Source organism: Niallia sp. FSL R7-0271 (assembly GCF_038005785.1).
Lineage (GTDB): Bacteria > Bacillota > Bacilli > Bacillales > Cytobacillaceae > Niallia.
Map to the genome: position 1 here is coordinate 3,413,421 of NZ_JBBOTZ010000001.1, position 57,671 is coordinate 3,471,091.

Genomic DNA, 57,671 nt, shown 5'->3' on the forward strand with positions numbered 1-57,671 from the left:
TTTCTCATGTAAATCAAGATACTTTTCGCTTTCCTTAGTAGCCCAGTTAGCAATATGTGGACGATTCCTCAATAGCATTTCTCCAGCGAATTGTAGTAGCATTTTCGCTTTTTGAAAGTTGGTCATTTAACTCACCTCCTTATCTATTAAACTGCTGACCTAACAGATTGCTTAACCTCAACTTTCTTAATGAGTTTTGTTACAAAGTGGCCGTTTTTATATTCGACCACCCTATCGTATTCCTCATTTACAACTGAATTTCGCTTCCCCTTTACTACCCAAGAATCATTTAGTAATTCGGATAAGCCTTCAGGTACTGAAACTTTATGATTGCCAACTTTCATTTCTGTAACAACAATCATTAAACAACCTCCTATCTTTTCCATCTTCCTTATGCAGTTTTGGATTTCCGAAAAAATTCGGATTGTTGTCCAAAAAAAATATGGTCTAATGGAATTTGATACACATCTTCAATGCTTATAAGAAATTTTCGGGGTACATTTGTAGAATCTTTCTCATATTTAGATAGCGTATCTTTATTGATACCAAAGAGATCAGCTGCTTCTGTTAGTTTTAAACCTGCGTTTACTCTAGCTGCCTTTAAAGTGATCTTTAACATCTTGTCACCTCCTTGTTCCCCTCGGCTTGCTTATACTATATCCGAGTATTTTCGGAATGTCAACCGAAAAAAATCGGATTTTCTATAAACATTCTAATCTATTAGGAATAAAATATGCTATTTTTTACGATTTTTTTCGGAATCATTATTTACTTTCCATATTTTTTTCGGATATAATAATAATAAATACGAGGAGGCGGACATGTTGTTAGATAGAGATTTACCTTTAAAAAAAGAAATATCTGAAAACATAAAGAGATTAATGAAAACAAAAGGTTGGACTCAATTGAGGACTAGTGAAAAGTCAGGTATTTCAAAAAGTACACTTTCTGACTACATAAATTGCAAAACACTTATTAATCCAGGAAACGTAGAAAAACTTTCTGATGCATTTGGAGTTCATAAATCTGAAATAGACCCTAGTTTTAAGACTAGCGGAACTGAAAATGAAGGACAAGTTGACTACGATTCTATAGTGAAACTCCCTGTAGTGGGTAAAATTTCATGTGGTTATGGTACTTTAGTTTATGAAGAAATTGAATCTTACGAAGCTACACCAGAAGAATGGCTAAATGGTGGTGAATATTTTTATCTAAGAGCTAAAGGTGACAGTATGATCAACGCGCGAATTCTTGATAATGATTTATTACTAATAAGAAGACAGAATGATGTTGAAAATGGAGAAATTGCAGCCGTTGCTATAGATGATGAAGCTGTTTTAAAAAGAGTTTACAAAACAGGTGAAAGTATAATCCTTCAAAGTGAAAATCCAAAATATGCACCAATTGTATTAGATGAAAAGAAGAACATTCGCATTATCGGAAAACTAAAAAAAGTTGTATTAAACTTTTAATTTTAGGTGAGTTGATACTTACCTTTTTTTATTAGAAAGGAGTTTTTGAAATGAAAGCAGCTATATACATTCGTGTAAGTACTCAAGAACAAGTAGAAAATTATAGTATTGAATCTCAGTTGGAGAGAATCCAAGCATATTGTAAAGCTAAAGGTTGGGATATTTATGACACATTTATAGATCCAGGATTTAGTGGTTCAAATATTGAACGACCAGCATTGAAAAGAATGATAACTGAATTGAAGAATATTGATGTTGTAGTGGTGTATAAATTAGACCGCTTATCACGATCTCAAAGAGACACGTTAGAATTAATTGAGGAGCACTTCTTGAAAAACAATGTTGATTTTGTATCAATTACTGAAACGCTTGATACTTCCACACCATTCGGTAAAGCCATGATTGGAATATTATCTGTGTTTGCTCAACTAGAAAGAGAAACTATTGCAGAACGAATGAGAATGGGACATATTAAACGAGCTGAAGAAGGTCTTAGAGGTATGGGTGGTGATTACGATCCTGCTGGATACTTAAGAGAAAATGGTCAGTTAGTTATCAAAGATGATGAAGCTAAACACATTCAACAAGCCTTTAATCTATATGAAAGATATCATTCAATAACTAAGGTCCAAAAAGATTTAAAAGAGCAAGGGTACCCTGTCTGGCGCTTTAGAAGGTATAACGACATTTTACGGAACAAGCTTTACTGTGGATATGTTAGTTTTGCAGGACAGCATTATAAAGGTAAACACCAACCAATAATATCAGAAGAACAATATGACAGGGTGCAATTACTTCTTAGCAGACATAGAGGAAAAAATGCTAACAAAGCTAAAGCCAGTTTATTATCAGGACTAATAACTTGTGGTAAATGTGGTGAATCTTATTTAACTTATCAATCTAAAGGTAGGTATGAAAATAGAGTTTATCGTTATTATATATGCCGTGCTAAAAGGTTTCCATCAGAGTATGATGAAAAATGCATTAATAAAACATGGAATTACTCAAAGTTGGAATCCTTAATTATAAGGGAAATTGAAAATTTAATTGAAAACAAAAGTATTGTTCAAGCAAAAGCAGAATTAATTGATTATGATAAGGCATTGAGAAACATTGACGAAAGAGAAAATCGAATCCTTGATTTATATGAAATAGGACGGTTAAATAAAGGAAAACTTGATGAACGTATCCAAGGCCTTGAAAAAGAGAAACATGAGATTCTCGAAAAGAAAGCCAGACAAGAATTACAATTGCAAAATGTACTAACGAAAGAAGATCTAGATGGTTATATCTTAGATTTATATACGTCTGATTTTTCCACAAGACAAGCAGTTATTCAAAAGTTAATTAATCAAATATATATTCATGGTGATAACATAGAAATTGCTTGGAATTTTTAATATATAAATTTATGTTTTCGTTATTGGCTATTCAAACTGCCCACACAAGAATTTCACTGTTTCGTTCGACAGCTTCCACTATTTTGCTGGAGGCATGCTGCTGTCCTGGAGAAAGGCTACCCTGCCATTCTAATGTGCAAGGAGTTATAACGGTTGCTGGACCTGTCCAGCTAATCAGCGGGCTACATTCAGATATTCTGCCCATCATCACACAATTGCGGCAATAAGCACAGGCCCTCTTGCACCGGGCACATTGGTAGGAAGCAAAAAGCTCTTGGCGCTTATTTCCGCATCGTGCGCAAATGAGCTTATTGCTATTTCTTCTAATGCCAGGATGATAGGCACAATAGCCTTTCAGGTAGTGTTCTTGGATTTCTTCTAATGAAATGGAAATTTCCTCAAAAAGCAGTTTTTTACCTTCTAAGGTTGCTTGGAGATTTTTACTGTAGCAGAAATTAGTGTCTAGTGGATGAGGAGTTTGGAGAGGAAGGTCTGTAATACGCATTAAATCAGGCCGAGGAGCGAGGACAGGAATGAGCTCGTTCTGTGGGGAAATGCTAAAAAGCATTATGTGCGCCTCCTTATTCATTTTATTTTACTTATTCATTATTCTTTATGCATGCTTTAATTCCTCCTAACAAAATAAAAATCCTGTCTCTATTAATAGACAGGATCTTGAACGTTTTATAGTTTTTTCATCCAGCCAAGGCCCATGGACCCTTCGCCAAGATGAGTGCCGATAACTGCACCGAAGTAGCTGATGGAAAACTCAATATTAGGGTATGTTTCTGAAAGCTCCCTTTTCCATTCAATCGCTTCCTCTTCTCGGTTTGCATGGATGATGACTGCCTGGTACTCTTCGCCATTAGTTGCTTCTGCAAGAAGATCGACAATGCGCTTCATCGCTTTTTTTCTTGTACGAATCTTTTCGAAAGGAACAATGACCTTGTCTTCGAAATGCAATAGCGGTTTTACTTGAAGTAGGCTGCCAATCAATGCTTGTGCACTGGACAAGCGTCCGCCGCGCTGCAAATGAGCTAAATCATCCACCATGAAATAAGCATGGCTTGTCTTTTTAAGCTCTTCAAGTATAGGAATAATTTCTGCAGCAGTTTTGCCAGCCTTGGAAAGCTTGGCAGCTTCTATTGCATAGAAACCTTGAACCATGCAGCTGATTTCTGTATCAAATGCAAAAACATTGATGTTATCAACCATAGTGCCAGCAGTTATTGCACCTTGGTAAGTCCCGCTGATGCCGCTTGATAGATGGATGCTGATTACTTCATCGTAATCATGTGAAAGGCGCTCAAATAGTTCAGCAAACTTCCCAATCGACGGCTGAGAGGTAGTCGGAAGCGGTTTTGTTTTTACTTCTTCGTAAAATTGACCAGCCTCCAAATCTACCTCTTCTTCGTAAATTTCATTTCCGAACACAACCGTTAACGGAATCATATGTATATCATATTTGTCTTTTACTTCTTTTGTTATATAAGCAGTACTATCTGTTACAATAGCTGTTTTCATTTTTGTGTAATACCTTCCTTATCTATACAATTGTATGATGTATATTTTAACTAAAAAATAAAATATTTGCATCAAATATAGGCTAATTTTATTATTGTAGACAAAAAAGGTAGTTTATAGCAGACGTTTATCATATATAGAAAGACATAATGTCAGTATTTCAATTCTCTGCGATTCAATTCTTCAAAAAGTATGGCGATAAATTCGACTTCCAAATCAAGTGAGATTGCCAGGCGATATGCTTTTACCAGCTCGGCATTTGAAAGAATATTTACTCCGCTCATCTCAAGCACTCCTATCCCTTTATTTATGAATATTCTGCACTATCTAACCGCTGTTGCACATAGGTATTTTATCCTAATTCCGTCGACTTTTTTACAAAAATATGAATTTTTCTACTTCTTTGGACAAAAATCGACATTTTTGCAAAAAAAAAAAAGCTTCCCAATAGAGGGAAACTCTTTTAGCGCACTTCTACCCAGCCGTTTTTGATCGCTACGACAACTGCTTGTGTCCGGTCGTTTACGTTCATTTTTTGCAGGATATTGCTGACATGGTTTTTTACCGTTTTTTCACTGATAAATAATGCTTCACCTATACCTCTGTTGCTCTTACCGTCTGCAAGAAGCTGCAATACTTCACACTCACGGCGTGTTAACAGATGTAGCGGTCTTCTTATTTCAACTGTTTGTACATAATGCTCTCCGCCGCCTGACTCTTCCATTGCCAATCTGCGGTATTCATTTACAAGGTTATGCGTAACTTTCGGATGCAAGTATGACCCGCCGTCCGCCACTACTTTAACTGCTTCTACAAGTGCATCTGCATCCATCTCTTTTAATAGATAGCCGCTTGCTCCTGTTTTTAGTGCATGTGTTACATAGTTTTCATCATCATGAATGGAAAGGATAATGACTTTTGTTTCTGGAAACTTCTCCAAAAGCTGTCTTGTCGCTTCCACACCATTTGTTGTCGGCATGTTAATATCCATGATTGTTACATCAGGCTGATATTCTTCTACAAGCTGGATCGCTTGTGAACCGTCATCGCCTTCTGCGACAACTTCAAAGCTTGATTCGAAATCCAAGATACGTTTAACACCTTCCCTGAACAATTGATGATCATCTATAATAACTATTTTCGTTGTAGCCAATTGCTTCGCCTCCCCTATTCTCACACTATCAATTTAAGTAGTTTTTATTGGAACATTAATCATAACAAGTGTTCCTGATCCAATTTTAGAGTCAATTGATAATTCCCCTTCAAGCAGCTCTACTCTCTCTCTCATCCCAATTAACCCAAAGGATTCTTGCTTTTTAACCGTCTTATCAAACCCTTTGCCGTCATCCTTGATGACTACGATTACTTGATCGCGTCTCATCTCTATTTTTACAAGGATTGTCTTTGCTTCTGCATGCTTCAACGCATTCTGAACGGATTCTTGAATAAGCCGGAATAATGCTACTTCATATTTGCCTGGCAGCCTTATTTCCTTGCCTATTGTTGAAAAGCTGATACTAGCTGTTTGATAATACTCTTCTGTTGTCTTTAAATATTTTTTTAATGTAGGAACAAGACCTAAATCATCCAAAGCCATCGGGCGAAGGTCATAGATGATTCGTCTCACTTCATACAGAGCACTGCGGACCATCAGCTTAAGATTTTTAATCTCTTCAAATGCTTCTTGTGCACCATGTTCCTTATATATTCTTTCAATTAGATCAGAGCGCATCATAACGTTTGCCATCATTTGAGCGGGACCGTCATGAATTTCCCTTGAAAGCCGCTTTCGCTCCTCTTCCTGGGCTCCGATTATTTTTAGGCCAAAGTCCTGCTTTTGTTTTGCATCCTCAAGGACTTCCCCTACCTGCTTCAAATCACTGATTAAGTATTTCATTACAACGGTAATTTGGGTGACAAGATGATCGGCCCTTTCAATTGTCTCGTCAAGCCCAATGAGCCTTCTCTCAATATCGTCGCGCCTTTCACGATATTGTTTTTCCAGATGTCTGTTCATGCTGAGGTCCATTTGCAGGCTGTGCGCCTTTTCATACGCCTCACGCACTTCAAGCTCGGAGTACTCATTGAAATGCTTGCTTACTTCTGACAAGCGTTTCCTTGCAAAGCGGGATTGCGCCTCGAGCTTATCTCCTTCTTCAATTGTTTGCAGGACTAGATTTCTTATTTCTTTTAGCTCTTCTGTCAGCTTCTCATAATCCTTTCGACACTGTTCTCCAATGCGAAATATTTCATCCTTGCTGGAGCTGACAGTCTCAACCATTTTTTCTAATATGAAATCTAGTGTTTTCGTATCAAATTTCCTTATTATCATATTATATAATTCCTCCAAAAAGGCTGAAAACCCTTCCTGTATCAAATCTTATTTTAGCGTGAAAGTAGAAAATATGTATAATTTCATGGTTAAATATTATAAAATCGTTATTTCGACATATATATTACCCGATAAGAGTGAAACTAATTACCTATTTAAGAAAATTTTAAGGATTTTATTTTATCATATACAAATGTCCTTTGCCCTATTCTGCCATCTTACGTCAATACAGCCAATCCGTGGCAGTTCTGTATTTACGTTTAAATCACGTTAAATCCGCTTTTTTTGCAAGGGACTTTTTGGGCATGGAGTTTTACTTATTATAACATGGAGATATCGGACTAATATTAAAATTCTGTTACAAACACATCAACAATTGAAGAATGAAGAATGTCGAATTATAATGAAATAAGGCTATAAAATATTATATTCTTATTCGTTCGTTATAACAAACATTTTATGAGTTTTTTATTAGAAAGGAGCGATTTGAATGCTTCCTTGCTACCATACTGTAAAAGGCTATGGAGAACATGAGATCATCATACAGAAATCGCGCTTCATCGCACATGTCTGCAGAGCTACTAGTGAAGAAGAAGCACAAGCGTTTATTATAGATATTAAAAAAAAGCATAAAGATGCAACCCATAACTGTTCAGCTTATTTAATCGGTGAAAATGACCAAATTCAAAAGGCAAATGACGATGGAGAGCCAAGCGGTACAGCCGGAGTCCCGATTTTAGAAGTGCTGAAAAAAAGGAAGCTGAAAGATACAGCAGTTGTCGTAACACGCTACTTTGGGGGAATTAAGCTTGGTGCCGGCGGTCTTATCCGTGCATACGGAAAATCAGCCTCTGAAGGCATCACAGCAACTGGTGTTGTAGAGAGAAAATTAATGACAGTAATAGGTGTTACTATCGACTATACTTTCCTCGGAAAAATAGAAAATGAATTAAGATCCTCCCCTTATCAATTGAAGGAAATCCACTATTTAGAGGCAGTAGAGATTGATGTGTATGTTGAAACAGAAAATATTGAATCATACAAGGATTGGATGACAGAATTAACGAATGGCCAGGGCATACTAACAGAAAAAGAAGCTGTCTATCTCGAATCCCTCATATGAATATTTTCCCTTTTCTTATTAAATTATTCCTTAATAAGAAATAAAACACTAGTTATTAATATGAGATGAGATAGTAAGATAAGAATAATGGCTATAAATAGTTTCTAAAATCAACACTTTAAAGGAGAAACCAATGGCATCAAATAGAGAATCTTATGTAAACCATAATAAAAAGAAGCGAAAGAGAAAGAAAATCCTAACCTTCATTCTAGTACCATTACTGGTGATTGCCGCAAGTGGCATTGGCTATGGCGCATTCCTCTATACAAAGGCAAAATCAGTGGTAGAAGACTCCTACCAGCCGATTGACAGAGAATCTTCTCTCCGTGATGCGGCAGTAGACCCTGATATAGATGATATATCGATTCTGTTTATCGGTGTCGATGACAGTGAAAAACGTTCGTCATCATCTGGAACGACGAGATCCCGTTCAGATGCATTAATGCTTGCAACATTGAATGAAAAAGAAAAATCAGTCAAGCTATTGAGCATTCCCCGTGATTCCTATGTTTATATCCCTGAAAGAGGCTATAACGACAAAATCACACATGCCCATTACTTTGGCGGTGTAACATCGACCATTGAAACAGTAGAGAACTTATTGGATGTACCTGTAGATTATTACGCAAAAATGAACTTTGATGCTTTCATGGATGTTGTTGAAGCACTTGGCGGCATTGAAGTTGACGTTCCTGTAACATTTACAGAGCAAAACTCGAAAGACCAAAAAGGTGAAAATGCTATTCATTTAGAAAAAGGCTTACAGACTCTTAATGGTGAAGAAGCGTTAGCACTAGCTAGAACACGAAAAATCGACAATGACATTGAACGCGGGAAACGCCAGCAATTGATTATGAAGGCAATTATGGATAAAGCTGTTTCCGCTCAAGCTATCACAAAGTATTCCAAGCTAATGGAGGCTGTCGGCGATAACATGACAACAGACCTTTCATTCAGCAATATTCAGTCCCTTCTGGCATATGCGACAGCTGAAAACGGCCTGCAGGTGGAAAGCTTGACTTTAACTGGCTCTGACGGCAACGTAGATGGTGCTTATGTGTACCAGTTAGACCCAACAGCATTGGAAGAAACGAAAGCAATCCTGCAGGAGCATCTAGGAATTAAAGATGACATAAACAGCAGTGATGACACAACAACGGATACTACTGGTTCTTCTGATACTTCTACAGACAGCACTACTGGAACGACGGACAGCACTGGCACATCAACGACGGATTCGACATATAATGAATCCACAACAGATACAACGACAACTAATTAAATGTCATAAAAAGGACGATGGGACAAGCCTCCCATCGTCTTTTTTATTGTTTCCCCTATAAAATGGCTAGTTTTTGTAAATACTATTGATGCCATAAAAACTATCACGAACGAGGGAAACATCGATGATTAAATCAGTTTGGTCATTAATTAATTATGCGCTCGAAAGGCCGCTGTGGTCGGAACATGATTCATTGCTAATGGATGATGAAGAAGATTATATGCTGGTCCTTGAGACCGTTACAGATGATGATCTGTAAAAGGTAAATACAACAAAAGTTTACCTTATGAACTGCATTTCCAATTGTTAGACACTGTCTAACAATTGGAGGTGTGGTTTTTTTATGTCTAAATATACAAGTGATATAAAATTAAATATTATCCACGGCTATAACCCGAAAGTAATCTCTCAAAATGAATATACAAAACAAATTGGTATTGCCAGAGCACGGTTCCAATAGTGGTTAAAATTATATGAATTACATGGAGAAGAAGGTCCATAAACACCTGTACAAACTGTTCTGTCAGTTTTTAAACTAGAAGTACTAAACTATATGGTTCGTTCTGGTGCGTCACTAATGGATACTGCAGCTCTCTTTAAAATCTCTAGTTATACAATGGTATATAATTGGCAGAGAAAAATGTAGGTTGACGGTATAGAAGCCCTTAAACTGAAAGAAAAGGGGGGTCCATCCGTGAAAAAGAAATCATTAAATAAACCAAAACAAACACCAGCTAAAGGATCAGTAGAGGCACCTGAGGCATGTATTACAACTAGTAATGGAAAATGAGTATTTAAATAAGTTGAATGCCTTATTACAAAACAAGAAAAAATCACCAAAAAAAGACAAAGCACTAGTAATCTACAATTTAGGTATATAAACTCGGTGAAGGAACTCGTAAAGCTCGCTAATATTCCACGTAGCACATATTATGATTTAGTAAAAAATCAATCGACCAAATCCAGATAGTGACTTGAAAGCGGAGGTAAAGACCATCTATGAGGAACATGAAGGTCTTTACGGTTATCGTCGTATACGTGATGGGCTAACGAATCGTTGGCAAAAAGTGAATCATTAAAAGGTTCAACGTATCATGAAAGAACTTGGTTTAGAATGTTTAGTACAGATAAAAATATATAAATCTTATAAAGGTATTGTAGGGAAAATTGCAGCGAACCATTTATATCGTCAATTAACAGCCGATGCACCGAATCAGGAGTGGGTACGGATATTACGAAGTTTAAATTATATGGCGAGAAGCTCTATTTATCACCTGTACTAGATTTATTTAAGGGAGAAGTATTACTTATACAATCGGCTTTAGACCAACCTATTCACTTGTTTCGGAGATGTTAGAGAAAGCACTTGAACGTTTACCAGAAGAGCATATACTATTGATGCATTCAGATAAAGACTGGCATTATCAGATGAAACAATATAGTCACACCCTTCAAAAAAAAAAGAATTAAACAAAACAAATTATATCTCGTAAAGGAAACTGTTACAATAATTCAGTGATTAAGAATTTCTTCGGAATTATGAAACAAGAAATTCCTTAACTATAAGGAATTTGAAAATGTAGAATAGCTTAAACCAGAACTTGAAAAATATATGGAATATTATATTACCAGATGGATGAAGGCAAAAAGAAAATGAGTACGGTACAATACCGAACTCATTTTTGAAAAAGCTGCCTGATGAAATAACCTTGTATAACTTTTAGGAATCTATTCTAACGATCTTTATCAGCTGCATATCGTATATCATTAATGAATTTAAGGATAGGTTTATAATTCTTTCCGACAAGACCTATCTTTTCGACAAATAACTCTATAATCAGCAGAACTGTCGCAATAAGGAGAATAGCTCCCCATACCTTCGCCTGTGAGAAGATGACGGCAACCAATCCGAAGAATGTTGCCATTGCATAGATAACGATAACCGTTTGTCTATGTGTAAAACCGATATTAAGCAGACAATGATGCAGGTGGGATTTATCAGGTGCGGATAAAGGCTGCTTGTTAATAAGCCTGCGAATGATGGCAAAAAATGTATCTGAAATCGGCACACCTAAGATAATCACTGGAATGACGAAAGAAATCAATGTAACGTTCTTAAAGCCAAGTAAGGACATAACAGCGATAATATAGCCGAGGAATAATGCACCTGTATCACCCATAAAGATTTTTGCCGGATAAAAATTAAAGAACAAAAAACCTAATGTACTTGCAAGCACAATCGACGAAATTGCAATAACATAGCCGTTGCCCATAATCATCGCCATCCCTGTGATAGTGAACAAGGCGATGGAGGAAACACCTGCAGCTAGTCCATCCAAACCATCAATTAAATTAATCGCATTCGTAATTCCAACAATCCAAAGGATAGTAATTGGTATATCGAGCAAACCAAACTCAATTTGGCCTCCGAACGGCAGGTTGATAAATTCAACCTGCACACCGCCCCACACAACAACAACTACCGCTGCCAATGTTTGTGTTAGAAATTTAATCTTGGCAGACAGATTATAAATATCATCTAATATTCCTGTGATGATAATGATAGTGCTCCCGATTAAAACTGGAAAATGATAGTCCTTATTCGGATTAATGATTAAAGCTCCGATAATAAAGCTGATATATATGGCTAAACCGCCCATTCGGGGCATAATTTTTTGATGAACTTTACGTTGTTCTGGTTTATCAACTGCTCCTAATTTAAATGCCAGCTTTTTCACTAAAGGAGTAAGTATGATGGATCCAAAAAAACATGTGACAAGCATTATATAAATCATAAGATCCTCCCCGATGCCCAGATAAGAATCTTTTATGGCATCCGTCTTTTCCCTGTATATAACACAACAATCATTATAGCATATTCTCTTTTAACTTAAACTTAAATTTTTCGTCCATTTTACAATAATAATACAATATTTAAATATTTTTTGGTACTTTAATTTACTTATCTATAGTATAGACGAACTTTCCAAAAAAAAGTTTCAAACAATATTTTTTAAATTACTTTTTTCTTATGATTGTCCTTTTTGAAGTATATATGTAAATTATCGTAAATAGTTACATTTGGATGCTGGGAAATTTTCATATATCGTTTTACTACAACTACTAAAAAAGACATAAATTATAAACTTAGAATTACCGCCTTCTTAACATATACAAACAAACATGAGTTATTTAAGTTACAAAACTGATTAAAAAAGAAGGCTATGTTAATGGTTAGGGTTGACTTTTCGTGAGGTGTTTTTTGTTTGTGAAATGTTACAAGTAAACTAATGTGGCAGGTTTTTCGAATAATAAAATACAAAATTATACATATTTAGAATCTTTTTTAGCAATTAAACGTATAAAATAAAAACACTGAATATGGGGTGATGGAATGATGAAATTGATGTTTATGCATGCAACAATAAGCATTCCTATTTGTTTATATTTTGAAAAGGGAGCTACAGGTATTTTACTTTCGTTATTCTTTATCCTTCTTGCAGCATTTTTTAGCAAACCAAGATTTAATAAAAAGGGGCATTGAACAATGACTGATTTTGAGTATGTTATAATGTAATTAAAAGGAAATAAAGGTGGTTATATTTATGTTAACAGCAATAGTAGTAACTGTTTCAATTTTATCTTTAGCTTGGATTGTCGGCAAGAATCAAAAATTAAATAAAAATTGAGTGTTTAATAAGCCACATAGTATTGGCAACAATATCTAGGAAGAGTTTATCCAAGTAGGATTAACTCTTTTTTGTTTAAGTTGCTTATAGAGGCAGAAATAGCTGACCTATAAATACTAATAGGGGTATAAATCTAAGGAGGATTAATACGTTTTTGTTTTTGCTTCAGCACTAACGTGGTAGCATTCCTGTAATAAATGAACTGATTGTAAACTAATGTACTTAAACAATAGGGGCCATTTGTATTTTAAATCAACCTTTACCTTTATCATAGCCAAAAAGAAAAAGGGGGGATTAGTCTGTATGATACAGACTAATCCCCCCTTAAATAGTTATAAAAAACATTAAAGATAACACTTATTCCTTAATGATATCAATCCATTGTTTTTCAAAGTTTTTATAACTGAAACGTTCTTTCACTTCCAATGATTTTCCTGCAAGAATGTTCCGATGTTCCTGGTCTTTAAAGATCTTAATAATCCTTTGTGCAAGCTTACGCTGTTTGCCTCGAGGTACTACATACCCATCGATTCCATCCCGGATAATGTCTTTTGGTCCATACTTACAATCGTATGAGACAACAGGTGTTCCAGCGGCCATACTTTCTGTAATAATCATCCCAAAACCTTCATAATCTGAAGTAAGAATAGAGCATGCTGCCTTCTTATATGTAAGGGTTGGATTAGAAGTAAATGCCTTCAATTTAACATTTTCCTTCAGACCAAGTGATTCAATTAAGCCTTCTAATTTAGTTTTTTGTGGTCCGAAACCATATATATGCAATTTTGCATCTGGAATTTTTCTGACAACATACTTGAATGATTTAATTGCTTCATCCAATCTTTTTTGTGTTTCAAATCTTGCTAAACAAACCGCCAAATGGGGGTCGTATGTAACCTGGCTTTCTTCCTCTTTTGCTTCAGGTACAGCATGAGGAATTACACGATAAGACGGCAAATCACCGTATGCAGCACTAACATCACTTTTTTGATCATGAGTAAGGAATACTACACGATCAAATTTTGCTATGCCTTTAAAGAAAGTAGCCCATGTTTTTTTAATTTCTGCTTTATTGTTATAAGGCATTGCAAAGTGATTATTATGAAGAACAGCGACCTTTTTTATGCCTTTTGTCTTCAAATCTAATACTAATCCATCTGAGAACCGTGAATCAGAAAACACTACAGGGTTAGTTATTGTTAAAAGCTTATCATCCACCCACTTAGTGTACAATTTATACAGACTGCTGTATTCTTTATATTGTTCTCCGTAAAGAAGGGTTCTGCCTTCTTTTTTAGTTTTCTCATCCATCCACACGGATACATAAGATTCTCCATTTCTTGCAAAATAACTTTTAAGTCTCGGAATGTTTGAATTTAAATCCATAAACTGGGAACAAACTAAAAAACCTTCTTTGTCATACTCATCTCTTTGTGTCCTGTTTCGAGCTTCATTCATATAATCAACAAAAAGCAGCTTGCCGTCACTATCAAACCTCTTATACTTTACGTATTTGCCATTTTTATAATAGCGATATGACGGTAGTTCTTGATCCTTATCAATAAACTCATAAAATCCTTCTTCTTTTACTTCACTGGATTCAGGACCAACCTTTAATTCTCCTTCTACATTAGAAGTAGCATCATCAAAAAAGTTTAGAACCTTTACACGTTGGTCCAGCTTACCAGAATTATATAATTCCTCGATAATTTCTTTATAATCAGCCTGAAATGCCAAGGTTAAGAAAATAACTTCTTCAAAATGCTTAATGAGTGTATTTGCTCTTGTCAATACTGCCTTAGTTAGTCCCCCTCTAACTACGTTCAACGATTTAAATACGAATACAGGTGTTTGTTTATTCATAATAACCTTCTCCAATTCACAAATATTTTATCTTTTAGAATGTAAAAGAATAAGTTAATTGTGGTTCTAATATTTTGTCTAAAAAACAAATCTACTTAAGCATATTCCAGATTGCCCTGGTCTTTAAAGCCCTGTTCCCGAAATGCCTTTTTTTGTTCTGGAGTCATTTTTTTATATTCGGCTAAGAATTCCTCATAAGCAGGAATTACTTCCTTAATATCACCCATCATTCTAAGCTGCCCATTTTCAAGCCATACACCTTTCTGGCAAAACTGTTTCATTTGACCAATTGAGTGGCTGACAAAAAACATCGTTTTTCCTCGTTGTTTAAATTCATCCATTTTAGCCAGACATTTTTCGGCGAATGCTTTATCTCCAACTGATAAAGCTTCATCTATAATTAAAACATCTGGGTTCGTATTTACTGAGATTCCAAATCCTAATCTCGATTTCATCCCACTAGAATATGATTTTACAGGTTGATCGATAAACTTTCCAAGTTCAGCAAACTCGATAATTTCAGGTTCTAATTCCTTAATTTCTTGCTTAGTAAAGCCCAACATTAAGCACTTTAATTCAATGTTTTCCCTGCCAGTCAGCTGATTGTTTAAACCTGCTGCTACCGCTATTAATGAGGCTTGGCCATCTATGATTACTTCTCCAGATGTTTCAGGAACAATACCTGCTATTATATTTGATAAAGTGGATTTGCCAGAGCCATTAACCCCAACAAATCCGATGACATCCCCATGGTCAGCCTCAAAACTAACATTTCTTAGTGCATAAAAAGGCTCACCGTAATTTTTGGGAAGGAACATATCCATCAGTTTTTCTTTATTGCTGCTGTATAGTTTATATCTTTTGCTTAAGTTTTTTACTACAACAGATTTATTCATGTAATCACACCCATTATAAGAAATCTATAAAATGCTTGCGGAACCTTACATGCAAATAGGACCCAAGTAACAGCAGGATTATTAAAACTACCCAAAAATAAAATGTTAGCCCAGCATGTTCGACAAGGAACCACCCTTCACCTAAAAGGGAATAACGGAATCCTTCTATTAGATAATAAAAAGGATTAAGCTTCATGATAAAATTAAAAGTCTCTCCAAAGTTCCTTAACGGCCATAAAATTGGTGTAATGAAAAGCAGCACTCTCATCAATGATTGAATCAACATTTGAAAATCTCTTACAATAGTTGATATTGTAGATGTAACTAATGATAACGCAAATAAAAATAGAATTGTTGCCACCAAAAAGTAAGGAATTTGAAGATAGTAGATACTAATTGGTATCCCCATAAATTGAAATAATATGATTGTTACAAGCATAAGCATTAACTGCGGTAAAAGCTTGGATAATATGACGTATGATGGAATCACACTTAACGGAAAATTCATCCGGGATACCATCCTCAATCTAGAATATATTGATTTGGAACCATGCGTAATTGACGGATATATGAAAAACCATATTGTTATTCCGGCAAGCATCCATGGAAAGAAATCATATTTTCCCCCTCCCGGAATCTGTACTTGGTCCCTTTCCTGAACAAAACCGAAAAGGAACCAATAAATAGAAATTTGGATTGCAGGGTTTAACAGCTCCCACAGGCTTCCTAAGTAGTTATTATAGTTAGCGCTTTTCAGTTCATATGCAGCCAACCTAGTAATTAGATGGAAATTATCATATTGCTCTTTTAACACTTTAAACATCGAAACCATATTACCTAACCCTTCTCTCATACGCCGTAAATTGGAACTGACTGGGCTTATCTAGTGCCACTAGCAGTACAAACTACTTGAGGAACACTTCTTCAACCACTCTCTTAGAAGCATCGCCATCCTCCAAATAACAAAACGTGTTGTAAAACTCTTCAAATTTTTCGTTAAGAGGTTCTTTTTCCGCTAATTTAATATAGTGAATCACTTCATCGGTAGTTTTAGCCAGCGGACCAGGCGCTTTTTTCTCAAAGTCAAAATAAAATCCTCTCAGCTTGTCCCGATATGTTTCAATATCGTATACGTAAAAAATCATCGGTCTTTTTAAGTTTCCGTAATCAAAGAAAACGGAAGAATAATCAGTTATCAATAAATCAGAAATAAGGTACAATTCCCTAATATCCTCATAGTTTGAGAAATCATATGCAAAACCTACATATGGCGTAAGGTCGAAATTCTCTGCCACTAAATAGTGCATCCTTAACACGACAATATAATCATCCCCAAGTTCTTCTCTTAATTGGTCTAGATCCAGTTCTAAGTCGAATTTATATTTTCCTTTTCCATAGAACTGATCATCTCTCCATGTCGGTGCATACAGGACGATTTTTTTATCAAGCGGTAAAGCGAATCTCTCTTTTAAAGCAAGTATATTTTCTTCTCTGTTATCATTAATTAAAGCATCATTACGAGGATATCCTGATTCAATCATCTTGCGGTCAAATTCAAATGCTCTGGCGAAAATTTCACTGGAATAAGCATTTGGTGAAACAAGATAATCCCAGTTGCTAGATTCCTTAAGAAAGTTTCTTTTATACTTTTCTTTATTAGTGCCAGGCATATGAACTTCTTCCATATCTGCAGCAAGTCGTTTAAGTGGTGTGCCGTGCCATGTTTGCAAGTAGGTTGTATTTTTAGGCTTTGGAATCCAGAGCGGCAAACGGCTGTTACTTACCCAATATTGAGATCGAGACATTCGAAACAGCCATTTAACAGAGAATCTTGGCACTATATTCAATCCACGATCTTCAAAGTTCTGTATAAATCTTTTATCAACACTCCAGTACAGCTTGAATTCTGGATGATTTTGTTTTAAGTATTCGTATATAGCCCTTGGACTGTCACTATACTGCTTACCTAAGAAGCTTTCAAAAATAACAGTTTTTTTCTGAGCCGGCAGCATGCCTAGTAAAGCAAATGCTAATTTAAAGAGTTTCTTTGCTTTGCTGCTTCTTTTTATGCGCACCAGGTTTCCCTTTACTTTTGCTTTAAACTCTTGTTTAGCATTATAGTCAGCTACTTTTACAGACAGAAAATTCTTTTTTGCAGTAGATTTCAACAATACCCGTTTCTTTCCATATATTGACGCAAGTTTGGTTCTCTGTCTTTTATATTTAGGATTAAAGGTCACAAACTTGAGTCGAGGACTTAAGACCTTAACCTTTTCCCCATTTTCCTCAAAAGTAAGCTCTAAGTAAAATCGGTAATAAATAGCTTCCACATTAGTTAAATACTGGTTTAAATCTATTTCCCCTTCGAAACCTATTGTTTCGTAATTATGTGTGCTTCCACCATACATTTCTTGCAAATCATTTCTATGTTTATTTGCAAGCGGAACGGTGTACAACTCATCATTGACATTATTTGTGATAATCAACCTTTTTTCGATAGGCTCAGTCCGAATATTTTGCGCAGGCATAAACCCATAACCGCTAATATGTACAAGACTGCCACTTGTCAAATGTGCTTCTTCTATATTGGCAATTATCCGTTTTACAACTGTTTTAAAAGAAACATTTCCCTTATTAGTTGTATAGGCATAAAACATTGTCCCAATATCATCATATAAAAAGTAGTTAAGCTCTAAGGCTGCTTTATTGCTTTTTATTCGATATTTTTTTTCAGATAGGGTCTCTTCATCCTCTACTAGCAAATACAGGTCCCATGTTCCTTCTTCACTTATTACCTGCTTGTTCTCTGTTAAGCTAATAGTCGACTCATAAATTCCAGTTTCTTCATTTATCTCAACAGTATGTACAGCACTTGCTGTCAGAACTTCTGAGCCTCTTTTTATAAGACCCAGCCTAAACTGTTTTTCCTCTAACAATTCATGATTAAAACAAAACTTTATATATAGTTTATCGTTATCAATAACAACCTTGTTTGCCTGCTTATGGACAAATCCCGATTCACTCATTCAATGATACTCCTCTCAAACATTCAGTACATAATAACGGTACTTTACAATCTATCAAACATTATATAGGTTACGTGTTTGGATTTCAAACTTAATTAAAATACTAGAGGTAATTCGTATTTAGAACTCGTCCTTTACAACAAGGTTAGAGTTTTAGCATATTTACAAACTTCCTTATGATTAAAAAGTGAAAATCCAGCACAATAAACTTTGAGCTGGATTTTACTAAGTTTTTTATTTGTATCTTGGTATTTCAAGGTACATGCGATAAGAATCAAGCATGTCATATAGGGATTTCATCCTGCTGACCTGTTTGCTTGCCCAACCGATATCTGTAGCGTATTGATGGGTACCAGGTTTGCTAGTGTTCCATCTCATTTTATAAAGAGTATCCTGTTTGTATGTTGAGTTGTTGATATAGTTTTTGCCTATGAACTCTGCTCCTCCGATAATTGCTTTTTCTGGGGTGGTCCAACCTTTCTTATACGCATGTTCAGATCCACTCTTAAGCGCAGATGAGTCATATGCTCCAATTCCATACATATTGTAAACTGTTTTTGGTGTCACTGCTTTTCCGTCAACATTAGATACCTTTACTCCTGTCGCTAGTTTTGATGTACCATTTCCAGTTTCTAATAATGCATGGGATATTAAGTATATCTCATTGACACCATATTTCTTGCCTGCTTCAACAAAGGATTCAGCTTTTCCAGTCAATATTCCTTTACCCTTCAGAATTTTATCATTCACTTCTTTTTCACTTATGCTTGCACTCGTTGACAACAGCAAGAATTGCAGTTTTTGCTTGTCATCTTTTATAAAATTATTTGGATCTAAATAATATTTGACATCTGATGGACCAGCGTTTACCCATGTGTGGTAGGCCAACTTGTACCTTGCTGGCATCTCAGATGTTGCCGCAGCTATCTCGTCATAATATTTATAGAAATCTACCTCATACCAATACTTGCCACTGCTGTCTTTTGCTTTTTTTGAAAGTATAGTGACCTTGTCACCTTTGGAGAATGTCCCAATCACCCAGTCATTGACACTAGTTCCTCCTCGTACATTCGTTTTATTATTAGCAATCAGCCCGTAATTACTATAACTGCTTATATAAGAAAAGTAATCTTCCCTTATGTACGCCTTATATTTTTTGTCTGTTTGTGCCTTTAAACTTACTTGCTTGTTTACTGTATCATTTAAAGAGTAAGGCAAATAATTATACGTCGTGAAGACCGCCTTTGATTTTTTCATCTCGAATTTAATGGAAGCATTTCCTGTATTTTCATAATACTTTAAGACAAAAGTATGATTTCCTTTAGGCAGATAATGGCCTATAACTTCTCTTTTGCCTCCTGAACTGCTTTTCCATGAATCTATCACTTTTTCACCATCAATCTCTAACACAACACCATCATCTGCAGTTACAGTGAAATTATAGTTGGTGTTTTCAGAGATATTAATAGTCTTTTTATAAATGGCTGAGAATTTATCCGTTCCTAATGCTTGATCAGGTGTGCCCTTTTTCCAGTTAAAGTTAATATCTGTAATTTTATTAAGTGAATTTTCCCCGCCGATTATAACTGGTTTTTCCTTGTCGGTAAGGGCAGCAGTAGGATTTTCATTTGCACCAATAATTCTTGGATAATATTCAGCATACCAACCTGAACTATCCACTAAACTCCCATCTTTATATGGAACAAGTGAAAATTGGAACTTAGCCGTGCTTTTGTTATCATAATACCTCACTTCAATCCAATGGATATTTCCGTTTTTAGTATTAGGAATTGAAACCTTAGTTGCCTTTTCTCTATAACTTCCATTTTGCCATTGGTCAATCACTAATTGCCCATCTATATAGACCCTGACACCATCATCTGATAGTCCGCGAATCACATACTCTCCTGCATCCAATCTTTTAGCAGTGATATACCTTGCTGAGAATCCATCTTTATTAACACCTGAGGCGGGAGCATTCTTCCCGAAATCCTGAGTTAATGTCATGCTGTTTGAATTATTAACAGCTTTAGCTGTAACAGGGACACCTGAAAGATTTTTATTATTATAATAGTAGGCAATCCAATTTCCTAATGGCTGTACATCTGCAAATACATAAGCATTGCTGCTGTTATCATAGTAATCTGCCTGAATAATGTGCTGGTTTGCATTTAAGTTTGTGATTAATCCTTTATCATAAGAGCCGCTGGAATTCTTCCAACGATTTATAATTGTATTTCCATCAACCTTTACACGAATACCGTCATCTGCGTATGTTGAAACAAAATAATCCTTATTGCCCGCAATTTTCTTCAAGAAAGAAGCGGAGAATCCGTTTGCCGGAATCCCTGCCATTGGGGCATTTTTCTTCCAAACATTTTGAACGGTACTTGTTGTTCCTTTAACTTTTCCACTGCCAGATACGTTCTTATTTGGATAGAAGATATTCAGCCAGCTGTTTGTCGTTAATGATTGGCTTAATGATTTTATATCAAAGTTCAGTTTTGATTTGCCGCCTTTCTCCAAATACTGAACCTTAATCCAATGTACATCCTTTTCAGATGCATCAGAGACATTATTAAGATCACTAATATTGAATTTAACTGTATCCTTTGAAGAATTGCCGCTTCCCCATCTATCCAATACTAACTTATCATCAATATAAACCCTTATTCCATCATCTGCAATGGAATTAATCATATATTCCCCTGCAGTCAATTTCATTGCAGTGATAAATTGAGCAGAATAATTATTCTTTGGAACACCTGAAATTGGGGCATTATATCCTACATCAAAACTAAATGCACCATTTTGGTTACCTTTAATTATCTGCTTGTTTACCGGATATCCCTTTAAATTATTATTAGCATAATAGTAGCCAATCCACTGGCCGAAAGGCAGCGCATCAGCACTTACAAATGCCTTGCCTGATTTTTCAAGGTAATTAACTTGCAATATATTTTCTGCAGACTGCAGACCAGTAACCACCGCTTTACTTTCCTTCCCTGACGAAGAGGACCAGCGGTTAAACAAGGACTGTCCATTCACTGATGCACTAATGCCATCATCCGCAATTGTGTGTACAAAGTAATTCCCTTTTTCTAAAAGCTTATAGTAGGAAGCTGAGAAGTTATTGCTGTTCGTCTTAGCATTTGGTGCTGCAGTTCCCCAATTATAGAAGATATTGTTTATTTTTGTTGAGCTGCTGTTTCCACCAAATATATTCCCAGTTCCAGTTAAATTAGTACTGTTATAATAAGCACTCAACCAGTTACCTGTTGAAAGCTCTCCCTTAAATGGTTTAATAGAAAAGTCTAAGTAGCTCTTTCCCGTTTTTTCAACATATTCAATTCGGAAACTGTGAACACGTCCTTGAGCACCGTCTGAGATATTGACAAGAATTTTATCTTCTCCTATTTTTGTCTTATTCAAGACTTTCTTGTCATCTATGTAAAGTTCAGCACCATCATCTGAACCCATACTAATAATGTATTGTCCAGCTGGAAGGTCTTTATAGGTAAATAGCTTTATAGAGAAGTTATCTTTCCCAATATTTTTTGCATTAGGCTTGTTAGTGCCATAATTAAAGGACAGGTCTTTACCTCCCGTTGGAGAAAAAATGAATGCATCCTCCGGGCTACCTTTCCGTTCTTTATTATTATAAAAATAGCCAATCCAGGTATTAAAAGGTATCGCATCGGCAAAAAGAACAGCGTTGCCTCCACCTTCATAATACTCTGTTCTAGCAAGATGTGTTCCACTTTGCAAGTTTGTTATTACTTTTGATAGATATTGTCCTGATGATTGATTCCAGTTGTCAATATACAGATTATTATCAAGATACATCCTGATTCCATCATCTGCATAAGCGTGGAGAAAGTAATTTCGATTGTTATTTGATACTGTTATATTTTTTTCAAACTTCGCAGAAAAATCGTTAACCCCTATTCCATTCACTGGGCTGGTCTTTTTCCAATTGAAACGCAGGTTAGCAGTATTGGAAACAATCGGATTACCAGCCATTGTCTTATTATTATAAAAATTTCCCGACCAATCGGTTCCCTCTGCCTCCTTCTGCTCAGGATTTATTAATAATAATCCTAAGACCAAAAACAAAAATAAAGGAAGAAACTTTTTTCTAAAAAATACACTTTCTATCGTCATACACCTCTTTTTATTAGTTTCATATAATTACATTATCTATGATAATTCGACATTTGTTAAGACCTTTAGAGGCGAAACAATAGGTATAATTTCTTATTTTCATAGAATAAATACACTTTTGGTAATTTTTACACTATATAGTTAAAACTTTTTATGGATACCATTAAGCAAAATCAGTTAATAGTTTAAGCCTATAAACAATGAGTGTTACCAGCAAAATTTACAATCTCATATATTTAAAAGGAACCAGCACTGTTATTATAGTGCTGGCATCTTTATCATTTATAGATCGGAACTTCAAAATACATCTCGTAGGAATCAAGCAAATCATATAATGATTTCATTCTGTTTACTTGTTTGCTTGCCCAGCCTACATCTGTAGCATATTGGTGAACTCCTGGATTGTCGGAATTCCATCTCATCTTATAGAGCGTGTCTTGTTTGTATGTGGCATTATTTATATAATTTTTGCCGATAAACTCTGCTCCGCCGACGATTGCTTTTTCCGGCGTTGTCCAGCCTTGTTTGTAAGCATATTCTGATCCGCTCTTAGTCGGTGAATCATCGTATGCTGCGATTCCATACATATTATAAACAGTTTTTGGTGTTACTGCTTTGCCGTCCACGCTCGAAACGGTTACGCCTGTAGCAAGCTCAGAGGTTCCGTTTCCTGTTTCAAGCATAGCATGAGAAATCAAATATATTTCATTGATTCCATACTGCTTGCCAGCATCTATGAAGGAACTCGCCTTTCCGACGAAAATTCCTTTGCCATTCAGAATTTTTTCGTTTACTTCGGTCTCATTTAAGTTCGCACTTTCAGACAGCTTCAGGAATTGAAGCTTTTGCTTTTCATCATTCATAAAGTTCTCTGGATTTAAATAGTATTTAATGTCCACAGGACCTGCGTTGACCCATGTGTGATAGGACAGCCTATATTGTGCAGGCACATCAGATGTGGCTGCAGCAGTTTCATCATAATATTTATAGAAATCTACTTCATACCAGTCCATCCCGGAATCGTCCGCTACCTTTGACAAAATAGTCACTTTATCACCAGTTGTAAATTTGCCGATTACCCAATCAGTCAGGCTTGGACCTCCTCGGACATTCCAGCTGCCGCTTGTAATAAGTCCGTAATTACTATAGCTGCTAATATAGGAGAACGCATCTTCTCTCATATATGCTTTATACTTTTTATCTGTTTGAGCATATTTGCTCGCCTGAATTGTAACCGCATCATCTAATGAATAAGATAAATAGTCATATGCTGTAAATACAGCTTTTGCTTTCTTCATTTCAAACTTCACTGAGGCATTTCCAGTGTTCTCGTAATATTTAAGAACAAATTTATGCTCACCCTTTGCAAGGCTGTAGCCCGAAACTTCCCGCTTGCCAGCACTGCTTTGCCATGAATCTATTACTTTTTCACCATCTATCTCTAAGATGACACCATCATCAGCAAGGATTGTGAAATTATATAAACCGTCTTCTGCAATATAAACATTTTTCCGGTAAACAGCCGAAAACTTATCTGCACTCAAGCCGGATGGTGATCCTGAACCCCAGTCAAAGTAAACATCTGTTACCTTTGCAATTGAATCCTTGCCCCCGACAATGACTGGTTTTACACTGTCTGTCAATGTATAGACAGGAATCTCATCCTCACCGATAATCTTCGGATAATACTCTGCATACCAGCCAGAATCATGAACTAAATTATCTTCTGAGTACGGCACAAAGGATAGCTGGAATTTCGCAGCACTCTTATTGTCGTAATACCGCACTTCAATCCAGTGGATATTGCCGTCCTTCGTATCGGCAATCTTAACTTTTGTAGCCTTCTCACGGTAAGATCCGTTACTCCACTGATCAATGACTAATTGACCATCAACAAAAATCTGAACCCCATCATCAGACAGCCCGCGGATGATATATTCTCCTGCTTCGATTCGTTTTGCTGTCACATACTTTGCTGAGAAGCCATCTGCTTTCACTGTTGATGCAGGTGCATTTGTTCCAAAATCTTGGGTAAGTGCTAAACTGTTGCTGTTATTTACAACCTTTGAATTCACTGGAGCTCCTGCCAATGTCATATTATTATAATAGTACGCAATCCAGTTGCCTAATGGCTGTACATCTGCAAAAGCATAGGCACTGCTGCCATTATCATAGTAATCTGTCTGGATTAGATGATCGCCAGAGCTTAAACCTGTGATCAATCCGTTATTATACACGCCGCCTGAATTTTTCCAGCGGTCGATAATAGCTTGATTGTCTACTTTGACACGAATGCCGTCATCTGCAAACGTTGAAACAAAATAATCCTGATTTCCTGTGATCTTTTTCAGGAAGGATGCAGAAAAACCATCTGCGGGAATTCCAGCAAGTGGCGCACTCTTATTCCATTTATATTGAATAAGCTTGACCGTTTGCTTTGCATTCTTTCCGCCGACAACTATACCATTTCCAGATAGACTCTTTGTTGGATAAAATATATTCAGCCAATCACTTGAAGTAACAGTTTGCTCCAATGGTTTGATATCAAAGCTTAGCTTTGACTTCCCGCTTTTCTCCAAGTATTGAACTTTAATCCAATGAACATCCCTTTTAGCGGCATCTGATGCTTCCAGATCACTAATGCTGATTTTCATTGCATTTTCTGCTGAGCTGCTGCCCCACTTGTCTAACACCAGCTTATCATCTACATAAACACGGATTCCGTCATCTGCCATTGCACGAATAACATAATCTCCTGCTGACAGCTTCATCGCAGTAATGAACTGTGCTGTATAATTGTCAGCTGGAACGCCGGATGCAGGACTTCCAGTGCCAACATCAAAGCTGAAAGCACCATTTCCGTCTCCCTTTATACTTTTCTTGTTCGCAGGCACTCCTTTTAATCCAGTGTTTGCATAATAATAACCAAGCCACTGTCCAAACGGAAGGGCATCTGCACTCACAAAAGCATTGCTTATTTTTTCCAAATAATTAATTTGCAAAACATTATTAGATGATTGCAGATTTGTTATTGCTGCTTTATTCTCTTTACCTGAAGATGAAGTCCAGCGATTGAATAAAGACTGTCCATTGACTGCTGCACTAATGCCATCGTCTGCAATTGTATGAACAAAGTAATTACCTGCATTCAGCAGCATATAATAAGAAGCAGAAAAATTATCTTTACTAGTTTTCGAGTTTGGAGCATTAGTTTTCCAGTTGAAAAACACATTGCTGATTCCTCCATACACATTTCCTGTTCCAGCTGCAGTTGTTCCGTTAAAATAGGCACCTAACCACGAGTTGGCAGTCAACTCTTCCTTAACAGGTTTAATGGAGAAATCTAAATAGCTTTTGCCCGTTTTTTCCACATATTCAATTCTGATTGCATGCGCGCTTCCTTGGGCAGAATCAGCCACATTAATTAGGATTTTTTCTTCTCCCGGACTTTTCTTTTCAAGGATTTTTTTATTATCTATAAAAACTTGGATTTCATCATCAGATTTTGTGCTGATCACATACTGCCCTGCGGCAAGGTTTTTATAGGTGTACAGCTTCATCGAAAAATTATTTGCACCAATATTTTTTGCACCTGGTGCATTATAGCCATAATTAAATGCGAGGTCTGACTCTGAAGATGTGAAATGAAAGGCATCTTCAGGTGCACCTTTTTTAGTTGTATTATTGTAGAAATAGCCGACCCAACTGTCAAAAGGCAGCACATCAGCAAACAGGATAGACTTTCCTCCTGCCTCCACATACTCTGCAGTTACATTATGGGCTCCTGCTGTCATATTTTTCATAGGTGTAGAAAAGGTTTGGCCAGAGGTGCTCCAACCATCTATATATAATTTATTATCCAGATACATCCTGACACCATCATCAGCAAATGCTTGCAGAAAATAATCCTTCTGACTATCTTGGACATTAATGGTCTGTGTAAATGATGCGGAAAAATTATTCGTCCCAACACCAGTCATCGGCTTATCATAGCCCCAGTTCAGATGAAGATTTTGAAACTGTGCAGCTATGCCTTCTCCTGACAGGCTGGAATTATTATAGAAATTCCCTGACCAGGCTGCTTCTGCTGCCTTTTTTTGTTCAGGGCAAATAAACCAAAGACCAACAATAGAAAAAAACAACAAAACATAAGTCTTCTTGCCTAGTAACTTTTCTATAATCATACACCTCATCATTTTAGTAGTTTTATATACTTATATTATCTATGAAAAGAGGGTGTATGTTAATAGTATCTAGTATGAATATCACAGGTAAATCATCCTAATACTGGCAATAAAAAAAAGAGGGTTTTCACCCTCTTTTATAAAGCTTATTATTTATTGTTTACAGGCTCATCCTGCAATTTTTCAACTAAGTCTTTTAAGTACACTTCCAACTTGTCTTTAATATCATCACGTTTTAAAGCAAGCTCGATTGTTGTCTGAATGAAACCTAACTGCTCACCGACATCATAACGATTTCCTTCAAATTCGTAAGCGAACACTCGTTGGATTTGGTTAAGCTTTTCGATCGCATCTGTCAGCTGGATTTCTCCGCCTGCACCTACTTCTTGCTCTTCAAGGAATCGGAAAATTTCCGGAGTGAAAATATAGCGGCCAATAATCGCTAAATTAGATGGAGCAGTACCTTGCTTTGGCTTCTCTACGAACTTTTTCACTTGGTGTCTTCTTCCAGAGTCGTCAATCGGATCAACAATACCATATCGGTGTGTCTCTGAATCAGGAACAACTTGAACACCGATTACGGATGATAATGTTTGGTCATATTGGGACATAAGCTGACCTAAACATGGATCTTCACTATCGACAATATCATCGCCTAACAAGACTGCAAATGGTTCATCACCGATAAAGTTTCTCGCACACCATACAGCATGACCTAAACCTTTCGGCTCTTTTTGACGAATATAGTGAATATCAACATTAGATGATTCTTTCACTTTTTTAAGAAGGTCGAACTTCTCTTTCGCAACTAGGTTTTCTTCTAATTCCCAAGCGTTATCAAAATGGTCCTCAATCGCTCTTTTCCCTTTTCCAGTAACAATGATGATGTCTTCAATTCCAGAAGCAATTGCTTCTTCAACAATATATTGGATAGTCGGTTTGTCTACGATTGGTAGCATTTCCTTTGGCATCGCTTTTGTAGCTGGTAAAAATCTAGTTCCAAGACCTGCAGCTGGTATTATCGCTTTTCTTACTTTAGACATTTATTTACCTCCAAATTATTCCTATCTTACCTCTATTTTATATGCAATACTATTTATTGTCCACCGATTACAGCAGGGCAAAAGTTTCTATTTTGTTTCAATTATTAATTAGTATACAGAAAAATGTTTGTTCTGATACATATGTACAAATACATCTGATTGGAGTACTTCTATGTTACTAGGCATAATTGCTGATTCAGAAACGAATATTAATATAATAATTTGTTGAAATTTGTATTCAAACCCGCGTATTTCTGCTATCTTAAAAGTAGTTTTATCAATATTTGTCAAGATATGGAGGTATAGCCAATATGAGGTCGGAAAAACCTAAAAAGAAGAAACGAAAGTGGCTGCGAATCACTGGCATTATACTGCTGATCCTTTTAATAGGTATCGGTGCTTATGTATATACGGTTTATAATTCCCTATCAAATGCCGTGAACTCAATGCACGAGCCTGTTGACAGGGAAACAACAAAACGAACAGAAACGTTAAGTTTAGAGCAGCAGGAGCCTTTTTCAGTATTGATGCTCGGCGTCGATGAACGCGACGGAGACAGCGGTAGATCAGATACGATGATTGTCATGACCGTTAATCCAGAGAAGAAATCTGTAAAAATGCTCAGCATCCCTCGCGATACACGGACAGAAATTGTCGGACACGGAACAACAGATAAAATCAATCACGCTTATGCATTTGGCGGTGTTGCCATGTCTATGGATACTGTTGAGAACTTCCTGGACATCCCAATTGATTATTATATGCAAATCAATATGGAAGGTTTTAAAGATATTGTAGATTCTGTTGGCGGAGTTACTGTTAATAACGACCTTGATTTCACGTATGAGGGTGTTCATTTCCCTGAAGGACAGGTTACCCTTGACGGTGAAAAAGCACTTAAATTCTCTCGTATGCGTTATGAAGACCCTCGCGGAGACTTCGGACGCCAGCTGAGACAGCGCATGATCATCCAAGCAGTGTTGAAGGAAGGGGCAAGTTTAAACTCGCTTACTAACTTCGATGATATCTTTGCTGCGTTAAGCAAAAACATTAAGACAAACCTTACATTTGATGAAATGGTAGATATCCAAAAGAATTATAAACAAGCTGCCGGCAACATCGAGCAATTAACGATTAATGGCACAGGCCAGACAATTGACGGCGTTTGGTATTTAATTGTGGATGATGCAGAAAAAACTAACATCCAGACGGAACTAAAAGACCATTTAAAAGTAAACTAACCTTAGAAGGAGATAAGCATATGCTGCTTATCTCCTTCCCTTTGCCTTTATGACACTGTTTGACAGAAAATATGTTTAGATGACATTTTTTTCAGCAATTTTTCAATTTTATGAAAGCAGCTGGCGATTAATATAGAAATACTTGTCATAATGGGGGAAAGGTTTTAAAATAAGGTAATTGGGAAACAATAAATCATAAATTTAAGGTAATTATGAGAAAACGCTTGGACAAAAATCCATGCACATTGACTAACACTGCTAAATAAAATAACAGAATGACTAGCCGTTATTATAAGAAGCACAAGGAACTTCACATTTAGGAGGATACAAATGAAAAAAGTAATCACTTATGGCACCTTCGATTTATTGCACTGGGGTCATATTAATATTTTGAAAAGAGCAAAAGAACTTGGGGATCATTTAACAGTTGCCCTGTCCAGCGATGAATTCAATGCAATTAAAGATAAAAAAGCATACCATAGCTATGAAAACAGAAAAATGATTTTGGAAGCAATCCGTTATGTGGATGAAGTTATCCCTGAACATGATTGGGATCAAAAGGTTAGAGACGTTGTTGACCATAACATCGATGTATTCGTAATGGGCGATGACTGGGAAGGTAAGTTCGACTTCTTGAAAGATTATTGCGAAGTTGTTTACCTGCCTAGAACTGTCGGTATCTCTACTTCTAAAATCAAGAAGGACCTATTCAAGGTAAAGTAATATGATAAGGGAATTTGCGATTTCCTTGTATTTAACGCTATTTTCTTTGTTGTTTCGGATTAGCAGCCTATTCCCGCAACAAAAGAAAATAGTTTTTTGTGTGTCTTTCCCTGAAAACAGCATGCATATATATGAAGAACTTAAGAAAACTGCTGACGACAAACGCTGTATTTTTCTGGCAGCAACAGCACAAACGAAAGAAATGCTCGAGGAAAAACAAATTGGTCAAGTGCTTGAATTTACACCACGAAAGCCTAAAGCCTTTTTGGCAGGAATTCGGCATCTTGCGACTGCAAAAGTAGTTATTCTTGATAATTATTTCGGCTTCCTCTCAAGCATTACATTCAAGCCAAATGTTAAGGTGCTTCAAATTTGGCATGCTGCCGGTGCCATCAAAACCTTCGGATTGAAGGATTCGAGTATTCAAAATCGGACAAGCAAAGCTAATCAGCGATTTAAGGATGTATACAGCCAGTTTCAATATGTAATTACCGGCTCACATGAGATGGATCATATTTTTCATGAAGCATTCTCAATTCAAGAACGGCAAATAATGCATACCGGAATACCTCGCACAGATATCTTTTTTGACGAAACACGCAAAAAGGAAACAATAACAAAAATATATAGCGAGTACCCTCAGTTTGAAAATAAAAGAATTCTATTATATGCTCCAACCTTCAGAGGCGAAAATAATGGCATTACAAATTCAAACCTCGACATAAAGCAATTGAAAAACAGGCTTGGTGAGGACATTGTCATCTTAATTAGACTTCACCCATCTATTAAAGAAAAGGCACACTTGCCTGAAATGGATGCTGCTGTCTATGATGTTTCAGAATATCCTTATATTAATGAACTGCTTCTCATTACCGACCTGCTCATTACGGATTACTCTTCTATCCCATTCGAGTACTCTTTCTTGAGAAGACCAATGATATTCTTCCCATATGATCTCGAAGAATATGCAAAGGACAGAGGTTTTTGGACAGACTATGACAAACTCGTACCAGGTCCTGTCGCCTATACGACAGCAGAGCTCGCAGACATCCTGGCAAAAAATGAGTATGACTTAAATCGCATAGATACATTCCATAAACGCTGGAACGAATATTCCACAGGACAGTCCAGCGAAAAAGTCGCTGCATTAATAATAGAATGGCTAAACGACTGAAGCTGTCTTCAGTCGTTTTTTTCTATATATAGTAGAAAATATTAATTGGAGCTATCAAAAATTAACATCCTCCTTCTAAACGCCCCCCTGAAAATGTCTACAGCAAAAACCGACTAAAGCTCCCTTTAGTCGGTTTTTTGACGAAATAATGCAGAACATGCTGGAATAAGGAAATTCCCCGAAATTTCTCGGGAAATAAAATGTCAGCATTTGTTGATATTTTTGTTGTTTCTTATTTGTCCGAATGCGGTATAAGTAGTATATGAAAACAAACTTCCAATAGGAAAGGATGATACTAAATGAAAATAAAAGCAGGAAGCTGGAGACTATTAACTACTCAGGACAAGCAGTTCATCTTGCACACATTAAGTATTCTTTCTAAATTTAAGGGCGGAAAATAAAATGGGCGAAAGCTGTCACTTTTCATAAATTTCGATTGGCAGCCCATCTGGATCTGCAAAAAATGTAAATTTTTTATCTGTAAATTCATCTACACGAATATCTTCTACTTCAATAGATTGACTTTGTAAATAGGAAACTGTTTCAGCAATGTCATCCACTTCAAATGCGATATGACGCAAGCCTGCTGCTTCCGGAAAACTCGGCCTTTTCTTAGGATTGGGAAAAGAGAATAGCTCTAGCTGATAAACATCGTTAACCATAAGGTCGAGTTTATATGAATTACGCTCTTCCCGAAAGACTTCTCTAATTGGTTTGAATTTTAAAATATCCACATAAAATGATTTAGAAATTTGATAATCACTGCAAATAATTGCTATATGATGCACTTTGTTGACTTTCATATTATCGCTCCTTTTTCCATATGTTTCATTCTGTAAAAAAAGCGAAGAAATGCAAGCTGCATTCCTCCGCCAAAGCAAACATCATGCTTTTTTATGCCAGTCCCAAGCACTTTCGATAATAGTCTCTAAGCCTCTTTCTGCCTTCCAGCCAAGATCTTCATAGATTTTGTTTGATGAGGCAATGAGTCTTGCAGGGTCTCCTGCTCGTCTTTCAGCCAAAACAACATTAGCTTGTTTGCCTGTCACCTTTTCACATGTTTCAATGACTTCTTTAACGGAATAGCCAACACCATTTCCCAGATTATATGTTTCCGCCTGTTTGCTGCCATCTAAAAGAGCCTCCACTGCTTTAATATGGGCAGCTGCTAAATCTGTTACATGGATATAGTCACGGATACATGTGCCATCTTCTGTCGGATAATCTGTTCCAAAAACAGAAATAGACTCTCTTTGTCCTAATAAATGCTGCAGGATAATCGGAATCAAATGTGTTTCCGGATCATGCTGTTCACCGATAGCTCCTGACTCATGGGCACCTGCTGCATTAAAGTAGCGAAGAACCACATAGTTCAATCCGTATGCTGCATGAAAATCAGCTAAGATTTGTTCTACCATCAGCTTTGATTTTCCATAAGGATTGATTGGGGAGGTTTTAGAGCTTTCTAAAATAATTTCATCTTCTGGAATACCGTATGTAGCTGCTGTTGATGAAAAAATGAAATTTTTAACATTATATTTAAGCATTGTCTTCAACAATGTTAAAGTATTGGCAACATTATTTTCATAGTATTTATATGGGTCTTGCACTGATTCGCCGACTAAGCTGAACGCAGCAAAATGCATAACTGCTTTAATTGGATATTTAGAAAAAATCGGCTCCAAATCTTCTTCTTTTCCTAAATCTCCTTTAATGAATACTGCTCTTTCATCCACAGATTCCTGATGGCCTGTCGCCAGGTTATCGAGTACGATGACTTCTTCCTTTTCAACTAGTTCTTTTACTAGATGACTGCCGATATAGCCGGCTCCGCCTACTACTAGAATCATATTAAATCTCCTTTATATACATAATTTTTCTCACAATCTATTAATACCCGTATATTGTCATTTTATCACATGACTATTTAGAAAAAAATTTTCATTGGCAAATTTTCCTTATTTCATACTTTGTACAGGTGTGAATTTCCCTAGAAAAAAAGGAAGGATGTCATCATCCCCCCTTTTTCGTCAGCCAGCTGCCGGCATTTTTCTTTTTCTGTTTTTTAAAACATAATAAAAAAATTCCACATGACCGACTAAGTTACGCTTCCATAATCTCTTCGGCTCTTTCAGCATTCGATAAAGCCATTCAAGACGCAGCTTGCGAAAAAAAGCCGGGGCTCTTGTAACATTGCCTGACGAAAAGTCTAAAAATGCCCCGACTGCAAATGCCAGCGTGCAATTTAACCTTTCCCTGTTTTCAGCAATCCATTTTTCCTGTATAGGCATTCCTAATCCTACTAGAAGGATGTCTGTTTGCTTGTCATTAATATCCGCAATAACATCAGCTACACTGCCGGAATCAAAATAGCCGTGCTGTTCTCCAACAAAGTTCAAATGAGGGAACTGCTGCTGTAATCTATGCAGAGCCGCCTCAGCAACACCAGGCTTTGCTCCGAGTAAATATACATTATATTGTCTATCTTTATGACTTTTAAGCTTATTAAACAAAGCCGGAATAAAGTCTGTGCCGTTCAAGTTCTCCTTAAAAGAAAAGCCAAACATTTTAGCGCCAATTTCGATCCCGATTCCGTCATTCAGCAAAAATTCACTGCTGTTAAGAAGGTTTAAGTATTCGTTATCCTTCTGGGCTAAGTTATAACAATGATCGTTCAGGAAAAATACATTTGCTTTATCATATGCCTTTAATTTATCTGTCATTGCGGCAATCGCTTCATTTGTATGAAGAACATTCACCTCAATGTTTCCCATCCACTTCTTGTCCATCTCGTAATGTCTCCTGCCTTGCATAGTGTAGCTTCATTATATAAAAATTTAAGGCATGTTACAATTATCCCCATGGTTCTTTGCTGAAACTAGTCATTTTGTTGGATTTTGTCGAAACTTTACCTCACTAAAAACTTTTAATATGTGAATAAAAAGTGATAAAATATACATGTGTTTTTAAAAGACTTTTCAAACTAGCAATATGCTTGAACTTAAGACAGCAACAAAACAAATTATCCAAGATAAAGGCAAACCATCTGAAAAGATGGGACGCAAAGCTACAGATCTAAGGCAGCTCATACTGCTATGATGGCTGGGTCACCTTATGAGAATATAAGGAGGTTTTATTACGGTGTTAAATTTGTTACCAGTAAAAGAACTAGAAACGATAGATCCAGCAGAGCTAGATAGCGAGTGGGTTGAATTGGTGCTTGAAGCCAAACGCTTAGGACTTACTAGCAAACAAGTAAGTGCTTTTCTTTCCAATCAAAAACCAGATTTAAAATAGTTTATACACTACTTTTCTGAACAATCTTTTAAAAACACCTCTTATGGATATGCAACATGCATGGCACAGTTTATGTACATAAAGACAAACATTCCATATAATGAAATGTTTGCCGTAAAGAACGTTATCTGTGCTTCTTATCCATATTGCTCCACATTTGCCTTATTACCCTTTGTTTTCTCTATCCTGTCATGTAAAAACTTATAAACCTCATCTTTAATTTCTTCATTCTGAAGTGCAAAATCAATGGTCGTTTTTACAAAGCCAAGCTTTTCACCGACATCATATCTGTCTCCTTCAAAATCATAAGCAAAGACGCGCTGTATTTGATTCAGCTGCTGAATAGCGTCAGTCAACTGTATTTCTCCGCCTGCACCTGTTTTTTGGTTCTCTAAAAACATAAAAATTTCCGGTGTCAGGATATATCTGCCTAAAATCGCCAAATTCGATGGCGCAGTCCCTTTCTCCGGCTTCTCAACGAAATTCTTCACTTGATATCTTCTGCCTGCTTTCTCTCCAGGATCAACAATGCCATATCGGTCTGTTTCTTCTTCTGGAACTTGCTGAACTCCAATGATGGAGGACTGAGTTTCCTCAAATTGATTAATCAGCTGCTTTAAGCAAGGAACATCACTCTGCACAATGTCGTCTCCAAGGAGCACGGCAAAAGGTTCATCCCCAATGAAATTCCTTGCACACCAAACTGCATGCCCCAACCCTTTAGGCTCCTTTTGACGGATATAATGGATATCAGCCAAATTAGAGGCAAATCGGACTTTATTCAGCAAATCATCTTTGCCTTTTGCTTCAAGATTCCATTCCAAATCATTGGCACTGTCAAAATGATCCTCGATTGATCTTTTTCCTTTACCAGTGACAATAATAATGTCCTCAATTCCAGAAGCGACCGCTTCCTCTACTATGTACTGGATAGTCGGCTTGTCTACGATAGGAAGCATTTCCTTTGGCATTGCTTTTGTAGCAGGCAAAAATCTAGTTCCAAGTCCTGCTGCTGGTATGATAGCCTTCCTAATTTTCTTCATGGTGTATTCCCTCCTAATTATTATAGGATTCTTTTCCCTTGTTTCTATCAGGATAAACTATCATTTCTACTATTAGATATAGGGATTCTTCCGGTGGCTTTTTCTGCTTTGTTCACTTAAGCCTTGGGAGATTAAATAGAACGAAAATAGAAATAGCATAAAAGCTAGTAAAGGATATATAAGAATCCACTGTGTATAAGATAGAAACGCACGAGACTGCCCAATCAGCCCAGACCATTCATTTGTCATAGAGATATAAGTAGAGAAATCAGGCTGAAACACAGTTCCACCAAAAAACAAATTAAATATCGCCAACTGTCCCATTAAATGCAGCACCTGAATGGTTTCATTCAAATACAGAATGATAAAATCCCCTTTTAAAATAGGCAGGATATGTTTTTTTAAAATATGGCTTTTGTTCCCGCCAAGTGTGACGGAAGCCATAATAAAAAGATTTTCTTTAATTTCGGCTGTTTTTGAATAAACAACATTATACACACCTGGCACTCCAAGTGCTGCCATTAGCACTCCTTGTATCATAATAAGAGAGAATGTTGACAGACTTGGGTTTATATTGATTCCGAGCATAATGAAATAAATGATGATAACAGGCGGAATACTTGTTAATAGTGTTATTCGTCCATGCTTGCTTCTTTTTCTTCCGTTTGCAGCCAATCCGCCAAATACACCAGCAATTCCTCCTGCAAAAAGCCGGACTGCAGCAACAATTAACACCGTAAACACTGTATATTTAGCACCATGAAGAATAAGGGATAATATATCCTTCCCCCATTTATCTGTTCCAAATAAATATTGCTCTGATGGTTCTAATGGCGGAGCAACAAATTCTTTTCCATTATCTGTCTCCATGTATCCTACCTTCACCTTATAATCAGCAGGATATGGAGCAATATAAGAACCGAACAAACCAATCAGCACAAACACTGCTAATAGGAACAGACCTGTGACAAGCTTTACATTCCATTTCTTAGTCATACTTCAAGATCCTTTCCATAAAAATAATAAGCATGTACAGCAGGAAAAAAACTGCTCCATATAACAAGAACAAAGCTACCAGGCAAAATATGACCAAATTATACTGATAGCCAAAATAAGCTTGTGTCTGAAAGAACAAGGCCGTTATTCCGTTCAGGTTAAAGATATATTCTACAATGAATAAATTGCTGATCATAATTGCCAAAATTTTATGCAAATCTGCTTTTAAATAAGGGGTCACATTCGCTGTAACATGGTACAAGTAAATATCCTTTTTCTTAACCCCTTTAGCAATCGCTGTAAGAATATAATCCTGTGTCAGCACATCCTTTGTTTTTTCATTTAACGCTTTAACGGCATACAACAGCGGAATAATAATCAAAGTGATAATTGGCAGCAGAACTGCTGTATCATTCGAATCAAAGGAAGCCACTTTAGCAAGCTTAATACCAAAGTTTTTATATACAATGGTTACGAACAGCTGCAGCAGCAATATAAGGATAAAATCAGGCAATATACCTAGCAGGCTGATTACCTTGCCAAAAAAGCGTTCGTTCACCTTCCAAAACCATATTCCGAGCAGAAAAGTCAGTGCAAGCACACTGATACCAGCAATTATTAAATAATAAAAAGAATCGGCAAAACTGTCCCCAATAACAGTAAAGATAAAAACAGACCGATCTCCTTGGGTAAAATAATAGGAATCTCCGCTAAACAATCCTATGAAAAAAACTTTTATGATGGCAAAAACTCCAGAAACATTAAATACAATTTCTCCACTGTTCCCACTGAACAAAACAAGAGGAAATGCAGCAAGCACAAGCAAGAAAATGAGGCTGAGCAATTGGGCAAAGGTTGCCTTCCATATTCTCATAAAATTCCTCCCGTTCTGTTAATTACTATTTTTATATATAATTCGATTCACTAAATACCAACCATACTAATCTACCATATAATTCTAGTGCTTATCAATAAAGATTTTTACAATTTAGAATAAACGAACAGATTTACTTTAGCATTATATCTGTATAACAGAAAAGAGCGTCTCTTTTTGGACGCTCTTTAAATTTGGGGTTGGTATGGGGATTTGATTGATTCTCTTTAAGAAGGTTTTTGTTTAAAACGACCTTTAAACGGGAGGGAGAAATCTACTTCTTTTTTGGGAATATATGCTTTTTAGAGTGTAGGCAAGGAGCGTTGTGTTTTGGAGAATTCCTCTTGTATTACATATTCTAATTGGCGAATCCGAACATTTTGCTGTTCCATTTTTTTTAGTGTTTTAGCTTGCATGGAAATTAAAGCGGACAGCAAGTCGGACATATTTTCACTGCTGTTCATCCATTTGCCACCTCCTTTTTCGCTTCATTGTCTTGGCATCATGTTGGAATGAGCTGCTCTTGATTTTTCGGTTCCAAAAACCGAACATATTCTGCAACCACTTCCGTCACATAAACTCTTTTTCCTTCTTCATTTTCATAGTTTCTCGTCTGGATTCTCCCGATTAAGGCTATCATAAAGCCTTTGCCGCAGTAATGGACGATATTTTCTGCTGCTTTGTTCCAGAAAATGCACGGAATGAAATCTGCTTCGTACTCACCTGCTTGATTGCGATAGTTTCGCTGAACTGCAAGCAAAATATTAGTGACAGAAGTACCTCCTTGTGTTAGCTTCAGTTCAGGATCACGGGTCAATCTCCCTACTAATGTGACCTGATTTATCAATGGATCACCCCTTTCTTCCTAGCAAGCTTATCATACTAAAAGAGGAGAATATTGAAAAATCAGTAAGCCTAATAGGAATAGAAGTTAGCAGTTAGAAAACTCATGTTTCCTTTTAGAAAAATTAACATTATCAAAGGTTTTTATGGGCAAATTTTATCTTTCGGTAATTTATATAAAAAAACGGATAAAGCATAAATGCTTTATCCGCTTCTTCTATTATTGCTCGTAAGATGCGATTACTGCTTGGACTTTATCCATAACGCCAGCTTTCAGCTGAGCCAGCTTCCCTTGGCTTTCTTCAAGAGAAGAGCTAGTAACACTGAAATAGAATTTAGCTTTTGGTTCCGTTCCTGATGGACGCAGGCAGAACCATGAGCCGTCTTCTAAATAGTATTTAATAACATTGGATTTTGGAAGATCGATTAGGATTTCCTTCACATTCTCCGTACGTTTGCTTGTCTGATAATCTTCGATTGCAACAACTTGCAGCCCGCTCACTTCAGAAATAGGATCTTGACGGAATGTATCCATAATGTAAGAGATTTGCTCCGCGCCATCTTTTCCTTTAAGAGTTAGAGATTCAAGTCCTTCTTGGTAGAAGCCGTATTTTTCAAAGATTGCAAGCAAGCCTTCAAACAATGTCATGCCTTTTGCTTTGTAATACGCCGCAACTTCTGCCGCAAAGATTGCTGACTGCACAGCATCTTTATCGCGTACGAAATCACCAATCAAGTAACCATAGCTTTCCTCATATCCAAATAGGAAAGTATGCTGATTAGTTTGTTCAAATTCTTTGATTTTTTCTCCAATGAATTTGAAGCCAGTCAATGTATCTAATGTTGGAATACCATATGCTTCTGCAATTGTTCTTCCAATTTCAGATGTTACGATTGTTTTAATAACAATACCGTTTTCAGGCAGAATACCTTTTGCTTTTTTCTCTGACAGCAAGTACTCAAGCATTAACGCTCCTAATTGGTTACCAGTAAGAACTGTATATTCTCCTGTTAAGTCCTTCACAGCAACACCAAGGCGGTCTGCATCTGGATCTGTTCCTAAAAGAATATCTGCATCAATTTCTTTTCCATAACGGATAGCAATTTCAAATGCAGCATGCTCTTCCGGGTTTGGAGATTTTACTGTAGAGAAGTTTGCATCTGGCAGCTCTTGCTCCTTAACAACTGTTACATTGCCGAAGCCAAATGCATGTAGTCCTGCGCGCACAGGCTTATTCGCCGTACCGTGCAGCGGTGTGAAGACGATTTTCAAATCTTCCGCTTCTGGAAGCTTGTTAAGCTGAATAGTTTTCAGCTGTTCCACATAAGCTGCATCAACGTCAGCTCCGATATATGTCAATAAGCCTTTTTCTAATAGCTCAGACTCTTCGAGCACTTCGATTGTAAGCTCATCTTCTACTGCGTTTACATATTTAATAATCACATCTGCGGCTTCCGGAGGCAGCTGCCCACCATCTTCCCCATATGCTTTAAAGCCATTATATTCAGGCGGATTATGGCTTGCAGTGATAACGACACCAGCAAATGTATTAAGGTGGCGCACTGCAAATGATAGCTCAGGTGTTGGGCGGAGCTCTTCGAATACATAGGATTTGATACCAAGCTTGCCCACTACTTTTGCAACTTCCAACGCAAATTCTGGTGATTGGTGACGGGAGTCATATGCTACTGCCACACCGCGCTCCATCGCCTCTTTGCCTTGTTCTAGTATGTATTTTCCCAATCCTTGGGCAGCTTTACGCACTGTATAGATGTTCATGCGGTTGATGCCGGGGCCAAGTTCGCCGCGCATTCCGCCAGTGCCAAATTCTAAATGCTTGTAAAAGCTATCCTCGAGCAGTTTTTCAGATTTTTGCAATTCCAGCAATTGCGCTTTTAAATTTGGCTCTAAATCTTCAAAACTAGCCCATTTTGCTACTATATCTTGATAAACCATATTGCCAGATTCCCACCTTTAATTAATATTTTTACCTGTCTTAACATTACCTAAAATATGTATATATGTAAAGGGCAATCCGGGGCAGAAGCCATCGTTTTCCCTTTACTAATTTAGGTATTTACTCCTTAGTTTTCGTCCATATTTCAATCAGCGGTCCTCGCTTACCAAATATGGGATCTTCTTCGGGAAATGGAGCGTTTTCTATTTCTGCAATAGCAGCACGGTAATCCTCCTCCGTATCCCTTCTTGTATTATAATCCTGTCCGTTAGGATATGCACCAATGACTTGCAAATCCAGAGTCCCGGACAGCTTCTTATGGCCAGTTCCAGCAGGTAGCAGCAGAACATCACCTGCATGAAGAACAAGCTTGCTCCCTTGTTCCCCGCCAATTTGCACCAAAGCAGAACCCTTCATTATCCCAAGCACCTCATGGGCATTACTGTGATAATGATGGTATGAGAAAACTCCATCCACCCAGCTGTTTCTCCAGTTATGAGATTGGAATATCTTCCCTATATTATGTTCACTATTTTTTAACACCCGCTTATAATGCAGGACTGGAAATCTAGGATGATTAGGAATAAAGCCATTTGGCTCAAAGTAGTAGAGCGTGATATCTCGAGTCATCTTAGCCCACTCCCCCTCTCTACCTTCCCTATACCCTCTTTAAGCAAAAATCACTCCTACTAAAGCATTAAAAAAGTTTTTTGTATTTTCATCAATATACTTTAAATTCCATTTTTCTTGCCGATATAGAAAGAACCCACATAAGAAAAGGAACAGCGCCTTTTGATCTAATTTTATCCCTTTACATACGGTGCTTTGTTTTCGTTTCTACAACTTATTTTTCTTAAAGGAGAAGGACAGGTAATGAACATCAGCATTAAACAAAAACTTATCGGAAGCTTTATTATCATTTCCCTCATTTTTACCATTGCTTCCTATTACTCTTACAGCAGCTCCAAAAAAACAGAAGATTCTTTTGAATATCTTATTAACACTGTTGCTGAGCTGCGCACTATCAGTGATGAAATCAAAACTAATACAGCGCAGCAAGTAGCAAGCTACAGAGGCTTTATGCTTTATGAAACACCAGAATTTAAAAGCCAGCTAAATGGAGCAAACAGCAATATTAAAAATCTTGTTGAAAAAGGCAAAAAGCTCGCAACACTTAAAGAAACAAAAGACAGACTCGATGAAATCCAAAAACTGAATGAGGAATTCTTCCAAAATGCAAACTCTGTTATGAACAGCCTGTCAAGCCCGTCCACCAATAAAGAGGCAGCTATTGCTGAAGGCTTAGAAACAATTACACCTCTTTCAAATAATATGTTAGACAGAACCACCTCCTTAATAACATGGCTAAATAACGAGATTATGGAACCAAAAATAGCTGAAGCTCAACAAGATGCGCAAAACCGTTCCCTTATCATCTTGATTGTCAGCATTGCAGCAACTGTCATTGCTATTGCTGCAGGTGTGTTCCAGTCGCTCTTTATTACAAAACCAATCAGCAAGCTGCAAAGAAAAATGCAGCAAGTCGCAGACGGAGATTTAAACACAGAACCGCTGTTGCTTAAAAATAAAGATGAAATTTATCACTTGAATGAATCATTTACACAAATGCAAGACAGCTTAAAAGACATGATTACGAAAATTGCCAGCAATGCAGACCATGTTGCTTCAAGTGCAGAACAGCTGAATGCAAGTGCCGACCAGTCAACACGGGCAGCGGAAAACATCACATCCTCCATTCAGCAGATTGCTAGCAGCACAGACATTACAATTGCTAAAACAAACGATAACTCCAGCTCTCTGTCTGGCATCCTTAATGGTATTCTTAAAATTGAGAAGGATACAGATGTTGTCTCAGAGCTTTCCAAAACAGCTTCTAGCAATGCAGAAAAGGGGTCAAATTCTATCAGCAGCTCCTTGGCTCAAATGGAATCCATCTTTCAGTCTGTTAATCGTTCCAATAGTGTTATCGCTTCTCTTTCTGAAAGGTCTAAGGAAATCGGTTCGATCATTGATATTATCAGCAATATTGCTGAACAGACAAACCTGCTTGCATTGAATGCGGCTATTGAAGCTGCAAGAGCCGGAGAGAACGGCAAAGGCTTTGCTGTTGTTGCAGATGAAGTGCGCAAGCTTGCAGAACAATCACAAGTATCAGCAAAGGATATTTCCAGACTGTTGAGCGGCATTCAAAAGGATACTGCTGAATCAGTTGAACTATTAAATGATGCGAAGTCACAAGCAGAAAATGGTGTGAAAATCTCAACAGAAACTGCTGCTACATTTGGTGAGATTTTGAACAGCACAAAAATGGTTACACCTAAAATCAGCGCGGTGGCAGAAACGATTCAGCGCATCGCTTCTTATGTAAAAGAAGTAACAGCCTCTGCTGATGAAATTGCCACATTATCAAAAGTAAATGGCAATAATACAGAGGAAGTTGCTTCATCGACTGAGGAGCAATTAGCTTCAATGGAAGAAATCAAGGCTTCCGCACAAGTATTAGCTGGCATGGCTGAAGAACTGATGACAGTTGTGAACCAATTCAAAATCTAAAATCTGAAACTATTTTAACCCACAAAGGATATTTCCTTTGTGGGTTTTTCGTGCTTATTTTTATTGTATGCTTGAACATTTCAAAAAAGACTACGCCTGTCCTACTGGCACCTTTACATCTAAGCTTTTCAGAATTTCTTCAGAGCTAGTTACAGTACCAAAAAACTGGTTTATTGTCTTTAATGACATATCATACGCTTCACGGGTGAAAGCGCCTGTACAATCAGACAATAGAAGCACATCATAATCAAGCATAAAGCCGTCTCTGGCAGTTGATTCCACACATATATTTGTGCTGACACCTGCCATAAGCAATGTTTCAATTTCCATGGCGCGGAGGACAGAATCAAATCTTGTGTTGATAAAAGCACTATAACGATGCTTCACCACAATAACATCCTCTTTTTCGTCTGGAGTTAATTGGAAGAATTCAGCACCCCATGTGTCTTTGCGGCAAAGATCTGTTTGGCTTTTACCCTTTAATCGCTTTACCCAAGTCTTTGAGTCTGTACTGTCCTCATGAATTGTCTGAATGTAGATTACCGGCACGTTCTTTTCCTTGCATGCACGTATCATTCTATGAAGATTTGGCATCATCTGTTCCGCCATTGAGACGTCCAAGCCTTGCTTTGCCAAGCTTCCTTCTTTATGACAGTAGTCGTTTTGCACATCGACAATAACAAGTGCACTTCGAGCTGGATTCCATTCTACACCCATCCATATTCACCCTTTCCTAAGTCATTTAAGCATTGCTCCTTCTTAGTATTTGTTAAAGGCTAAACTGTATCCACAAAAAAACAACTGCTTGAAGGAGTGAATACCTTAAAGCAGTTGTTTGTAATCAGCCTGAAACTTAAATATTTAATTCAAGAGACAAGTATTTATACTCTAAATAGTCCTCAATTCCATACTTACCGCCTTCACGGCCAACACCAGATTCCTTAACGCCGCCAAACGGTGCTTGTGCAACTGTTGGCAGCGGATCATTAATGCCAATGATGCCATACTCCAACGATTCAGACACGCGGAAGATTCGCGAAACGTCATTAGTGTAAAAATAAGCAGCAAGGCCATAGACTGTATTATTGGCTAATGCTACTGCTTCCTCTTCTGTTTCGAAATCAAAGAGTGGAGCAACCGGCCCAAACGTTTCTTCCGAAGCAATTTTCATATCATGTGTGGCATGTGCTAGGATAGTCGGTTCATAGAAGAAACCATTTTTGAATTGGTCTCCTTCCGGTTTTTTCCCGCCTGTAAGCAGCTTCGCTCCTTTTTTGATAGAATCCTCAACATGCTCAGCTGTTTTTTTAACCGCATTTTCATTGATGAGCGGCCCGATTGTGATGCCGTCCTCAAGCCCATTTCCAACAACCAGTGCTGTCATTTTCTCTGTCAGTATTTGAGCGAATTTTTCACTGATGCTCTTCTGTACATAAACACGGTTTGTACATACACAAGTTTGGCCTGCATTGCGGAATTTACTTGCAATCACACCGTCTGCTGCCTTCTCCAAATCTGCATCTTCAAAGATAAGGAATGGAGCATGACCGCCAAGTTCCATCGAGATTTTTTTCATTGTATCTGCCGCGCGCTTCGCAAGCTCTTTACCTACCTTAGTTGAACCAGTAAATGTTATCTTGCGAACATCTGGGCTTTCCATCATCGCATCTCCAATTTCCTTCGGCATGCCGTGAACAAGATTTAATACGCCTTTCGGCAAACCAGCATCATGAAAAGCCTTCATGACTTCAATGGCAGTCAGCGGCGTGGACTCTGCCGGTTTAATTACTACCGTACAGCCTGCTGCAAGAGCTGGGGCAACCTTTCTTAGTATCATCGCTATCGGAAAATTCCAAGGAGTAATAGCGCCAACGACACCAATTGGCTGCCTTAATACAAGAATCCTCTTCGTTGGAGAGCTGGAAGGAACTGTGTCGCCATATATGCGTTTTCCTTCCTCTGCATACCAATCAAGGTATTCTGCTGCAAGCTGCACTTCTCCTCTGCTTTCTGCAAGAGGTTTTCCCATCTCTGTTGTAATGGTGTTTGCTAATGGATCAACACGGTCACGAAGTAAATCAGCCGCTTTTTTCAAATATACATACCTGTCTTTTGCTGTCAGCTTCGACCACGCACTAAGCGCCTCTTTAGCAGCGCCAATAGCTATTTGTGCATCTTCCTTTCCGCCTTTTGCTGTTTCTTTAATCAGCTCTCCTGTGGCCGGATTATGAACAGGATATGTTTCACCGCCTAGCGCTTCACACCATTCTCCATTTATATACAACATATATAATCCTCCTTTTTGGATGCGGGCAATTTAAGTTGTTGGATTACCAAAACATTGTGCTAAAGTACACATATTTACGTTCCTTAAAGCACACCTCTTTTCATCTTAAAAACTCGATGAGGTTTTAAATCCAAAAAGCTGTTACCCGATGCATGTATTTTCATTAAATTCGGTTTATGTGTTTTATAAGATACAATCCTATTTTAACAGATTGCACAGGCTATCCCCTGCCTAGAAGCTCACAGCAGGATTGGATAATAACACCAATGATACTTCAGTCTGCCTTATATTGCCCTTTAACAGGGAGTTCAGTCTTCAAATTAATATGCTTGGAAGGTATAAAAAAAGAGCGGTTTCCCGCTCTTATTCCAAGTTACCAGCAAGCATATCGTGAACCTTTTGCTTTTCCTCATCAGAAACAAGCAAGTAATACGTTCCAGTGGAAGTATCACCTGTTCCAGCAACTTCATACTGTTCTATATTATTTCTTGCATTGCGATAGTTCTTTTGAATATCCATCATTTCGTCAAAAGTCATGTTTGTTTTCACATTGCTGCCAAGCACATTTAAGATATCATCGAACTTAGAGACAGAAGAAATGCTTGCTGCCTTGTCAATGATAGCTGTCAGCACCTTCCGCTGGCGTTCATTTCTGCCGAAATCTCCGTTTGGATCAAGATGGCGCATACGTACAAATCCAAGTGCCTTCGCACCATCCAATTGGATGTTGCCTTCTGCATAATGATAACCTTTTTTATAGTAGCCTTCATCAATCCAGTCCAGTTCATTATTGACTGTAATTCCACCGACTGCATCAACAAGATCACTTAAAGCTTCCATATTTACTTGTGCATAATAATCAATATCAATGCCAGTGAAATTCTCTACCGTATCAAGAGCCATCTTCACACCGCCGTAGGCATAAGCTGCATTGATTTTTGTTGTTTTATCTGCACCGATAATTTCTGTTTTTGTGTCCCTTGGGATGCTAACTATCTGCATTTTTTTCGCTTGCGGGTTGACTGTCAATACCATAAGCGTATCAGAGCGCCCTACATCCCCTTCTCTTTCGTCCACACCCATTAATGCAATAGAAATTGGCTTACTGTTGGACAAATTTTCTTCCCTTTTCTTTGCCGCAGATTGCTCCTCATCATCGATTGGCTGGTACATCTTATCTGCCGTTTTTTCCACATAATGATAAAGATAAGCCGCATATCCGCCAATTCCTAACACAAGCACGGCAAGGATACAGCCGATTGTTATCAGAATTTTTTTCTTCATATCATTCTCTCTTTCTTAGTCAAAATATGTTTGATAATAGCAAATAAACATTAAAAGAACATGAAAAACAGGCGATTCACATAAAAAAAGCTTCCATAAGAGGAAGCTTTTTCCTTACCAAGAAGCTACACAGCCATCTGTTCTCGACTCTGTTCCGCCTGCAAGAACACCGTTTTTCTGACGAACAATAATCTGGCCTCTTCCGAACGAACCAGAATCAAGAGCCCATTGCACTTCGTGGCCTTTTCTTGCTAATGCGTGAGCAATATGCTCAGGGAAGGACGGCTCAATATGAACGACCTTTTTCTCCACCCACTGCCAGCGTGGAGCATCCAATGCAGATTGTGGATTTAGAGAGAAGTCAATCAAGTTCATCGCTACTTGCAGATGACCTTGAGGCTGCATGAAGCCACCCATTACACCAAATGGGCCGACCGCTTCATTATCCTTTGTGATAAATCCAGGAATAATTGTATGATATGTTTTTTTGCCAGGAACGAGCGCATTATCATGCTCAGGATCAAGACTGAAGCCATGGCCTCTGTTCTGCAGGGCTATGCCTGTTTCGGGCACAACTACACCAGACCCAAATCCCATATAGTTGCTTTGAATAAAGGAAACCATATTGCCTTCTTCATCTGCTGCTGCTAAATAGACTGTTCCTCCTTTTGGCGGATTACCTGGCATTGGCTCAATGGCCGTTTCACCAATAAGGCTGCGTCTAGCCTTGGCATATTCATCAGACAGAAGCTCTGCAGTTTTAACACTCATTTTATCTTCCTCAGTGATATATTTAAGACCATCTGTGAAAGCAAGCTTCATTGCTTCAATTTGAAGATGATATGTTTCAACTGCATCCTTTGCAGAGAACTGATCCTCCTTCAGCGTGTTAAGCGCCATCAAGGCAATCAGTCCTTGGCCGTTAGGTGGTATTTCCCAAACATCATAACCTTTATAGTGGACAGAAATCGGGTCGACCCATTCAGGAGCATAAGCTGCCAAGTCTTCCTTCCTAATATAGCCGCCGTATTTTTTAGAAAATGCATCAATTTTATCAGCAATTTCCCCTTTGTAGAAAGCCTCGCCATTCGTCTCGGCGATAGCGCGCAGTGTTTTGCCGTGATACTCAGACTTCCATATATCGCCGATTTTTGGCGGTGTGCCATTTGGGGCAAAGGTTTCAAACCAATTTTGAAAAACATCATCTGTACAGGCTTTAGAAAATGCTTGATGTGCTTTCTCCCAAAAGTGGCCTAATGTCGCCGATACAGGATAGCCTTCTTCTGCATAAGCAATCGCCGGTTTTAGCACCTCTGTTAATGGCAGCTTACCGAACTTCTTAGATAATTCAACCCAAGCTGCAGGTGCGCCAGGCACCGTTACTGGAGTTAAGCCATACTTAGGCATCTTTTCATGACCTGCCTCTTTCACAGCATCAATCGAGATTGCACTTGGAGCAGGGCCGCTGGCATTTAAGCCATGAAGCTTATTATTAATCCAAACAATTGCAAAGGCGTCCCCGCCAATGCCGTTTGAAGTAGGTTCAACGACAGTTAAGGCTGCTGCAGTAGCTATTGCCGCATCTACTGCATTCCCGCCTTTTTTTAGAATATCAATTCCTGCTTGTGCAGCAAGGGGCTGGGATGTTGCAACCATTCCTTTCTTCGCATAAATGGTGTTTCTTTTTGATGGATATGGATTGTAAAGCGGATCGTGATTTAGCATAGTGCCTCCTGTTATGTATGTATTGGGCAGGGTTACCCTTTTATAATGAAAATTTACAATTTTCTATTATTTTAACATAAGAAATCATTTAGCTATACAGCAAATTAAAAAAAGCAGCAATTCTTGATGAATTGCTGCCTCATTTTAACAGAAAACCGCCTGCGGCAAGGATAGCTATCAGAACTAGCAAAAATCCGTATTTACCCAATAATAGCGAGACCTTGCTTGAACGTTTCCTCTTTACTTCCTTTAGAAGCTTCTTAAAAGACTGTGATCTTATTGCCTTTAACTTACGCTGATAGTCTTTATCCTTCCAGATTGAATTACGGTCTCCGGCTAGATAGCCTTTGAGTGCCCGAACATAGCCAATATCCTGCATTCCATATTTCTTGTATGACCATCTAATATACTCGAGCATCTGCACACCAGTACCATAAATAGCAAGAAAAGCAAACAGCTTGTCATGTTCTACCTTCCCGTCACGTCTTTGGAAGAAAAGGACAAGTCTTTCATATGGTTCAAACAGACCTGCTTCTTTCATCATATTTTTTCCAGCTTGCTTTGCATCATCTACAAGATAACCATCAACAAGCTCTGTTATGCTGTAAATATGATCTATCTGCTCAAAAAATGCTTTATATAGCGCACTGAGCAGTCTAAAGATTTCCCCTTCCACACCCTTTTTGTAAAGGGCAGCATCCCTTTGCCCTTGAGGTGAAAGAAACAGCACTCCAAAAATGCGGACATCCTCCAGCTGCAAGCGCTCCAATTGAGCCAGCTTCAAAAGCTCCAGCTTTATATCTGGCATTACTACCTCTATAAAGTCAGGATGTATGTGCTGTTCTGTTAAAAAGACAAATAATTCTTCTGCAACAAAGAAGGGCTTGCTGCTTTTTTTCACTTCAAGCAGGAACCGTTTTTTAACACGCTTAACAAATTCCTTATCATCAATAAAGAAAGAATGCGCATGCAAAAGATCTGCCAAATTGGCTAGGAATAATTCAAGCGAGTGCCGCTGACTGAGTTTATCGTCTACATGAAGAAATAGGACCTCTTGATAGGACCCTTTAATATCATCCATAAAGAGAAGAACCTGCTTATATAAAAGTGGGTATTTCTGCAATAATGTCCAAATCTCATGAGCAAGCTGCTCATCATTGAAATAAGCAAGTGTTCTTACCGTAAACTCCACCGCTTCGACCTGACGAGTTATTTGGTTGATCGCAAACACAGCCTTCATATACTCTTTTGCAATCGCCGGGTCTTTTTGGAGCCTTTCCCTGTGCAGAATCTTCCCTGTTATGTCGATTATTTCTGGTTTTTCTTTATGGTTTTTTTGAAGCAATGCCAATAGAAGCTGCAAAATACCTAGCTTATCCCGTTCATAACCATCATAAGCGGTTTCCTCCAGCAAATAGATGGCACATAATCGATTATAATAGCTGATATTCAGTTGATCAGCCAGCTTTAAACCTTTCAGTGCCCTTTCTGCAAATAGGAAAAAATCATCCAGTCTTGAAGCTGTCTGCAGGGCATCATATGCAAAATCGAGGTATTCATGTTTTTGTCCTTCCATATCCACACCACTTATTCTTTTCGTTGTAAAATCAAAAACAAACTGATTTTCGAATACATGATTTCTTAATCGAATGCTCCCTGGCTCCACAAACATCAAATGAACATATTTTTGCTTTGCTGCAGCTTCCTTGAACGATACAGCCCCCAATACTGCCCTCGCAGCATATGGCAAATGTATGTACAGCAGTTCTAATAAAGTCATTGCATGCCTACTATGCTCAAGAATAGGTACATCTAGGGATATATATACGGTTTTTCCGCTTTCTGTTGCAGCTAAACAAGCCAACAACAGTTTTTTAAAGATGCTTTCATCGATTTTCAGGCTGTAAAACAGCTCCTGCTTTTTTCTATATATATTTTCCGTCTTTTTGCAGGGAATATCCGCTAATTCTGCCAATGATTCCTCATCATCCACTTCCGTCCCATTTGCAAACTGGGCATGAAACAGTTTTTCAGGATTTTTAACCCACTCATCCTTACTCGCACCAGGAATGATAAAATAATGCGCCGATAGTATATTAGACTGAGCATTAAGCAGCTGTTGGCCGATGACAAGTTGTCCTGTTTCAGGCTGGATAAGCAGAAAAGAAGGAGGATAGTTATCCTTATGCTTATTATCCTTCTGTATCTCTAAACTGGAAAGAGGTTGAAGATACTTTTCAATAAAGTCCTCATCAAGCTCAGGAGTGAATATGGCTCTGTCTATTCCTTCCCCGAGCCCTTTTTTACTCTTCATATATATGTATTGCTGAATAAAGTTATTGCCCACATGGCGCCCCTCCCTTCTGTGAAAATTGCCGATCATAAAAGAGAAACATATTTTTTAAAGCTTGCTTTGGACGTATATAGCTCGTCCGCCAAATGTTGTTTTTTATTTGTCATATAATGCAAATATTACACTATATTAGTACTACCGTAAACGGATTATTACTAGTATAATAGAACGTTTTGCAAGAAAACTGTACGAGCCGTTATATTTGCAGCAAATAAAAAAAGCAGACACGTAAATACGTGCCTGCCTATACAGAAATTGAAATACTGTCTGCTGCTTTTTTTACTGCTTTATATAGACCAAAACCGGCCATTGTGCCCACCGTGTTTAAAATAAGATCATCCACATCGCTCCATCTGTATTCCATAAACCATTGGATGGATTCAATCGCTGCCGATAAGCAGCAGCCAACTGCCGTACATAAGATAAATTGGTTAAATCTCGGTAAAGCAAGCGGCAGAAAAAAGCCGAATGGCATAAACAAGGCGATATTGCCAATGTTGTTAACGATGAAAGTAAAAACGGACCGCTCAACAAACATTTCCTTTATCATCAAAAACGGAACAAAGTTATGCCCGCCTGGTTCAATTCCGATACCTAAATAACGATTTGGAAACATTGTCATGATAAAAATAAAACAGATGGAAGCAAGCAGCATCAGCCTTTTGTTCCTTTTATTTAATTTGACCACCTAATCATCTTCCTTGCTCTTTCAATTTTGAGTTTTGCTTATCATAACACATTTTCCAAAATTTCCATAAAATAATCCTCAAATAAAAAAGAGCCTGCCTTTTAAAATAAAGGCATGACTCCTATTTTTATGAGTTATCGAATTGTTAACAGCTTATTGTTTATAGAAAAGCTGCTGATAGTAAGCGATGGCAAAATCAAAAAAGTACATTAGCGAAAATCTTTCTGAGGAAAATCCTGTTTTGTCATGAGTGTCACCATTTAAATAATAAACAATATCAGCATTTTCTAAAAGGTCTTCATCCTGATTATGTGTTATTAGGATGATTTTCGCCTTCGTTTTTGTCAGCTTTGTCATTAATTCCTCATTGCCTTTAACAAATCTTCCCGACGGACTTGCAACAATCGCAACGGAATTTTCATCTAAGTCGTCCATATCTGTCTTTTGTTCCTGCACATCTGAATAAGCGCTTACAAATTTTCCTAATCTTACAAGCCTGAATTGAAAATCCTGTGCCATTGCTTGAGACAGCTGTGTGCCATAAAAAGAAACCTTATTAGCATGGTGAATGCATTCCATAATGCCCTGCACCTTTTCGACATCAATAATATTCTCTGATGCCTTCAGCCAGCCGACAATCTTTTCATAAAGCACTTTTTGCAGGACTTCGCCAATCTGCTCTGGATTATCCACTTTCTGCGACTGGAAAGCTGGTGACGCATCCATCACACTTATTTTGGCATAATCCTTAAATTCCTGAAAGTTCTTGTAGCCAATCCTGCGGCAAAACCTCGTAACAGCAGCAGGTGAAGTAAAGCAGGAATCTGCCAATGCACTTATATTCATATCTGGAATCTTATAAACATCGCCTAGCAATTTCAATGCAATGAAATAATTCGTATCCCTCGTTTTATGATTATTAATAAAGTCCAACAATCTAAATATAATATCCTTCATCTTTATCACCACTTGCTTCATAGTTGTACAGCTAAAATGAAAACCCTGCCATCTTTCCTAGTTTTATTTTGATTTCATAAGAATGAAAAAGCAAGTCTTTTGATACATACAAAAAAAAACCACTCTATTTAACAGAGCAGTTTTCTATGTATATTTCTCTTACTTTTTACTGCGGAGCTCTTTAATCACTGCCATAACATCCATCTCTCCAAGCTCGCCATCAAGGGCATCCTTGTATGTATGATAGGCAGAATTTCCAATCGCATTTAATTCTCCTGTTTCCTTAGCAAGACGCAAATCCTTTGCCATATGCTTCAATGCAAAGGCAGCCGGATACTCATCCTTTAGAATGGCTGGTGTTTTCATTTTAGAAATCGCCGTTCCTACTGCACTCTCATTAATGATTGTGAGCATGTCTTCTATTTGAATTCCTTGTTTTTCGGCAAACAGTACAGATTCAGCAATTCCTTGCACAGTAATGCCAAGAAGCAGGTTGATTGCAAGCTTCGCATTGCTGCCAGATCCGCTTTCTCCCAAGTAAATGGACATTTTGCACATCGGCTCAAACAATTCCTTCACCGAGTTAAAAGTTTCCTCTTCGCCACCTGCAAGCACAAGCAATTTGCCTTCCTTTGCAGGAGCAACACTTCCAGACACAGGAGCATCTACAAAGCCGATTCCCTTCTCCTTCGCCGCTGCATAGACCTGCTGCGACGTAGATGGTGCAACCGTGCTCATATCAATGAAAACCTGTCCCTTCTTTGCTGAATCCAGCAGTCCTTTTGAAAAATATAAATCCTTAACTGCTTCATCATCAGAAACCATCGTGAAAATAACATCACTGCTTTGCACAAGCTCTTCAAGGGATTGTGCTAGTATTGCTCCAGCTTCAATCAGCTCACTTGCCTTTGATGCTGTTCTGTTAAAAACTGTCACACTGTAACCTGCCTTCAACAGATTTAAGGAGATTGGCACACCCATATTTCCTAAACCGATCCATCCTAACTGCATTATTAAAGCACCATCCTTGTGGATTATTTTTCTTATATTTTACCATAATATCCATTAGCAGTGACTGGGTTGCGATAAGCAATAATCATGAAAAATAATCAAGAATGAGAGAAGTCAGCAGCCCTAAGGCAGTAATTAATCCTGTAACAGATCCACCTTCTTCATATGCTTCAGGCATCATCGTCGAGCCTACCATGGCAATAATTCCCCCGCCAGCAAACGCACCTATTCCAGCCATTAATTCTTCTGAAGCATGATCAAGGAAAACATAGCCGCAGAAGGAGCTCGCTGTTGAGATTACTAGCACACTGATCCACAGTACGAGAATCTTCTTTTTAGAATAGTTGCTTTTCAGCAGCCCAGTTGTACTAGAAAGTCCTTCTGGAATATTACTGATAAAGATGGCGATCACAAGCAAAGCACTCACACTGTTTTGTCCTATTAAACTGGCCCCAATCATAATCGACTCAGGAATCGCATCCATAACTGTCCCAATAAAAATTGCCAGCCCTGATTGATTGCCCTCTTTGTCACCAGAAGACCTTTTCCTGTCCTTCGCACCATTTCGCGATACAAGCAAATCCAATACAAAAAAGACAACTGCCCCAGCCAAAAATCCTATACCTGTCGGCAGCAAACCTCCGCTTTCCACCGCATCACCAAGGAGCTCATATGTAGAAGCACCAATTAACACTCCTGTACCGAATGCCATTATAAAGCCTATTATCCTCTTTTTAATCGGCAGTAATAGTGCAGCTAAAGCACCTAATAAAACAGCCGAGCCAGAAATACCGCCCCACATCGCTGCAGACCACATGCGTAACCCTCCTTATTCTTATGTCTTTTTATATCTTTCTCTTTTTTTGTTCTATTAAAACCAGTGGTTGGTTTGGCAGAACTACAACAATGGAAATTTGCTCCATATAGTAAATTTGTGGTTATCTTAACATCATTAATTAGGAAAAAGCTTCTATATTCTCTCAGCAAACACTAACCACACTGCCCCTCCCTCGAATCTGCTATAATATTTTTAAAATAACTTATGAAAGGAGGACAACTCGATGCTAAACAGCGACAGTTCTATCCCGCTCTATTTACAGTTGAAGCAGGCCATAACGGAGAACATTAATCGCGGGGTATATTTGCAAGGTGAAAAGCTGCCGACAGAAACGGAGCTTTGTGAGGCTTATAATGTCAGCAGAATTACTGTCCGTAAAGCAGTGCTGGATTTGGTTGAGGAAGGTCTGCTTGTGAGGCAGCAAGGCAAGGGGACTTTTGTGAAGCGGCCAAAGCTGAAGAGAGAGCTTGTTTCTGTGAATGGCTATTCAGAATATATGGTGTCATCGGGAAATACACCGCATTACAAGCTGCTTTCTTATACGATTAAAGAGGCATCTAAAGATATTTCTGAGAAGCTGAATATTCCAATCGGCTGTAATGTGCTGGAGCTGAGAAGAATTCTGTACCGTGATAAGGAGCCTCTGTCTTATGAAATTTCGACTTATTCTCTCGATCTGTTTCCTGATTTGGATCAGCATATTTCAGAGGATGTTTCCATGCACGGCATTTTAAGGGATAAATATGATGTTGCTCCTGCCCGTAACAATAAGATTCTGAATGTAGTCTTTGCGAGTTTTGAAGAAGCTGAGGCTTTAAGCTGCGGTATAAGTGATCCTTTATATGAACTAGAAAAGATTGCGTATAATGATGAACAGGTGGCTATTTATATGTCTATTCTTTACTATCACACAAATCATGTCAGCTTTACGATTTCAAGCCCCTTTGACCAACAATAGGCTGGCATCTCTTGATGCCAGCCTTAGTTTGTTTCTTCCTATTAATATTCCAATTTCCACATATATCTTCTTTTTGTAAGTGGATGATTGCGGACGATTGCCAGCTGCTCTGCATAAACTCGGATGACTCCAGAAATCAACATTGGATTAAAGTAGTCGACTACTTCGCTTGAAATCGCGGAGCCAAGGCCAAAGTCTTTCGCATCCACAACCGTTGTTTTTGCATCAAAGCGCTGGAGGAATTCTAATGCTCTCGCATCCATGCTTCTTGTTCTGCCGTCATTCATCAGCAAAAGGAATGGCACGTCTTTATCCACCACTTCGAATGGGCCGTGGAAGAACTCTCCGTCATGGAATGTGCCTGAATTAATCCATTGCATTTCCATCAGCAAGCAAATCGAGAAGGAATAAGCTACCTCATGTGTGGCACCGCTGCTCATTACATAGATGACTTCATCATCCTTATACGCATCAGCAAAATTTCTAGCTTGTGGAACAACAGAAGCTACTGCATTGTTTATTAAGCCATAAATTTTATCAAAGCCATCGAGCATTTTTTCGTAATGCTCATATCCTTCAAATTGATTCAATATTTCTGTTGCCAAACCTAATACTTTTGTCATTTTTTCCATTTTAGCTGCATAGCTCTCATGAAAGCCATGGTACACAACATATTCAGCATCTGATGTAATAGCTGAATCTTCCACATGTGTAACGGCAATGACATGTGCTCCTCTTTCCTTAGCAAGAGAAGTTGCTTCGACTGTTTCCGGAGTAGCTCCTCCTAGTGAGCATGTAATAACAATGCTTGTGTCATCAACCGAAACAGGTGTAGCAAAGTTAAATTCATTAGCAGTATAAAGACTTGTTCTAAGCTGTCTTGCATTTCCTTCTAAAAAGTATTTGGCCGGATACAGCTCCGCTTTGGATGCACCGCACCCAACGAAGAATACACTTTTAATTTCGGGTTGTTGTTCCTTAATAGCTGAGATAATTCTATTCAATTCCATTTTTTCATTCCTCCTAAAGTTTTGATATATATTGTGACAGGCAGCAATGCTGCCGAATTCCCATTTTTCAATTGCTGAAATAAGGTTCAAATGCCTTCATATTGCGCTTGTCATGTTCACCAGGATTTGTGAAATATCTGGAGTCAGTAATTTCTTGGCCTAAATAGCCTGTATAGCCGTATTGCTTCAGCGTGGCCAGAAATTCGCCGAGGTTATGATGACCATCTCCCCAAATCAAATGGCCATAAGGATTGCCGTCAACAAAATGAGTATGGATGATGTTCGCCCCAAAGACATCGAACCAGTCTTGCAATGTTTCCCCTGCAACACCCATTGCAGTTGTGTCTACCAGAATCTTCATATGTGGATGATTAATTTCATCAAACATTCTTTTCGCATCATTCACCGTAATAACAAGATTGGATTCTTCTGGCCGCAAGCTTTCGAGCGCCAAAGTGACACCTTCCCTTTCAGCCGTTGCGGTGAGTCTAGACAGCATTTCACTGGATCGCTTCCACGCTTCCTCTCGATCTTCATCAAGATAGCCCCAGCCTGAATTGCACTGCATGATTTCACAGCCCAGCTCAGCAGCTGCTTTAATGCCATTAGAGAAATATTCAAAGCTTTTTTCAAAGATTTCCGGCTTTGTTGCCGCGAACTGGTATTGGTACATACAGTTTTCCGGAGTGAAACAGACGAGCTGCAAGCCTCTTTCTACTAGCTTTTTCTTAAGAACCTTGCAGTCAGAATAGACCGTCGGATCTAAATAATAATGGGGAACTCCCGTCCAGAATTCGATAGATTGGATTCCTGCTGCAACTTGTGCATCCAAAAAGGAGTCGAGCGAGTAACGCATATAATGAATATTCATACCTGCTACTTGGTCTCTTCTTATAAAAGACATCCTTTATACCCTCCTTGTATAGTTATACCGTTTCATATACCTTGCCGTATCCGAAGGAGCCGTCTACTAAGCATTGGTTTGAAGCGAAATCAGCGGCTGTCTGCAAGCTTTTCTTAATCGCAGCATCCCTGCCTTCCTGCCCTTTTCCATTTAAATAATGGATAATGAAGGAGGTGATAAATGAATCTCCTGCCCCCATCGTATCGACAGCTTTTACAAGCTTTGGCTCCTGCATATAAAATCTTGCTCCATCAAAAAGCAAAGCTCCCTTTTCACCCAGTGTGCATAATACAAGCTCGCATCCTAAATCGATTGTTTTGGTCATTAAGTTTAAAATATGGTCTAATTTCATATGACTGCAGGAATAATAGGCAAAATCTATTTGGGGTGCAATCTGATTGACCTGTTCTTTGGTGAAATCAGACGAAAAATCAAAGCCGATTGGCACTCCCAGTGCTTTTATTTTCGATAATTCCTTTTCTGCGAAACCGTAAAGCCCTGTATGCACTAAATCAAATGTGCTTATATAACGATAATCTTCGTCTGTCAGGTTCAAGCCGTATTCCCGGAGAACGCCGCAGCGATTGCTGCCAATAAACACCCTGTCTCCATCCACTAGCGTTACTCTGGCACAGCCATTTTCCCCTTCATACACTTTGCTTCGGGAAACATCTAATCCAATTTCCTTAATGCTTGCTTGAACATGGTCTGCTTCTTTATCTGTTCCAAAAGCTCCTAAGAAGGCTGCTGCTGCGCCAAACCGCTGTGCATATACGGCAAAGTTGAGCGCGTTGCCCCCGGGATACATCGTTTGAGTATGTTCATATTTATCGACGACATTATCGCCTATTCCGATTACTTTCAGCATAAATCCCACCTCATTTAAAGAACTTTTGATAGAAAATCGATGGTTCTTGGATGCTCAGGCTTCGCAA

The 57,671-nt window shown here is 37.9% G+C and carries 50 protein-coding genes, 1 pseudogene and 1 riboswitch (2 of these 52 cut by a window edge); of the genes and pseudogenes, 12 read left to right on the top strand and 39 right to left on the bottom strand.

Annotated features, from left to right (window positions below):
- The 3 genes in view from MKX82_RS17515 to MKX82_RS17525 are tightly spaced (at most 29 nt apart) and all read right to left on the bottom strand, a layout consistent with a single transcriptional unit that may run on beyond the window.
- On the bottom strand, window positions 1–126 hold the 5' portion of the coding sequence (locus tag MKX82_RS17515; RefSeq protein ID WP_341078824.1) for a hypothetical protein. The gene continues 15 nt to the left of window position 1, outside the view; 126 of the gene's 141 nt are visible here — the first part of the coding sequence; it begins with the start codon at window positions 124–126; its stop codon lies off the left edge, out of view.
- 20 nt (window positions 127–146) lie between these two features.
- Window positions 147–362: a hypothetical protein gene (locus tag MKX82_RS17520; protein ID WP_341078825.1), complete on the bottom strand. Its 216-nt coding sequence runs from the start codon at window positions 360–362 to the stop codon at window positions 147–149.
- A 29-nt stretch (window positions 363–391) separates the two neighbouring features.
- Complete coding sequence (locus MKX82_RS17525; RefSeq protein ID WP_341078826.1) at window positions 392–619, bottom strand: helix-turn-helix domain-containing protein; 228 nt, start codon at window positions 617–619, stop codon at window positions 392–394.
- Between the two features lie 202 nt (window positions 620–821).
- Here MKX82_RS17525 and MKX82_RS17530 point away from each other — a divergent pair, with 202 nt between their 5' ends.
- Complete coding sequence (locus tag MKX82_RS17530) at window positions 822–1,472, top strand: LexA family protein (RefSeq protein ID WP_341078827.1); 651 nt, start codon at window positions 822–824, stop codon at window positions 1,470–1,472.
- A gap of 50 nt (window positions 1,473–1,522) precedes the next feature.
- On the top strand, window positions 1,523–2,872 hold the full coding sequence (locus tag MKX82_RS17535; protein WP_341078828.1) for a recombinase family protein: 1,350 nt from the start codon (window positions 1,523–1,525) through the stop codon (window positions 2,870–2,872).
- Window positions 2,873–2,903: 31 nt separating this feature from the next.
- On the opposite strand, the gene MKX82_RS17540 is transcribed toward MKX82_RS17535, so the two are convergent.
- The 5 genes from MKX82_RS17540 to MKX82_RS17560 all read right to left on the bottom strand — a co-directional run bounded on the left by MKX82_RS17540 (window position 2,904) and on the right by MKX82_RS17560 (window position 6,728).
- On the bottom strand, window positions 2,904–3,440 hold the full coding sequence (locus tag MKX82_RS17540) for a hypothetical protein (RefSeq protein ID WP_341078830.1): 537 nt from the start codon (window positions 3,438–3,440) through the stop codon (window positions 2,904–2,906).
- Window positions 3,441–3,556: 116 nt separating this feature from the next.
- A complete protein-coding gene (locus MKX82_RS17545; RefSeq protein ID WP_237941932.1) occupies window positions 3,557–4,396 on the bottom strand; it encodes a DegV family protein in 840 nt (279 codons plus the stop codon).
- Between the two features lie 152 nt (window positions 4,397–4,548).
- The gene (gene sda, locus MKX82_RS17550) at window positions 4,549–4,680 is read right to left on the bottom strand and encodes a sporulation histidine kinase inhibitor Sda (RefSeq protein ID WP_233315676.1); all 132 of its coding nucleotides are present in this window, start codon (window positions 4,678–4,680) and stop codon (window positions 4,549–4,551) included.
- A 179-nt stretch (window positions 4,681–4,859) separates the two neighbouring features.
- A complete protein-coding gene (locus MKX82_RS17555) occupies window positions 4,860–5,549 on the bottom strand; it encodes a response regulator (protein WP_233315677.1) in 690 nt (229 codons plus the stop codon).
- 33 nt (window positions 5,550–5,582) lie between these two features.
- The gene (locus tag MKX82_RS17560; protein WP_233315678.1) at window positions 5,583–6,728 is read right to left on the bottom strand and encodes a sensor histidine kinase; all 1,146 of its coding nucleotides are present in this window, start codon (window positions 6,726–6,728) and stop codon (window positions 5,583–5,585) included.
- 490 nt (window positions 6,729–7,218) lie between these two features.
- Here MKX82_RS17560 and MKX82_RS17565 point away from each other — a divergent pair, with 490 nt between their 5' ends.
- From MKX82_RS17565 to MKX82_RS17580, 4 genes and pseudogenes are all read left to right on the top strand, one after another.
- Entirely contained in the window at window positions 7,219–7,851 is a 633-nt protein-coding gene (locus tag MKX82_RS17565) for a YigZ family protein (protein WP_233315679.1), read from the top strand.
- 133 nt (window positions 7,852–7,984) lie between these two features.
- On the top strand, window positions 7,985–9,133 hold the full coding sequence (locus MKX82_RS17570) for an LCP family protein (protein ID WP_233315680.1): 1,149 nt from the start codon (window positions 7,985–7,987) through the stop codon (window positions 9,131–9,133).
- A 124-nt stretch (window positions 9,134–9,257) separates the two neighbouring features.
- A complete protein-coding gene (locus MKX82_RS17575; protein ID WP_341078834.1) occupies window positions 9,258–9,392 on the top strand; it encodes a hypothetical protein in 135 nt (44 codons plus the stop codon).
- A gap of 84 nt (window positions 9,393–9,476) precedes the next feature.
- A pseudogene (locus tag MKX82_RS17580) lies at window positions 9,477–10,819 on the top strand (IS3 family transposase).
- 47 nt (window positions 10,820–10,866) lie between these two features.
- On the opposite strand, the gene MKX82_RS17585 reads toward MKX82_RS17580, so the two are convergent.
- The 8 genes from MKX82_RS17585 to galU (MKX82_RS17620) form a co-directional block, all read right to left on the bottom strand.
- Complete coding sequence (locus MKX82_RS17585; protein ID WP_251644781.1) at window positions 10,867–11,928, bottom strand: glycosyltransferase family 4 protein; 1,062 nt, start codon at window positions 11,926–11,928, stop codon at window positions 10,867–10,869.
- A gap of 1,251 nt (window positions 11,929–13,179) precedes the next feature.
- Entirely contained in the window at window positions 13,180–14,685 is a 1,506-nt protein-coding gene (locus MKX82_RS17590; RefSeq protein ID WP_251644782.1) for a glycosyltransferase, read from the bottom strand.
- Between the two features lie 95 nt (window positions 14,686–14,780).
- Complete coding sequence (gene tagH / locus MKX82_RS17595; protein WP_251644783.1) at window positions 14,781–15,581, bottom strand: teichoic acids export ABC transporter ATP-binding subunit TagH; 801 nt, start codon at window positions 15,579–15,581, stop codon at window positions 14,781–14,783.
- Window positions 15,582–15,594: 13 nt separating this feature from the next.
- Window positions 15,595–16,413 (bottom strand): ABC transporter permease, encoded by an 819-nt coding sequence (locus MKX82_RS17600; RefSeq protein WP_251644784.1) that lies wholly within the window; start codon window positions 16,411–16,413, stop codon window positions 15,595–15,597.
- A gap of 73 nt (window positions 16,414–16,486) precedes the next feature.
- Window positions 16,487–18,607 carry a CDP-glycerol glycerophosphotransferase family protein gene (locus tag MKX82_RS17605; RefSeq protein WP_341078837.1) on the bottom strand — a complete coding sequence of 707 codons (2,121 nt, stop codon included), beginning with the start codon at window positions 18,605–18,607 and terminating at the stop codon, window positions 16,487–16,489.
- Window positions 18,608–18,841: 234 nt separating this feature from the next.
- Window positions 18,842–22,717, bottom strand: coding sequence for a PA14 domain-containing protein (locus MKX82_RS17610; RefSeq protein WP_341078838.1), 3,876 nt, complete (start codon window positions 22,715–22,717; stop codon window positions 18,842–18,844).
- A 332-nt stretch (window positions 22,718–23,049) separates the two neighbouring features.
- Window positions 23,050–26,955, bottom strand: coding sequence for a PA14 domain-containing protein (locus tag MKX82_RS17615; protein WP_341078839.1), 3,906 nt, complete (start codon window positions 26,953–26,955; stop codon window positions 23,050–23,052).
- 149 nt (window positions 26,956–27,104) lie between these two features.
- Window positions 27,105–27,998 carry a UTP--glucose-1-phosphate uridylyltransferase GalU gene (gene galU / locus MKX82_RS17620; RefSeq protein ID WP_233315685.1) on the bottom strand — a complete coding sequence of 298 codons (894 nt, stop codon included), beginning with the start codon at window positions 27,996–27,998 and terminating at the stop codon, window positions 27,105–27,107.
- 311 nt (window positions 27,999–28,309) lie between these two features.
- Between galU (MKX82_RS17620) and tagU the strand changes: the two genes are divergently transcribed.
- The 3 genes from tagU to MKX82_RS17635 all read left to right on the top strand — a co-directional run bounded on the left by tagU (window position 28,310) and on the right by MKX82_RS17635 (window position 31,136).
- Complete coding sequence (tagU, locus tag MKX82_RS17625; RefSeq protein WP_233315686.1) at window positions 28,310–29,239, top strand: polyisoprenyl-teichoic acid--peptidoglycan teichoic acid transferase TagU; 930 nt, start codon at window positions 28,310–28,312, stop codon at window positions 29,237–29,239.
- 330 nt (window positions 29,240–29,569) lie between these two features.
- Entirely contained in the window at window positions 29,570–29,962 is a 393-nt protein-coding gene (tagD, locus tag MKX82_RS17630; protein ID WP_233315687.1) for a glycerol-3-phosphate cytidylyltransferase, read from the top strand.
- A gap of 1 nt (window position 29,963) precedes the next feature.
- A complete protein-coding gene (locus MKX82_RS17635) occupies window positions 29,964–31,136 on the top strand; it encodes a CDP-glycerol glycerophosphotransferase family protein (RefSeq protein ID WP_341078843.1) in 1,173 nt (390 codons plus the stop codon).
- A gap of 416 nt (window positions 31,137–31,552) precedes the next feature.
- On the opposite strand, the gene gloA2 is transcribed toward MKX82_RS17635, so the two are convergent.
- From gloA2 to MKX82_RS17650, 3 genes are all read right to left on the bottom strand, one after another.
- Complete coding sequence (gene gloA2, locus MKX82_RS17640; RefSeq protein WP_233315689.1) at window positions 31,553–31,939, bottom strand: SMU1112c/YaeR family gloxylase I-like metalloprotein; 387 nt, start codon at window positions 31,937–31,939, stop codon at window positions 31,553–31,555.
- An 81-nt stretch (window positions 31,940–32,020) separates the two neighbouring features.
- Window positions 32,021–32,986 (bottom strand): UDP-glucose 4-epimerase GalE, encoded by a 966-nt coding sequence (galE, locus tag MKX82_RS17645; protein WP_341078845.1) that lies wholly within the window; start codon window positions 32,984–32,986, stop codon window positions 32,021–32,023.
- Window positions 32,987–33,166: 180 nt separating this feature from the next.
- Complete coding sequence (locus MKX82_RS17650) at window positions 33,167–33,925, bottom strand: WecB/TagA/CpsF family glycosyltransferase (RefSeq protein ID WP_233315691.1); 759 nt, start codon at window positions 33,923–33,925, stop codon at window positions 33,167–33,169.
- Between the two features lie 237 nt (window positions 33,926–34,162).
- A riboswitch (cyclic di-GMP riboswitch) is annotated at window positions 34,163–34,251 on the top strand.
- Window positions 34,252–34,277: 26 nt separating this feature from the next.
- On the opposite strand from MKX82_RS17650, the gene MKX82_RS17655 reads away from it, so the two are divergent.
- The gene (locus MKX82_RS17655; protein WP_233315692.1) at window positions 34,278–34,433 is read left to right on the top strand and encodes an anti-repressor SinI family protein; all 156 of its coding nucleotides are present in this window, start codon (window positions 34,278–34,280) and stop codon (window positions 34,431–34,433) included.
- 137 nt (window positions 34,434–34,570) lie between these two features.
- On the opposite strand, the gene galU (MKX82_RS17660) is transcribed toward MKX82_RS17655, so the two are convergent.
- The 7 genes from galU (MKX82_RS17660) to MKX82_RS17690 all read right to left on the bottom strand — a co-directional run bounded on the left by galU (MKX82_RS17660) (window position 34,571) and on the right by MKX82_RS17690 (window position 40,777).
- A complete protein-coding gene (galU, locus tag MKX82_RS17660) occupies window positions 34,571–35,476 on the bottom strand; it encodes a UTP--glucose-1-phosphate uridylyltransferase GalU (protein ID WP_233315693.1) in 906 nt (301 codons plus the stop codon).
- Window positions 35,477–35,548: 72 nt separating this feature from the next.
- On the bottom strand, window positions 35,549–36,472 hold the full coding sequence (locus tag MKX82_RS17665; RefSeq protein ID WP_233315694.1) for an ABC transporter permease: 924 nt from the start codon (window positions 36,470–36,472) through the stop codon (window positions 35,549–35,551).
- A complete protein-coding gene (locus MKX82_RS17670; RefSeq protein ID WP_233315695.1) occupies window positions 36,465–37,346 on the bottom strand; it encodes an ABC transporter permease subunit in 882 nt (293 codons plus the stop codon). Before MKX82_RS17670 ends, MKX82_RS17665 begins: the two co-directional genes overlap by 8 nt.
- 302 nt (window positions 37,347–37,648) lie before the next feature.
- Complete coding sequence (locus tag MKX82_RS17675) at window positions 37,649–37,810, bottom strand: hypothetical protein (RefSeq protein WP_233315696.1); 162 nt, start codon at window positions 37,808–37,810, stop codon at window positions 37,649–37,651.
- A 38-nt stretch (window positions 37,811–37,848) separates the two neighbouring features.
- Window positions 37,849–38,193 carry a single-stranded DNA-binding protein gene (locus MKX82_RS17680; RefSeq protein WP_341078851.1) on the bottom strand — a complete coding sequence of 115 codons (345 nt, stop codon included), beginning with the start codon at window positions 38,191–38,193 and terminating at the stop codon, window positions 37,849–37,851.
- A gap of 216 nt (window positions 38,194–38,409) precedes the next feature.
- Complete coding sequence (locus tag MKX82_RS17685; protein ID WP_341078857.1) at window positions 38,410–40,146, bottom strand: phospho-sugar mutase; 1,737 nt, start codon at window positions 40,144–40,146, stop codon at window positions 38,410–38,412.
- 121 nt (window positions 40,147–40,267) lie between these two features.
- Window positions 40,268–40,777: a cupin domain-containing protein gene (locus MKX82_RS17690; RefSeq protein WP_341078859.1), complete on the bottom strand. Its 510-nt coding sequence runs from the start codon at window positions 40,775–40,777 to the stop codon at window positions 40,268–40,270.
- Between the two features lie 243 nt (window positions 40,778–41,020).
- Between MKX82_RS17690 and MKX82_RS17695 the strand changes: the two genes are divergently transcribed.
- Entirely contained in the window at window positions 41,021–42,721 is a 1,701-nt protein-coding gene (locus MKX82_RS17695) for a methyl-accepting chemotaxis protein (protein WP_233315700.1), read from the top strand.
- A gap of 90 nt (window positions 42,722–42,811) precedes the next feature.
- Here the strand turns inward: MKX82_RS17695 and MKX82_RS17700 are convergent, their stop codons facing one another.
- The 9 genes from MKX82_RS17700 to MKX82_RS17740 form a co-directional block, all read right to left on the bottom strand.
- Window positions 42,812–43,438, bottom strand: a complete 627-nt coding sequence (locus MKX82_RS17700) for a cysteine hydrolase family protein (protein ID WP_341078864.1) — start codon at window positions 43,436–43,438, stop codon at window positions 42,812–42,814.
- A 136-nt stretch (window positions 43,439–43,574) separates the two neighbouring features.
- Complete coding sequence (locus MKX82_RS17705; protein WP_445738848.1) at window positions 43,575–45,005, bottom strand: NAD-dependent succinate-semialdehyde dehydrogenase; 1,431 nt, start codon at window positions 45,003–45,005, stop codon at window positions 43,575–43,577.
- 366 nt (window positions 45,006–45,371) lie between these two features.
- A complete protein-coding gene (locus MKX82_RS17710) occupies window positions 45,372–46,292 on the bottom strand; it encodes an LCP family glycopolymer transferase (protein WP_233315703.1) in 921 nt (306 codons plus the stop codon).
- Window positions 46,293–46,406: 114 nt separating this feature from the next.
- Window positions 46,407–48,017 carry a gamma-glutamyltransferase family protein gene (locus tag MKX82_RS17715; RefSeq protein ID WP_237941939.1) on the bottom strand — a complete coding sequence of 537 codons (1,611 nt, stop codon included), beginning with the start codon at window positions 48,015–48,017 and terminating at the stop codon, window positions 46,407–46,409.
- A gap of 139 nt (window positions 48,018–48,156) precedes the next feature.
- The gene (locus MKX82_RS17720; RefSeq protein ID WP_341078868.1) at window positions 48,157–50,364 is read right to left on the bottom strand and encodes a GAP1-M domain-containing protein; all 2,208 of its coding nucleotides are present in this window, start codon (window positions 50,362–50,364) and stop codon (window positions 48,157–48,159) included.
- A gap of 250 nt (window positions 50,365–50,614) precedes the next feature.
- Window positions 50,615–51,058, bottom strand: coding sequence for a VanZ family protein (locus MKX82_RS17725; protein ID WP_233315706.1), 444 nt, complete (start codon window positions 51,056–51,058; stop codon window positions 50,615–50,617).
- Between the two features lie 153 nt (window positions 51,059–51,211).
- Window positions 51,212–52,036, bottom strand: coding sequence for a MurR/RpiR family transcriptional regulator (locus tag MKX82_RS17730; protein WP_237941941.1), 825 nt, complete (start codon window positions 52,034–52,036; stop codon window positions 51,212–51,214).
- Between the two features lie 138 nt (window positions 52,037–52,174).
- On the bottom strand, window positions 52,175–53,026 hold the full coding sequence (locus MKX82_RS17735) for an NAD(P)-dependent oxidoreductase (protein WP_341078872.1): 852 nt from the start codon (window positions 53,024–53,026) through the stop codon (window positions 52,175–52,177).
- Window positions 53,027–53,111: 85 nt separating this feature from the next.
- Window positions 53,112–53,843 (bottom strand): ZIP family metal transporter, encoded by a 732-nt coding sequence (locus tag MKX82_RS17740; RefSeq protein ID WP_233315709.1) that lies wholly within the window; start codon window positions 53,841–53,843, stop codon window positions 53,112–53,114.
- A gap of 244 nt (window positions 53,844–54,087) precedes the next feature.
- Between MKX82_RS17740 and MKX82_RS17745 the strand changes: the two genes are divergently transcribed.
- Window positions 54,088–54,822, top strand: a complete 735-nt coding sequence (locus MKX82_RS17745) for a GntR family transcriptional regulator (protein WP_237941943.1) — start codon at window positions 54,088–54,090, stop codon at window positions 54,820–54,822.
- A gap of 41 nt (window positions 54,823–54,863) precedes the next feature.
- On the opposite strand, the gene MKX82_RS17750 is transcribed toward MKX82_RS17745, so the two are convergent.
- From MKX82_RS17750 to MKX82_RS17765, 4 genes are all read right to left on the bottom strand, one after another.
- Window positions 54,864–55,832 carry an SIS domain-containing protein gene (locus MKX82_RS17750; protein ID WP_233315711.1) on the bottom strand — a complete coding sequence of 323 codons (969 nt, stop codon included), beginning with the start codon at window positions 55,830–55,832 and terminating at the stop codon, window positions 54,864–54,866.
- A 67-nt stretch (window positions 55,833–55,899) separates the two neighbouring features.
- Window positions 55,900–56,736 carry a sugar phosphate isomerase/epimerase family protein gene (locus MKX82_RS17755; RefSeq protein ID WP_233315712.1) on the bottom strand — a complete coding sequence of 279 codons (837 nt, stop codon included), beginning with the start codon at window positions 56,734–56,736 and terminating at the stop codon, window positions 55,900–55,902.
- Window positions 56,737–56,758: 22 nt separating this feature from the next.
- Window positions 56,759–57,604 (bottom strand): PfkB family carbohydrate kinase, encoded by an 846-nt coding sequence (locus MKX82_RS17760; RefSeq protein ID WP_233315713.1) that lies wholly within the window; start codon window positions 57,602–57,604, stop codon window positions 56,759–56,761.
- Window positions 57,605–57,618: 14 nt separating this feature from the next.
- Window positions 57,619–57,671: the final stretch of an amino acid ABC transporter ATP-binding protein gene (locus MKX82_RS17765; RefSeq protein ID WP_233315714.1), read on the bottom strand. The gene runs 670 nt beyond the window's last position; only the last 53 of its 723 coding nucleotides appear in the window; its start codon lies beyond the right edge, outside the window; the stop codon is at window positions 57,619–57,621.

Coding starts and splice junctions, on each gene's coding strand:
- MKX82_RS17520 (WP_341078825.1), bottom strand. CDS start 362: ATGATTGTTGTTACAGAAATGAAAGTTGGCAATCATAAAGTTTCAGTA.
- MKX82_RS17525 (WP_341078826.1), bottom strand. CDS start 619: ATGTTAAAGATCACTTTAAAGGCAGCTAGAGTAAACGCAGGTTTAAAA.
- MKX82_RS17530 (WP_341078827.1), top strand. CDS start 822: ATGTTGTTAGATAGAGATTTACCTTTAAAAAAAGAAATATCTGAAAAC.
- MKX82_RS17535 (WP_341078828.1), top strand. CDS start 1,523: ATGAAAGCAGCTATATACATTCGTGTAAGTACTCAAGAACAAGTAGAA.
- MKX82_RS17540 (WP_341078830.1), bottom strand. CDS start 3,440: ATGCTTTTTAGCATTTCCCCACAGAACGAGCTCATTCCTGTCCTCGCT.
- MKX82_RS17545 (WP_237941932.1), bottom strand. CDS start 4,396: ATGAAAACAGCTATTGTAACAGATAGTACTGCTTATATAACAAAAGAA.
- sda (WP_233315676.1), bottom strand. CDS start 4,680: ATGAGCGGAGTAAATATTCTTTCAAATGCCGAGCTGGTAAAAGCATAT.
- MKX82_RS17560 (WP_233315678.1), bottom strand. CDS start 6,728: ATGATAATAAGGAAATTTGATACGAAAACACTAGATTTCATATTAGAA.
- MKX82_RS17565 (WP_233315679.1), top strand. CDS start 7,219: ATGCTTCCTTGCTACCATACTGTAAAAGGCTATGGAGAACATGAGATC.
- MKX82_RS17570 (WP_233315680.1), top strand. CDS start 7,985: ATGGCATCAAATAGAGAATCTTATGTAAACCATAATAAAAAGAAGCGA.
- MKX82_RS17575 (WP_341078834.1), top strand. CDS start 9,258: ATGATTAAATCAGTTTGGTCATTAATTAATTATGCGCTCGAAAGGCCG.
- MKX82_RS17585 (WP_251644781.1), bottom strand. CDS start 11,928: ATGATTTATATAATGCTTGTCACATGTTTTTTTGGATCCATCATACTT.
- MKX82_RS17590 (WP_251644782.1), bottom strand. CDS start 14,685: ATGAATAAACAAACACCTGTATTCGTATTTAAATCGTTGAACGTAGTT.
- tagH (WP_251644783.1), bottom strand. CDS start 15,581: ATGAATAAATCTGTTGTAGTAAAAAACTTAAGCAAAAGATATAAACTA.
- MKX82_RS17600 (WP_251644784.1), bottom strand. CDS start 16,413: ATGGTTTCGATGTTTAAAGTGTTAAAAGAGCAATATGATAATTTCCAT.
- MKX82_RS17605 (WP_341078837.1), bottom strand. CDS start 18,607: ATGAGTGAATCGGGATTTGTCCATAAGCAGGCAAACAAGGTTGTTATT.
- MKX82_RS17615 (WP_341078839.1), bottom strand. CDS start 26,955: ATGATTATAGAAAAGTTACTAGGCAAGAAGACTTATGTTTTGTTGTTT.
- galU (WP_233315685.1), bottom strand. CDS start 27,998: ATGTCTAAAGTAAGAAAAGCGATAATACCAGCTGCAGGTCTTGGAACT.
- tagU (WP_233315686.1), top strand. CDS start 28,310: ATGAGGTCGGAAAAACCTAAAAAGAAGAAACGAAAGTGGCTGCGAATC.
- tagD (WP_233315687.1), top strand. CDS start 29,570: ATGAAAAAAGTAATCACTTATGGCACCTTCGATTTATTGCACTGGGGT.
- MKX82_RS17635 (WP_341078843.1), top strand. CDS start 29,964: ATGATAAGGGAATTTGCGATTTCCTTGTATTTAACGCTATTTTCTTTG.
- gloA2 (WP_233315689.1), bottom strand. CDS start 31,939: ATGAAAGTCAACAAAGTGCATCATATAGCAATTATTTGCAGTGATTAT.
- galE (WP_341078845.1), bottom strand. CDS start 32,986: ATGATTCTAGTAGTAGGCGGAGCCGGCTATATCGGCAGTCATCTAGTA.
- MKX82_RS17650 (WP_233315691.1), bottom strand. CDS start 33,925: ATGGACAAGAAGTGGATGGGAAACATTGAGGTGAATGTTCTTCATACA.
- galU (WP_233315693.1), bottom strand. CDS start 35,476: ATGAAGAAAATTAGGAAGGCTATCATACCAGCAGCAGGACTTGGAACT.
- MKX82_RS17665 (WP_233315694.1), bottom strand. CDS start 36,472: ATGACTAAGAAATGGAATGTAAAGCTTGTCACAGGTCTGTTCCTATTA.
- MKX82_RS17670 (WP_233315695.1), bottom strand. CDS start 37,346: ATGAGAATATGGAAGGCAACCTTTGCCCAATTGCTCAGCCTCATTTTC.
- MKX82_RS17675 (WP_233315696.1), bottom strand. CDS start 37,810: ATGAACAGCAGTGAAAATATGTCCGACTTGCTGTCCGCTTTAATTTCC.
- MKX82_RS17685 (WP_341078857.1), bottom strand. CDS start 40,146: ATGGTTTATCAAGATATAGTAGCAAAATGGGCTAGTTTTGAAGATTTA.
- MKX82_RS17690 (WP_341078859.1), bottom strand. CDS start 40,777: ATGACTCGAGATATCACGCTCTACTACTTTGAGCCAAATGGCTTTATT.
- MKX82_RS17695 (WP_233315700.1), top strand. CDS start 41,021: ATGAACATCAGCATTAAACAAAAACTTATCGGAAGCTTTATTATCATT.
- MKX82_RS17700 (WP_341078864.1), bottom strand. CDS start 43,438: ATGGGTGTAGAATGGAATCCAGCTCGAAGTGCACTTGTTATTGTCGAT.
- MKX82_RS17710 (WP_233315703.1), bottom strand. CDS start 46,292: ATGAAGAAAAAAATTCTGATAACAATCGGCTGTATCCTTGCCGTGCTT.
- MKX82_RS17715 (WP_237941939.1), bottom strand. CDS start 48,017: ATGCTAAATCACGATCCGCTTTACAATCCATATCCATCAAAAAGAAAC.
- MKX82_RS17730 (WP_237941941.1), bottom strand. CDS start 52,036: ATGAAGCAAGTGGTGATAAAGATGAAGGATATTATATTTAGATTGTTG.
- MKX82_RS17735 (WP_341078872.1), bottom strand. CDS start 53,026: ATGCAGTTAGGATGGATCGGTTTAGGAAATATGGGTGTGCCAATCTCC.
- MKX82_RS17740 (WP_233315709.1), bottom strand. CDS start 53,843: ATGTGGTCTGCAGCGATGTGGGGCGGTATTTCTGGCTCGGCTGTTTTA.
- MKX82_RS17745 (WP_237941943.1), top strand. CDS start 54,088: ATGCTAAACAGCGACAGTTCTATCCCGCTCTATTTACAGTTGAAGCAG.
- MKX82_RS17750 (WP_233315711.1), bottom strand. CDS start 55,832: ATGGAATTGAATAGAATTATCTCAGCTATTAAGGAACAACAACCCGAA.
- MKX82_RS17755 (WP_233315712.1), bottom strand. CDS start 56,736: ATGTCTTTTATAAGAAGAGACCAAGTAGCAGGTATGAATATTCATTAT.
- MKX82_RS17760 (WP_233315713.1), bottom strand. CDS start 57,604: ATGCTGAAAGTAATCGGAATAGGCGATAATGTCGTCGATAAATATGAA.